Below are 57671 nucleotides of genomic sequence, written 5' to 3'. Positions count from 1 at the left end.
GACACCGGGCCCCGGGTGGTACCGGTGGTCGCCGCGGTCGCCGGACACGACCGGCCGGCGGTGGCGCGCGGGACGCTGCTGCGGGCGGCCGCCTGGTACCGCGACCACGGCCCGGCCCGCGCCGCCGCGTACACCTTCCGGCTCGGCGGCGACGACGCGGCGCTGGCGGCGGTGCTCGATGAGCACGGCGACCGGATGATCGTCGGTGGACGGCCGGCCGCGACCGCCGAGTTGGTCGCCGCGCTCCCGGCGCCGCTGCGCACCCGTCGGCTCCGGCTGCTCGCCGGTGACGCGCTGCGCACCGCCGGCGACGTGGCGGGGGCGGCCCGCGTGTATCAGGAGGTGGCGACGGCCGAGCCGGCCTGGGAGCCGGGCATCGCCTGGCGGATGGGTCTGATCCACTACCTGCGCGGCGACCAGCCCCGGGCCCTGGCCGACTTCGCCCGGGGTGACGAGGCCCCGGGTCGCCCCACCGACCAGGCGATGCTGCTGGCCTGGACGGCAGCGGCCGCCGCCCGCAGCGGTGACGCGGCGACCGGCATGGCGCACGCCTGGCGGGCCTACCGTCTCGCGGCCGAGACGGGCGTCGACAGCGCCCTGGCCACCGCACACGTCAGCCTCGCGCTCTGTCTCGGGCTCACCGGTGACCAGGTCGGCGCCGAGGAGCACTACCGACTCGCGCTGGGCATCGCCGAACACACCGGCGATCTGGTGCTGCTGGCCCGGATCCTGGTCAACCAGAGCTACCACCTCGTCGAGCAGGCCCGCTATCCGGCGGCGCTGACGGCCGCGCAACGGGCGGCCAGCGCCGCCGAGGCGGCCGGGCACGCCAACCTGTCCGCGATGGCCGCCGGCACCGAGGCCGACATGCTGGCGATGCTCGGCCGGTACGACGAGGCGGCGACGCGGTACGCCCAGGTGCTCGCCCGTCATCGGCGGATGGGCTCGCGCCGCTGCGCCGACACGTACCTGGGTCTGGCCGAGCTGCATCTGATGCGAGGCTGGCGGGAGCAGGCCCGGGCCGCGTTCGTCGAAGCGGTCCGGCTGGCCGATGCCGGTGACAGCCGGAAGTTGACGGTACGGGCGCACGCCGGGCTGGCCCGGGTGCTGCTGCCCGACGACACGGCGGCGGCGGCCCGACACGCCGCCGCGGCGACCCGGCTGGCCACTGACGACCTTCGGGTTCCGGCGCTGCTCGCGCAGGGGTGGGTGGCGCTGGCCGGCGGCGACGCCGCGCGGGCCGCGTCGCTGGCCGACGAGGCGCTCGACCTGGCCCGGTCCGGTGGGCTGCGGGCCGGCCTGGCCCGGGCGCTGGAGCTGCGCGCCGCTGCCGAGATCGACCCGGATCGGGCCCGCACCGCCCTGCGCGAGGCGCACGCGATCTGGGCCGACGCGTCGGCGGTCGGCGACGCGGCCCGTACCGCGCTGGCGCTGAGTCGGCTGCCGGGTGCCACCGCCGACGACCGGTTCGCCGCGCTGCTGGCGACCGAGCGCCTCGCCGCCCGTGGCGTCGCGATCGACCCGGAAGAGACGTCGGCGGACCGGTCGGCCGCCGGCCGACCGTCCACCGGTGTCGGTCGCGTCGGCGTCCTGGTCCGCACCCTCGGCCGGTTCGAGGTGCGGGTGGCCGGTGCCACGGTGCCGCCGTCGGCCTGGCAGTCGCGACGGGCGCGGGACCTGCTGCGGATCCTGGTGGTACGCCGGGGTCGGCCGGTGCCCCGGGGCGAGCTGTGCGAACTGCTCTGGCCCGACGACGATCCGAGCCGGACCGGGCACCGCCTGTCGGTGTTGCTGTCGATCGTGCGCGGGGTGCTCGATCCGGACCGGGTCTTCGCCTCGGACCATTTCCTGGTGACCGACGCGGCGAGCGTCGCGCTGGACGTCACCCACCTGCGGGTCGACGTGATGGAGTTCCTCGGTGCGGTGGCCCACGGCCGTCGGTTGCTGGCTCGCGGCGCTCGCGCGGAGGCACGCACCATCCTCGCGGCGGCCGTCCGGGACTACCGGGCCGACGTGTTCTCCGACGAGCCGTACGCCGACTGGGCCTCGGCGTTGCGGGAACAGGCGCGGGCCGCGTACGTCGCGGCGCTGCGGATGTTGGCCGACGCGCACTGCTCGGCGGGCAACGGCGGCGCGGCCGTGGACTGCCTGCTCCGCCTGTTGGAACAGGACCCGTACGACGAGCCGGCGCACCGGATGTTGGTGCGCACCCTGGTGACGGGCGGGCAGCACGGCGAGGCGCGCCGGGCGTTCGCCCGTTACCGCTCCGCGATGCGCGCCATCGGAGTACGGCCGCCGGACGAGATCATCCTGGCACCACGGGCCGGGGTACGGTCGCCGGCGACGGCCGTACCCCGGCCGGGGTGAGGGCTCAGGCGTCGCCCGGTCCCCCACCTCCGGCGGCTCAGTAGATGTCGTGGTCGGTGCTGTACCCGGTGACCGTCCACAACGTGTCGTCGGCGGCCGGGTGGCGGTCGAGCGAGCGCAGCCCGTTGCCCGCCGCCGCAGCGCCGCCGACGGACCGGCCCGCCCCGGCGGTGGCCCGCCGCACCGCCGCGACGGTCACCTGGCTCCCGTCGTCGTTGGGCATCATCGCGTCGATGAAGATGTCGGAGACGAGCGCCGGGAACGGGTCTGCGGGGTCGGGCAGCACGGTGATCTCGCCGCCGACGCCGGACATGGACGGGAGTTCGTCCTCCCACTCACGCTGCACGATCACCACCCTCGGCGACGACGTACCGACCGGGCTGGTCGTGGCGAACCGCTTGTAGCGCAGTCCGACGCCGTCCCACGAGGCACGGTTGCCGTCCACACAGACCGCGTAGGCGACCGGGCCGGCGCCGACCGGTTGGAAGGCGGTGCGAACGGTCACGCCTCCGCCGTCGGCGTCGGGGACCAGTCCGGCCAGCGGCACCCCGGCGGGCAGGTCGAACCCGGTGCCGCTGAGCACCAGGTCCGTCGGGCAACTGGCGGTCCGCGACCCGGCCGGGGAGACCTCGACGACCCGCGGCGTGCCGTCGTCCGGGGCGCAGATGGCGGCGGCGATCACCGACCAGGGTTCCGCGTGGTCCGGATACGCCTCGCCGCGTACCACGACCGAGGTCGGGCCTGGCACGATCGCGGCCAGGCGGACTCCCCCGTTGCCGTTTCTGATCCGGCCGCCGGCGCCGATCAGCGCCTCACCGGGCCCGCACGTCGCGGTCACGCTCTTGGACGACGTGGTGTCATAGGCGCTCTCCGCCCGGTGCCGGTACGCGGCGTGGGCCGTCCCGGGTAGGACGAGCATCGCCGAGACCGCGACGACTGCTGCGGCCGCCGCGACACTGCACCGCGACCGGGTGCCTGTGCCGAGTGTCGTATCCCTGCTCATGACGACAGTCCTTTCCTGCTGACGCTGCCGCGAACGTTTCGCGTGGCGCTGGCCGGAATCATCGGCGGGGCCCGTCACGGTGGCGTCATGGTGGCGCACGGTGAGCTTCCGAAAGCGTCCGCGCCTGGTCACGCCGACCGGCGTGACCAGGCGCCGCGCCCGTTGGCGGCGCGGGACGTGAACCGTTACGGACCCCAGCAGACGACGTGGCTCTCCAGGTCCCACGGCGGCAGGTAGATCCCGTCCTCGGCGGCGATCGCCTGGGCGTTGTTCTGGGCGACGGTCGCCGTCACCCGGGTGAGCAGGACATTGCCGGTGGCGGTGGCGTCGACCGTGGCGCCGACGCCGGTGGCGAGCGCCCCGGCCGGACAACCCGCGGACACCTGACCCTTGGGGCTGACGCTGTTGGCCGCCCCGGTCAGGCTGACGAGCGTGCCGGTGAGGTTGGCGGGCAGCGTGGCGCAGATGGCGTACCCGACGAGTTCCCACGGCCCGGCGAACCCGCCGGCCGCGCCCGCGGTGACCACCCCGGCGGTGAGCGCGGCGTTCGGCTCGATCCGCTGGTAGAAGGCCTCCCCGTTGGCGGTACGCAGCTCCGCGCCCAGCCCGAGCAGGTCGGTGCCGGCCGGACAGGCGGCCACCTGGTTCTTGATCGGGTCGCCGTTGCTGCCGCTGGCCGAGGTGACCCGCTGGTAGTTGGCCGGGGCTGCGCCGGGCACGCAGATCGCCTGGGCCACGAGGGTGTACGCCCCGGCCACGCCGCCCGGGTTCGTGTGCGCCCAGACGGTCACCGACTGGGTGGCCAGGTTCGGAATGATGTCGGTCAACGTGACATCGCCGCCACCACCGTCGACGGAGCCACCGCCGCCGGCGAGAAACTCACCGGCCGGGCAGGTCGCCACCGCGGACTGGTTGGGGAAGGCGCCCGCCACGCTGACGTTCACCACCGTCGCCTGCGCCGGCCCCGCACCGGTGGCCACGGCCACGGCGGTGCTGGCCAGCAGCAGGGCCGTTGCGCCCGAAAGCCGGGCGAGCCTGGATCGAGTTCGCATCGTGCACTCCACTTCGTACCTGCCGCGAGACGTTTGCGCCCCGACGGGACGACGCGGCAGGTATCCCACGATCCGGGGAGACGTCACGGCTGCCTCAGCGCCGCGTCACGGCCGACCGACCGACAGAGCGGCGACGACGGCGCACTCCACGTCGCGCTCGATCGTGGCTGACCCGGCGCAGAATGAGGCGGTGGAGACGAGCCGGACCATCCTCTACCGCGTCCAGATTCCGCTGCCACGCGGCGACATGATCGTCCGCCGGGAGGGCCGGACGACGACCGTCCGGTGGGACAACGAGCCGGTCGCGGTGCTGACCGTGGTGTGGATCGACGACGCTTCCCGGCACCGCTACTTCATCGACCGTGATCTGGCCGACCGGTTCGGCCTACGCCCCGCCGAGCGGGACTGGCTGTTCCTGTCGGTGGACCTCGACCCGACCACGGCCGCGCAGTGGCGGACCGCGGCGGAGACCTACCTGACCGCGATCCAGGCCGCCGAGCGCGACCGGCACGCGGCCCGCGATCATCCGCCGTGGTTCCGGCGCCGGGCCGCGGCCGAGCGTGCCCGGGCCCGGCACCGCGCGGCACTCGATGCCGCCGACCGCGGCTACGCTCCGGTGCGGGAGGCGGCCTCGCGGTTGCTCGACGAGCGGTACGCCCCGATCGCCGCCCGGGAGAAGGCCATCGCGGCAATCAACGGCAAACCGATCTGGCGGTACGTGCGCAAGGGCAGGACCGCTCATGTGCACGTGGCGAAGTCGCACGGGTCGACCGCCGACCAGCTCATCTCGGCGATGACGCGGCAAAAGGGGATCACCGCGTTCCGGTGGGAGCCCGACGCCGTGGCGAAGGCCGTGGAACTCCTCGGCGAGGAGGGCTTCGACCTCTGGTGGAGCCGGTTCGCCGGGCATTGGCAGTACCGGCTCGACCAGCAGGAGGAACCACGTCGGGCGGGCGGCACGGGCCTCGCCGGCACCGGCGGCTTCGGAATCTGAGCTCCTGCCGTCGACCTTCCGGCCAACTCAGGGCAGCAGGATGAGGTGCAGGGTGCGGGGGCCGTGGACGCCTTCGACCCGGTTGAGTTCGATGTCGCTGGTGGCTGACGGGCCGCTGATCCAGGTCAGCGGTCGGTGCATGTTGAGCCGGGTCAGTGCCTGCGGCACACCGGCGACGACCTGGGTGGCTCGGATGACGCAGATGTGCAGGTCGGGTAGGAGGCTGAGGACGCGGCGGCCCTGGTCGGGTGAGCCGTCGAGGATGACGGTGCCGGTGTCGGCGATGGCGACGGCGGCGGCGGTGATCACGGCGTCGGCGGCGGCGATCTGCTGGTTGGCGAGGTCGTCGTCGGGTCGGGCGGTCACGGTCGCCGGCAGCCAGGCTCGCGGCAGTGCCGGTGGCACGACGACGGTCGCGCCGGTCGGCAGGATGGCGGCGATGGTGTCGGCGACGGCCGTCTCGGCGACCCGGTGCACGTGTGCGCGGTAGTCGGTGAGCCGGTCGACCAGCAGGTCGAGGTCGACCGGGCCGTCCCGCCGGTAGTCGCGTGGCACCTCCACCGGCGCCGGTGCGGGGTCGAGGGCGGCGCGGAGCCGGGCGAGGATGATCTCCCGGGCGGTCACCGGCTCGCCCACCACTGCCGGAAGGTCTGCGCCGGCGGGTCGGGCAGGTCACGGCCGGCGGTCCAGCCGGACAGCGGCGGTGGCAGGCCCCGACCGCGCCGGCCGGTCAGCCGGCTCAGCCGGGTCGCGCGCTGCGCCGCCGCGTACAGGGCCGGGTGGTCCATCGCGTACGCGGCCACGGCCATCGCGGCCGCTTCACCCCGCGGATGCGGGGCCTGGTCGCGCAGGTGCACCAGCAACTCCGGAATGTCGATCTTCACGGGGCAGGCGTCGTAGCAGGCCCCGCAGAGCGACGACGCGTACGGCAGCGACGCGTTGTCGGCCACCCCGGTCAACTGCGGCGACAGCACCGCACCGATCGGCCCCGGATACACCGACCCGTACGCGTGCCCACCGGTGCGCTCGTACACCGGACACACGTTCAGGCAGGCCGAGCAGCGAATGCAGTGCAACGCCTGCCGGCCCACCTCGTCGGCGAGCACCGCGCTGCGCCCGTTGTCCAGCAGCACCAGATGAAACGCCTGCGGCCCGTCGCCCGCCGTCACGCCGGTCCACATCGACGTGTACGGGTTCATCCGCTCCCCGGTCGAGGCCCGCGGCAACAGTTGCAGGAACACCTCCAGGTCCCGCCAGGTCGGCACCACCTTCTCCACACCCATCACGGTGATCAACGTGCGCGGCAGGGTCAGACACATCCGACCGTTGCCCTCGGACTCCACCACCGCCAACGTGCCGGTCTCCGCGACCGCGAAGTTCGCCCCGGACACCGCCACCGGCGTGGACAGGAACGTCTGCCGCAGAAACCGGCGCGCCGCCGCCGCCAGCACCGCCGGCTCGTCGGTCAACCCCGGATCCACTCCCGGCATCGCCCGCAGGAAGATCTGACGGATCTCGGCCCGGTTACGGTGGATCGCCGGCACCAGGATGTGACTCGGCCGATCCTCACCCAACTGCACGATCAGCTCGGCCAGGTCCGTCTCCACCGGCGCGATCCCGGCCGCCTCGAGAGCCTCGTTGAGACCGATCTCCTGCGTCACCATCGACTTGACCTTCATCACCCGGTCACTGCCGGTGCCCCGCACCAGGTCCACGACGATCGCGTTCGCCTCGTTCGCGTCGGCGGCCCAGTGCACCACTCCCCCGGCCGCCGTCACTCGATCCTCGAGCTGCTCCAGCAGCTCCGGCAACCGGGCCATGACGTCGGCCTTGATCGCGCTACCGGCCGCCCGCAACCGCTCCCAGTCCGGCACCTCGCCGATCACACCAGCCGACTTCGCCCGAATCGTCGCCGTGGCGTGCCCGATATTGCGGCGCAACTGCGGGTCGGCCAGCGCCCGCCGGGCGGCGACCGGGAAGGTCTCCGCGCCGCGCAGGTGCCCGACACCGGCCGGCGCGGTCGCCGGCATACCGAGGAAGGTTCGACTCACGACCGCACCACCAGGTCACCGCGTTCGCCCACGACACCGTCGTGCTCGGTCGAGGCCAGGATCTCCGCCAGGTGCACCGTCCGCACCCCGGCCCCCGCCCGCGACAGCCCGCCACCGATGTGCATCAGACACGACGGGTCTCCGGCCGTGCAGACCTCGGCGCCGGTGGCCAGCACGTGGCGCATCTTGTCCGCCAGCATCGCCGTCGAGGTGTCCGCGTTCTTCACCGCGAAGGTGCCACCGAACCCGCAGCACTGCTCCGCCGCCGGCAGCTCCACCAGGTCGAGCCCCCGCACCTCGCGAAGCAGCCGTACCGGCCGGTCGGCCACCCGCAGCATCCGCAACGAATGACACGTCGGGTGGTACGTCACCCGGTGCGGGAAGAACGCGCCCACGTCGGTCACCCCCAACACGTCCACCAGCAACTCCGACAACTCGAACGTGCGCGCCGCCACCGACTCCGCCCGCGACGCCAACCGCACGTCACCGGCCCGCCGCGCCACCATCGCGTGCTGATGGCGCACCGACCCCACACACGACCCCGACGGGGCCACGATCACGTCATACGGATCGAAGGTCCGCACATGCCGCCGCACCAACGGCACCGCCTGCGCCTGATAACCGGTGTTGACGTGCATCTGCCCACAACACGTCTGCCCGTCGGGGAACACCACCTCATGCCCCAACCGCTCCAACAACCGCACCGTCGCCTTCGCCGCCGCCGGAAACAGCGTGTCCGCCAGACACGTCACGAACAACGCGATCCGCACGTCACACCTCCCTCTCGTCGGCCCGGGCCGCCACCGAAGCACCACCGGCCCGTAACGCATGATCCGCTGAGTCTGCCGCACGAGCCGCCGCAGCGCAGCAAGCTCACCACCGACCGTCGGCGTCCCGGGCAGGGTGCGGGTGCCGGCAGACCACCGGCGGCTCAGGTGGACGGCAGGGCCCGATGGACCGGTCCGTTCGGCCGCGAATGAGGCGAAGGCCGATCGTAGGAAGCCGGCAGCACGAACGCCACCGCCGGTGGTCCGGCCGAACAGGTGGTGCGGGGCGGGCAGCGACACCGACGGTCAGCAGCGCGTGGTCGGCGCTGCTAGGCTCCGCTCATGCCGGACATCGATCGTCCTGACATGCCCCGGTGGCACCGGCGGTGGGCCACGGCAACGCGCACGGCCGGCTTCATCACGGCCGGCGGGCGATAGCCGCGTTCCGTGGCGCGGGTGACCCGCGCGTCGCTAGGAACACCACTCGAGATGAGCTCGCCTGGCTGCGAACGCGACCGCGACCGCAGTACGCCAGCGGGCAGCGATCCGATTCTGGGACAGACGTGATCTGCGTGGCTGGGCCGCCGACCGTCGGCTGGGCGCCCGGAAAGACCAGCGAGTGGGGGGTCGGTGGACCTGGCAAGGCACCTGGAGCGACTGGAAAAGTCTCGGCGGCATCATCCAAGGCGGACTCGCCGCCGTCTACGTCAACGGCGAATACCACGTCTTCGGCATCAGCCCCAGCGGCCAGTTGAGTCAGAACACCTGGCGAAACGGCAGCTGGCTCGGCTGGGAATCCCTCGGCGGCACCGTCGCCGGCACCCCCGCCGTCACCTACCACGACGGCCAGTACGACGTCTTCGCCCGCAGCCCACGAGGCGTGGTCTACCAGAAGACCTGGCGCGGCACCTGGAGCGACTGGAAGAGCATCGGCGGCATCGTCGACGGCGGACTCGGCGCCGTCCACGCCAACGGCGAACACCACGTCTTCGGCATCAGCCCCAGCGGCCAACTCAGCCAGAACACCTGGCGAAACGGCAGCTGGCTCGGCTGGGAATCCCTCGGCGGCACCGTCGCCGGCACCCCCGCCGTCACCTACCACGACGGCCAGTACGACGTCTTCGCCCGCAGCCCCGGCGGCACCGTCTACCAGAAAACCTGGCAAGGCACCTGGAGCGACTGGAAACACATCGGCGGCACCCTCGGCTGACAACACTCGTCGGTGCTGAAGCCGGTTGGCCGGCACGGTTCACCCCGTGCCGACCAACCGGTCCTTTCGAGAGTTCCGCTCAGATCGGCCAGCGATCGGACCGGTACGGATCAGCTCCCGCGTACCTCGGCGGCGGCGGCGACCAGATGCCGCAGGGACGCCTCGACCTCCGGATAGCCGCGCGTCTTGAGGCCGCAGTCCGGATTCACCCACAACCGGCGGGCCGGCACGGCCGCGACGGCCCGGCGCAGCGCCTCGATCACCTCGTCGCGCGACGGCACCCGGGGCGAGTGGATGTCCCAGACCCCGGGGCCCACACCCCGGCCGTAGCCGATCGCGGCCAGGTTATCGAGGACCTCCATCTTGGACCGGGACGCCTCGATGCTGGTGACGTCGGCGTCGAGGGCGTCGATGGCACCGATCACCTCGCCGAACTCCGAGTAGCACAGGTGGGTGTGGATCTGGGTGTCGTCGGCGACGCCGCTGGTGGCCAGCCGGAACGCCGCCACCGCCCAGTCCAGGTACGTCTTCTGGTCGGCCCGGCGCAGCGGCAGCGTCTCCCGTAGCGCCGGCTCGTCGACCTGGATGACCCGGATACCGGCGGACTCCAGGTCGCGGCACTCGTCGCGAAGGGCCAGCGCGACCTGGTCGGCGGTGTCCGCGAGGGGCTGATCGGTACGGACGAACGACCAGGCCAGGATGGTGACCGGGCCGGTGAGCATGCCCTTGACCGGTTTGCTGGTCAACGACTGCGCGTAGGTGGACCACTCGACGGTCATCGGTGCCTTGCGCGACACGTCGCCGTAGATGATCGGCGGGCGTACGCAGCGGGAGCCGTAGGACTGCACCCAGCCGTGCCGCGTGGCGGCGAAACCGTCGAGTTGCTCGCCGAAGTACTGCACCATGTCGTTGCGTTCCGGTTCCCCGTGCACGAGTACGTCCAGACCCAGCTGTTCCTGCAACCGGACGACCTGCTGCACCTCCGCGCGCATCCGGGACGCGTAGCCGGCGTCGTCGAGGCTGCCGGCCCGGTGCGCGGCGCGGGCCCTCCGTAGCTCGGCGGTCTGCGGGAACGACCCGATCGTGGTGGTCGGCAACTCCGGCAGCCCCAGTCGTTCCTGCTGCCGGGCGGCCCGGGTGGGATAGTCGCCGCGCTGCCGGTCGGCCGGGCGCAGCGCGGCGAGGCGGCCGCGTACGTCGTCGTGACGCCAGCCGGCCGGGGTGGCCGGCAGGGGCGCGGGCAGCGCGGTGGTGCCGTCGCGCAGCGCGCGGCCGAGCACGACGATCTCGTCGACCTTCTGCCGGGCGAACGCCAGCCGCTCGGACAACCGGGGGTCGAGGTGGGTCTCGGCGGACAGGTCGACCGGCACGTGCAGCAGCGAGCAGGACGAGGAGACGGCGACGTGATCTGCCAGCCCGGTGACCGTCGCGCCGGCCGCGACAGCGGCCCGCAGGTCGGTACGCCAGACGTTCCGACCGTCGACCAGGCCGGCGACGATGGTCTTGCCGCCAAGTGGGCCGGCGGCGGCGAGACGGTGCAGGTTGCCCGCCCCGGCCACCAGGTCCAGACCGACGGCGTCGACCGGGGTGTCCAGCAGGGCCGGCAGCGCGTCGCCGAGGTCGCCGAAGTAGGTCGCCACGAAGATCCGCGGCCGGTGCGTGAGGTCGCCGAGCCGGGTGTAGGTGCGGCGCAGGGCGTCGATCTCGGCTGGGCTGCGGTCGCCGGCGTAGGCGGGCTCGTCCAGTTGCACCCAGCCGACACCCGCGTGCGCCAGCGCGGCGAGAATCCGGGCGTACGTCTGGACCAGGTCGTCGAGCCGGGCGAACGGGTCGACGCCCTTGGCCAGCAGCAGGAACGTGGCCGGCCCGACGAACACCGGCCGGGTGGTGACGCCCAGGTCGCGGGCTTCGGCGTACTCGTCCAGCGCCTTCGCCGGGTTGGCGGTGAAGACGGTGTCCGGGGCGATCTCGGGCACCAGGTAGTGGTAGTTGGTGTCGAACCACTTCGTCAGCTCCAACGCCGGCTCGGCGTCGACACCCCGTGCCATGGCGAAGTAGGTGTCCAGCGCGGACAGGCCCAGCCGGGCGAACCGGGCCGGGACCGCGCCGACCGCGACCGCCGTGTCGAGCATCTGGTCGTAGTAGGAGAAGGTGTTCGACGGGATCGCGTCGAGACGGGCGTCGCGCAGCGTCCGCCACACCTGCGCCCGGAGGCCGGCGGCGGTGTCGGCCAGAGCCTCGGCGTCGATGGTCCCGGCCCAGTACGCCTCGACGGCCTTCTTCAGTTCACGGTTCGCGCCGATGCGTGGGTAGCCGAGCACGGTGCTCTGCCCGAATACGGTACTCACCAAGGGTTCCTTCCCTCGAAGTGTCCGGCGGACACGGGAGGGAAGACGGGTACGCCTCGGGTACCGGCTTCCGCCCTGGTCCTCCCACGGGACCGCCGGCGACGCACGCCGGCGGCGTGCGCAGCACTGGCAGGTCTTCGGACTCGCGGGCATGACACCAGGTCGCCTACTGGCCGTCGCTTCCCAGACCTCACGGTCCAGTGCTCTGTTGACGGCGGTCGTTCCCGTTCACCGCTGCGGGGCAGTCCCGGATTCGCACCGGGTTCCCTCTTACGACGCCCCACCCACCCGGGCGGGACGAACCAGCACCACCGGCCATCGTACGGGCCACACCGCCGGCTGGGCCCGAGTGCCCGGCCTGCGGGACGGCGAGCAGGCCGGGCACGGGTGAGCAGTGGTTGAGCACAACGTTCGATCTGTGTCGACGGCTCGGGGTTGCGTCGGCGATACCGGACCGCGTCGATCGGACATGAACCGCGGCGGTGGAGCACTCGACTGGCCGTCAGCGGCCGTACGTCTCCAACAGCCGCAACCAGACCTCGCTGACGGTCGGGTACGCCGGCACGGCATGCCACAGTCGGTCGAGCGGGACCTCGCCGACGATGGCGATCGTCGCGGCGTGGATCAGCTCCGCCACGTCCGGACCGGCGAGGGTGCAGCCGACGATCACCTTCCGGTCCTCGTCGACAACCATCCGGGCATGCCCCTGGTAGCCATCGGCGTGCAGGGTGGCTCCGGCGACCGCGCCCAGGTCGTAGTCCACGACCCGGATCCGCAGCCCGGCCGCCTCGGCCGCGGCTGCGGTCAAGCCCACCGACGCGACCTCCGGGTCGCTGAACACCACCTGCGGCACCGCACGTTCGTCGGCCGTCGCGGCGTGCCGCCCCCACCGGCCGTCCTCGACCCTCTCACCCTTGGCCCGGGCCACGATCACATCGCCCACCGCGCGCGCCTGGTACTTGCCCTGATGGGTCAGCAGCACCCGCCGGTTCACGTCACCCGCGGCATACAGCCACCCACCGCCACCGATCACGCGCAACGTGTCGTCGACCGCCAGCCAGGCACCCGGCACCAGCCCCACCCGGTCAAGGCCGATGTCCTGGGTGTTCGGCGTCCGGCCGACCGCCACCAGCACCTCGTCCGCCTCGACCCGCTCGCCGTCGCGCGTGGCGATGTGGACGACCCCGCGATCGTCGCGGTCGACGGAAACGGCCTCCGCGCCGACGCGTACCGACACACCGGCCTCGCGCAACGACTCCCTGACCAACTCGCCCGCGAACGGTTCCGTCGACGGGAGCACACCGTCACGGGCGAGCACCTGCACCGAAGACCCCAGTGCGGCGAACGCGGTCGCCATCTCGGTCGCCACCACGCCACCACCGATGATGGCGAGCCGACGGGGAACCGACCCGGCCGCGGCGGCCTCGCGGCTGGACCACGGCGCGGCCGCACGCAGACCCGGGATGTCCGGCAACAGTGCGCTGCTGCCGGTCGCCACGACCACCGCATGCCGCGCGGTCAGCCGGGTCGTGACACCGTCGACGCCGGTCACCTCGACAACGCGGGCAGAGCCGATCCGCCCCTGACCACGGTGCAGGGCGATACCGGCTGACTCCAGCCAGGAGACCTGTCCGTCGTCCCGCCAGTGCGATGCGAAGGCGTCGCGCCGGCCGAGCACCGCAGCCGCGTCCAGGTTGCCCGTCGAAGCCTCCCGGGCACCGGGCAACTGGCGAGCGGCCCGCAACGCGGACGCGCTGCGCAGCAACGCCTTGGTCGGCATGCAGGCCCAGTAGGAGCACTCGCCACCGACCAACTCCCGCTCGACGATGGCGGCGGTCAGCCCGCCCCGCACGACCCGGTCGGCAACGTTCTCCCCGACGGGGCCGGCACCGATCACGACGACGTCGTACTCGAGTGAGGTCATGTCAGCTGCCCTTCGCGGCACGGCCGAGGCGGACAGCCGCGATCAGGAAGAAGATGGCGCCGGGAATGGCGTAGCCGGCCGCGTTGATCAGCGACGGGTTGTCCGCGGCGGCGGCCACGACGAAGGACCCACCAGCCAGAACCGAGATGCCACCGCTGATGATCATCGGCCACTGGCCGCCCATCCGCCGACGGGTGACACCGACGACCAACTGGACCAGACCGGCGGCGATCGCCCAGGCACCCCAGACCCGTAGGACAGCGGGAACACCGGACGCGCCGGCCACACCCACTCCGACCGCCGCGACGAGGCTCACCGCGATGTTCACATACAGCAGGGCCGGCGAGCCGGTGGACCTTGACGAACGAAGGTCGAAGATGGCCGCGCCCACGTCGAACAGCGGGTAGAGCACGAACAACGCCACCGCGAGGGGACCGATCTCCCTGGCGGTCGCGATCGTCACGCCCGCCCACGCGATGGCGAACACGAAGCGGACGAAGTACAGCCGCCGCAGGGCGGCGGCAGCCTCGGAGATACCGGGGGCAGCAATGGTGGTCACGGGTGACCCTTTCAACGGAGAGGTGGGAGACCGAACGTTCTGTCTCTAAAGCATGCCAGGGTGAGGCCTGGCTCGTCAAGACCGAACGTTCTGTCTTTGCCTGCGCCACGAACGATCATCACGCCGTCCGTGTCGACGGCGCTTGCCGACCTTGGTCGCCTTCCCATTCGATGTGGGGTCGCTGAGCCTGAGGTCGCTCGCTTCCCTCAGACCGAACGTTCTGTTCGCTAGGGTTGCGGCATGACGCGCGGCAAACCCGACACTCGGCCCTCTGAGGCGCGCCTCCGGCTTCTCGCCACGGCGACCAGGATCTTCTACTCGGAGGGCATCCACTCCGTCGGCGTCGACCGGATCATCGCCGAGGCGAAGGTGACCCGGGCGACCTTCTACCGGCACTTCCCGAGCAAGGACGACCTCATTCTCGCCTACCTGCGTGAGATCCACGAGATGGAGCGCGGCACGGTCGACGCGGCCATCGCCAACAACTCGTCGCCGGTCGACCCGCTCCTGGCCATTGCCGGCTCCATCACCCGGAACATCCAGGCCCCCGGCTTCCGTGGCTGCGCCTTCCTGAACGCGGCAGCCGAGTATCCCGACACGGAACACCCCGTGCGCCAGGAGATCATCGCCCACCGGCAATGGTTCCTGGACACGCTCAGCACGCTGATGGCCCAGGTTGATCCGGACACCGCGGACCCCGCCGCACGCCGTTTCGTCATGCTCCGCGACGGCGCCATGGCAGCCGGCTGCCTCTTCGACCCCGCGTTGGTGTCCGAGACATTCCTGCAGGGCGTCGAAGACCTGCTGCGGACCACCGCCGACCGACGGTCGACCGGATCCGTCGACTGACGGTGTCGCGGCCACCGAGCCGGTTGCGTGCCTGCCCGGAACCGGTGCGCCGAGGTCGGGTGCCGCGGCCCGGATCGCCCCGGTCCGGCTAGCGTAGGTGCCGGGCGAAGAACCGGCCCGCGTCCTCCCCCGCGTACCAGGGCACACCGGTGTGTCCGCCCATGTTGGCGTGCAGCGTCTTCTGCGTGGAGCCGAAGGCGTCGAACAGCTCCAGCGCCGCCTGCCGGTCGTTGCCCTCGTCGTCCCACTGCAACAGCACGTGCAGCGGAATGGTGACCTGCCGGGCCTGTTCGACGATGAGGCGCGGGATGAAACTTCCGGCGAAGAGACCGGCGGCCACGATCCGGGGCTCCACCACCGCGAGTCGGACACCGACCGAGATCACTCCCCCGGAGTACCCGACGGGGCCGCCGATCTCGGGCAGCGACAGGAGGCAGTCCAGGGCAGCCTGCGATTCCGGGACCGCCCGGTCGACGAGCGGGAGGACGAGAGCGTCCACGATCTCGTCGCTCACCGCCTCGCCCGCCGCCAGCACCCGGTGCAGGTCGGCGCGGGCCTGCTCGGCGGCGGCCCACCGCGGCCGGTCACCGCTGCCGGGCAACTCGATCGCGGCGGCGGCGAAGCCATCCGCTGCGGCGCCCCGGGCCCGCGCCACCAGACGGGGGTACATCCGGCCCAGCCCCAGTGGCGGGTGACCGAGCAGGATCAGCGGAACCGGCGCGGTCGCGAACGCGGGTGTCCACAGGAAACCGGGGACGTCGTCGAGCGTGAACGCGCGTTCGAAGACGCCGTCGTCGAGGTGTCGTTCGGAGGTGAATCGCATGGTCGTGCCTTTCGGGAGTGCGTATGAACGGCGCTCCCGGACGACCTACCGCCCGACCGTGACCCCGCAGGGGAGCACCCATGTCGAAACGTTCACGGGTACCACCTCCTCGGTCTCTCGCACGGCCTTCGGGCAAACTAGCAGCGGGCCGTCACGGTCCGCCACGGGGTTTCCGCGCCCCTTCCGCTCGCCTCGCGCCCTGTCGGCCGGTGAGGTTCACACCCCCAACCGGAACGCCTCGACATGCTGTTGGCGGGACGGAACCCGCAGGGCGCGCAGGCTACGTCGCACGGTGCCGGCCATCGCCGCGGGACCGCACAGGTAGACGTCGCGCTCGGCGATGTCGGGGACCAGGTCGCGCAGGCTCTCCGGGCTGAACGGCTGGCTGCCGTCGGCGGTGCGACCGGTCAGCAGGTGCAGACGGGCGCCCCTGGCCTGTGCCAGATCGCGCAGCTCATCGATCAGTACCGCGTCGGCGGGCGTGCGGGCCCGGTAGAGCACCACGACGTCTCCGGTCAGTTCCGGGTCCTCCAGCAGCGCCCGGATCGGAGTGACGCCGATGCCACCGGCGATCAGCAGGCTGTTCTCCCGGGTGCGGGCGGCGGTGGTGAGGGCCCCGTACGGTCCCTCGGCATAGACCCGGGTGCCCACCGGTAGCTGCCGCAGCCCGGCGCTGGTGGTGCCGATCGCCTTCGCCGTCAGCCGCAGCGTGCGGCCGTCGGGAGCCGCCGACAGCGACCACGGGTTGACCTGCCACCAGGAGTTGTGTCCCGGGAAACGCCACCAGAAGAACTGGCCGGGACGGGCGCGCAGCCGGTCGAGGCGGTTGCCGGCAACGTGGACGGACACGACGTCGTCGGACTCCGGCACCACCGCGACGACCCGCAGCCGGTGCCGGACGTTGCGCACCAGCGGCACGACCAGGCGGTTGGTCAGCAACGAGCCGACCGCGAAGGCCCACAACCCCCACCAGTAGGCCTTGGTGACGGCGCTGCCGGCGAACGAGGCGCCCTCGTAGATCTGGTGGATCACCGACAGCACGATCACCACGTACACCACCAGGTGGATGGCGTGCCAGGTCTCGTACGACATGCGGCGGCGGGCGATCCGTACCGAGGTGGCCGCCAGCACGCCGATCAGGACTGCGGCGATCATGCCGAGTAGCACCGGCATCTGCCTGGCCAGGTTCGGGATCTCGGCGAAGAACGAGATCCGGTCGATCTGTGCGTAGCCGAGCAGCACGAACGTCGGGTGCAGCACGACCAGCCAGAAGATCACGAACCCGGTCCAGCGGTGCCAGTTGGTGAGCTTGTCCATGCCGAGCCGCCGTTCCAGGAACGGCACCCGGCCGATCAGCAGCAGTTGCAGTGCCATCACGAAAGCCAGATGCAGGCCGAGGAAACGGCCGATCGCGGTCAGGGTGTTGGGCGTCGGCCGGCTCGGATGAGCGAACATGACCTGGAGAATCACCAGGTTGACCAGGACAAACGTCCAGAGCAGCAGGTACGCGGCCCGAGCCTGGCCGGTGCGGCGCACCGGACCTGCCGCGGCGGCGGTGAAGGTGGTCGTGGACATCGTGGGCCTTCCTGAAGCGGTCCCGGTCGGGTTGGCGTGAGATCCGTCGATGGCCTGGCAACACGGCGCGGTCGCCGCACGCCGTCTCCGGCCGGCGAACCGCTCCGTCCGCCTCAGCGTGCCAGCGTCGGCGTGCGCTCGGAAGCTCCCCGAGCACGATCGCAACCTGCCCGGTGCCGAGCCCGCCGGCGGCGAGGTCGCGCGGTGCCGCCACATCCCGCGCCGCGACGTGCGGCTGCCAGGGACGCAGGAAAGCCGGCCGGGGGCATGGTCAACGGAGCCGCCGGTTGCGAAACTGCTTCAATCCGCGTCGGCGGGGGCGATCGGATCCTCGACCCCTCCGGCAACCATGCGTGCCGGCCGGACGAGACCAAGGGCCGGTTCGGTACGCCGGACCGCCAGCCGAGGCTGGCTCGACGCCGGCCCGACCCGGACGGAGGGAAGGAATGGTCAGCACACCGCTGTCCCTGCCGCGGTCGTCCGCGCGCGCTCCCGAGTTCGGCCGGGACGCGCTCATCGTCTGCGAGAACCTGGTGCGGATCTACCAGACCGGTTCGATCGAGGTGCAGGCACTGCAGGGACTGGACCTGGCCGTGGCCGGCGGTGAGCTGGTCGCCGTCGTCGGTGCCTCCGGGTCGGGCAAGTCGACACTGCTCTCGATCCTGGCCGGCATCGACGCCCCCACCGCCGGGCGGGTCCGGGTAGACCGGTGGAACCTGCTGACGATGTCCCGCGCGGATCGGGTGCAGTACCGGCGGCGCACCGTCGGGTTCGTGCGGCAGCAGACGGCGAGCAACCTGATCCCGTACCTGACCGCGCGGGAGATGGTGGACCTGCCGATGACGGCGGCCCGTACCGCGAAGCGGGAGCGCCGGGAGCGCGCCGCCGAACTGCTGGACAGCCTCGGTGTCGCCGACTGCGCCGATCGGCGCCCCGGGCAACTGTCCGGGGGGCAGCAGATGCGGGTCGCGATCGCGGTGGCGCTGGCCAACCAGCCGCGGATCCTGCTCGCCGACGAGCCGACCGGCGAGTTGGACGCCGCCACGTCCGCGGAGGTGTTCGGCGTGCTCCGGGAGGTCAACCGGCGGTACGGCGTCACCGTCGTGGTGGTGACCCACGACCCGGCGGTCAGCGGCCAGGTCGAACGGACCGTCGCGATCCGGGACGGACGCACCAGCAGCGAGGTGCTGCGCCGCACCACCACCGACGCGCAGGGCGACACCCAGGTGATCGCCGAGGAGTACGCCGTGATGGACCGGGCCGGGCGGGTGCAGGTGCCCCGCGACTTCCGTCAGGCGTTGGCGCTGACCCGGCGGGTCCGGCTGGCCCTGGAACCCGACCACATCACGATCCGCCCCGACTCGGGAAGCGACGGATGAGCGGCGAGCCGCTGCTGCGCGTGCGCGACGTGCACCGGCGCTTCCGCACCGGGCCGACCGTCGTACACGCCCTGCGCGGCGTGTCGTTCGACGTGGCCGCCGGCTCCATGGTGGCGCTCGTCGGCCGCTCCGGCTCGGGCAAGACCACCCTGCTCAACACCGTCGGCGGCCTCGATCGCCCGGACGCCGGCACGGTGCACGTCGACGGCACCGACGTCACCGCCCTCGACGAGGACGGCCTGTCCCGGTTACGACGCGAGAAGGTGTCCTACGTCTTCCAGAGCTTCGGGTTGATCCCGGTGCTGTCGGCCGCGGAGAACGTCGCCGCCCCGCTGCGGCTGGCCCGCGTCGCCCCGGCCGAGCGGGACCGCCGGGTCGAGTTGCTGCTGGATCTCGTCGGCCTGGCCGACCACGCCCGGCAGCGACCGGCCGAGCTGTCCGGCGGCCAGCAGCAGCGGGTGGCGATCGCCCGCGCGCTGGCCGCCTCGCCCCGGCTCCTGGTCGCCGACGAGCCCACCGGGCAACTGGACGCCGAGACCGGCCTGTCGGTGATGGCCCTGCTGCGCGGAGTGGTCGAATCCGAAGGCGTCACCGCGCTCGTGTCCACCCACGACCCGGTGATGATGGCACTGGCCGACCGGGTGATCCGCATCGACGACGGGCAGCTCAGCGACGAGACACCCGGACAACCGCCCGAGTCCGTGCCGGACGCCAGGTGACGTGCCGATGCTGAGGCTGGTCATCCGGCGCGCCCGCGCGCAGTGGCCGTTGCTGGCGGCCCTCGTCGGCATCGTCACGGTCGGCGCGACCCTGCTGGGCACCTGCACCCTGCTGAGCACCCGCACCACCGAGCGTGCGCTGGAGGTCGCGATGGCCCGCGCCGCGCCCGCCGCCGTCGACGTGACCGTCTACACCGGCACGGTCGAGGGCCGGGACACCCGGTCCGTCGCCGCCGACACCCGAACCGCCGTGGCCGCCGCGCTCGCCCCGTTCCCGGTGACCACCACCGCGCGGGCGTCGACGGTGCTGCGGGCGCTGCCGCCCGCGCTCGCCCCCGGCACCACCGTCCCGGCGCAGGCGTACCTGTCGGGGCTGGACGACCTGCCGACCCGAGCCGAGTTGGTCACCGGGCGTTGGCCACGCGACCGTGGTGACGCCGTGCTGTTGGAGTCCACCGCCCAGCTGCTCGGCCTCACCCCCGGTCGGCGGGTGCGCCTCGGCGCCGAGCTGGCGCACGCGCCCGTCCCGGCCATCGAGGTGACGGTCGTCGGTGTGGTCCGACCGCTGCCCGGACGCGGCTGGGACCGCGACCCGCTGGCGGCGGCCGGGTCCGCCACCGGTCACCAGGACGGTCGATTCCGGCAGCCGGTGAACGCCTACGGCCCGTTCCTCGTCGACCTCGCCGACCTGGTCACCACGGGCGCCACCGTCGACCGGATGGAGGTGACCGCCCACCCGGACCTGTCCCGGGCCAACCGCCGTGACCTGGAGACCGTGGCCGGGGCCGTCCGCGGTGCCGACCGTCGGTTGGCCGCCGCCCTCGGCGACCGCGTCCGGCTCGCCCGGGTCGCCTCCGACCTGCCGCAGACCCTGCGCTCCGCCGACGACCAGCGGCACGTCACCGCCGCCGTCGTGCTCGCCGTCGCCGTCCTCGGCGGTGTCCTGACCGCGACGGCACTGGTCCTCGCCGGCCGGCTGACCGCCGGCGTGCGCGCCGACGAGACCGCGCTGCGGTCCGCCCTCGGCACCAGTCGCCGCCAACTCGCCGCCACCGCGACGCTCGATGCCGTCGTCGTCGCCGCCGTGGCCGCCGCGCTCGCGATACCGGCCTCGTCGGCCGTGCACGCCGGCCTGACCCACCTGCCGCCGCTGGACGGCGCCGGGCTGACCGCCCGGCCGGCCATCACCGGTGTCCAGGTCCTCGCGGTGGCCGGCGGCGCGCTGGTCCTCGCCGCCGTCCTCACCGTGCTGGCGATCCGGCCCGGCCCGGCGCCCGACGCCCGACGCACCCGCCGCGACCTGCTGGCCCGGTCCGGCACCGACCTGCTGCTCGCGGTGTTCGCCGCCGCCGGCTGGTGGCAGCTGTACGCGCAGCCCACCGCCGCCAGCCCGCGCGCCGACGTGGTCCGGGTACTCGCGCCGGCGCTGCTGCTCACCGCGGGCGCCGCGCTGGCGCTGCGGGTCGTGCTGCCCGCCCTGCGCGGCGTCGACCGGTTGGCGTACCGCGCCCGTGGGCTGGCGCTCACGCTGGCGGTCGCCGAGGCCGCCCGCCGGCCCCAGGCGGTCGCCGCCGGGCTACTCGTCGGGCTGGCCTGCGCGGCCGGCACCTTCGGCCTCGCCTTCGACACCACGTGGCAGCAGTCGCAGCGCGACCAGGCCGCGCTCTCCGTCGGCACCGACCTGGCACTCGCCCTCAGCACGGCGCCGGCGCCCGGAGAGGGCGCGGTCGTCGGCGCGGCCACCGAGGGGACGGTGAGTCCGGCCCTCGACCGGGGCACCGCGGTCGGTCAGTGGCTCGGCACCGCCGGCGACGCGCCGCGCCTGGTCGCCCTCGACACCAGCCGCGCCCACGCGCTGCTGCGCGGCCGGCTCGACGGTGACCGCACCTGGCCGGACGTGGCGGCGCTGCTCGCCCCACCGACCCGCGTCACCGGCGTCGCCGTTCCGGCCGGAGCCCCGCTCGTGCTGACCGGAACCGCGACCGGCGACACCGCCCTCGCCGTGACGCCCCGGCTGCTGCTGCAGGACGCCACCGGCCTGCGCATACCCTGTACCGGTCCCCCCGTGCCACTCGACGGCCGGGCGCACCGGTTGCCCGAGTGCGCGACCGCCGACGGACTGCGCCTCGTCGCGGTGTCCCTGCCGGTCGAGGCCGGACCGGATGCCGGGTACGGAGTCGGTGGCCGCGCCGCCGTCGCCGTCACTCTCACCATGCCGGCGGCCGGATCGACGGTGGCATCGGACTGGACCGCCACGTCGGTGTCGCCGGTGCCGAGCACGGTGCGCGACCCGACCGTCGGGCTCTCGGCCACGTCGGCGGGGACCGCGCTGCGGATGGCGGCGACCGTCGACCTCGGCAGCGTCGCGTACGCCGCCCCCAACCTCGTCGCCACCGCCTTCCCGGTCCCCGGCCCGGTGCCCGTCGCCGTCTCCGCCCGCTTCGCCAGCGAGGTCGGTGCCGACATCGGCAGCCGGCTCAGCGTCACGGTCGGCACCACGCCCGTCCCGATCGTCGTCACCGAGGTCGTGCCGACCGTGCCGTCCGCCCCCGGTGCCGTGGCCGTCCTGGCCGACCTGGACCTGTTGTCCCGCGCCCGCGCGGTCACCGGCGACCTGACGTTCCCGGTCGACGCCTGGTGGGTCGGTGACCCGGCCGGACCCGGTGCCGCCGACCGGGCCGCCGCCCTGCACCTGGGCACCGTCACGACCCGCGAGGCGGAGACCGCCCGGCTCACCGGTGGCCCGCTGCACGCCGGGCTGCCGGCCGCGCTGCGGCTCGTCGTGCCGGCCGCGGCCCTGCTGCTGCTCACCGGCGTCGTCCTGCACGTCACCTGCGACCTGCAGGCCCGCGCCGTGGAGGTGGCGCGGCTACGCGGCCTGGGGATGTCCCGCCGCGGCATCCGGGCCGTGCTGATCGGCCAGCACGTCGGCGTCCTCCTGCCCCTGCTCGCGGCGGGCACGGCCGTCGGCGCGCTCGCCACCCGCGTCGTCGCTCCCCTGCTCGTACGCTCCGACTCCGGTGCCGCACCCGTGCCGGCCGCCCAGCCGCACTGGCCGTGGCCGGCCGAGGCCGCGCTGCTGGCCGTGCTGCTGGCCGGGTCCCTGCTGGCGGTCGCCGTGGTGGTGGTCGTCCAGGTCCGCCGGGCCGACGCCGCGCACCTGCGGGTGGCGCCGTGAACCGGTGGCTGACCCGCCGGTGGCCGGCGCCGCACTGGCCCAGCGTCCGTGGCCGGGGCCGCGCCGACGCCGGGCCGCTGCTGCTCACCGCCGCCGTCATCGCGTCCGTCGCGCTGCTCGCCGGGGCCGTGCCGGCGCTGCTCCGGATCGCCGCCGACGACGCCGTCCAGGACACGGTCCGCCGCGCCAGCCACGACTCGAACGTCCTCGTCCACGCCAACTGGGAACGCGACGACGGTCCGACCGGCGGGCGGATCCGGATGCCCCGCCTGGCCGAGGACGTCGACAACTTCCGCGCCCGGGCCGCGTACGCGCTCGGAACCGACCTCGACGCGGCGCTGCTTCCGCCCATCGCCGTTGTCACCGGCCCGAGCCTCACCATCACCGACGGCGACCAACCGCGTACCCTCCAGGTCACCTACCTGGCCGGTGACCTCGGCGGCCCGGACGTGACCTGGATCGCCGGCGACGCGCCCGGCCCCACCGCACCCGGACGGTCCGTCGAGATCCCCCGCGACGGACCGCCCTGGCCGGTACAGATCGGCCTCTCCGAGACCGACGCCGCCGCCCTGGGCCTCGGCCCCGGCGATCGGATTCCGGTCCGGGACGGTCAGGGCCGCGACAAGGACGTCCGGATCAGCGGGATCTACCGACCCGCGGACAGCGCCGACCCCGCCTGGCGACTCGCCCCGGCCCTGCTGCGGCCGGTGCCCGGCGCCGACGGCGTGGGCACCACCCGGATCGCGGGACTGCTGTCGCGTGAGTCGCTGCCGGACGCCCGGCTCGCCTTCGACGAGGACCAGCTGCGGCGCACCGTCCACTTCGCCCCCGAACCCGACGCGCTCGCCTGGGCCGCCACCGCGACCCTCGCCAGGCAGGTGGTCACGCTCAAGGCGACCTCCGGCTCTTCCGGCGTCCGCGACCAGTCCCTGAAATGGGAATCACGGCTCGACACCGTCCTGCGCGACGCCCGTAACCAGATCAGTGCCGCCTCGGCACAGGCCGCCGTCCTGCTGGCCGGGCTCCTCACCGGCACGGTGTTGGTGCTGCTGCTCGCCGCCGAGCTGCTGGTCCGCCGGCGTACCGCCGTGCTGAGCGCCGCCCGGCAGCGGGGGGCGGCGCTACCCGACCTCGGTGCGGAACTGCTCATCGAGTCCACCCTGGTGTCCCTGTCGTCCGCCGCCGTCGGGCTCGCGCTCGCCCGTGCGGTCGCTCCCGGCGTCTCCTGGACCTGGACCGTTCCCGTGGTGCTGGCCGGTGCTGTCGCCGGGCCGATCTTCGGCACCCTCGCCGCCGCCCGCGCCAGCCGCGACCGGCGTCAACCCGCCAACCGTGCCGCGCGCCGCCGGATCCTGGCCATCGGTCGGTTGCGCCGCGCCGCCGTGGAGATCGCTGCGCTGACCACCGCGGTCGCCGCCGTCGTCACCCTGCACCAGCGCGGGCTGCCGCCCGCCGACGGCGACACCGGTGAGCTGACCGGCGACCTGGTCCTACCGGTCAGCGCCGTGGCGCTGGGCGTGCTCGCCGGCACGCTCGTCCTGCTGCGGCTGCTGCCCGCCGGAGTGCGGCTCACGCTCCGACTGGCCCTGCGCTCGCGCCGCCCGCTGGCCGTGTTCGGCGCCGCCCGGGCGGCCGCCACGGCCGGACGCGCACTGCCGTTGCTGGCACTCGTCAGTGCCACGGCGCTCGCGTCGTTCGCGCTCGTCGTCGGCACCAGCGTCGCCCGGGGTCTGACCGACGGCGCGTGGAGCACCGTCGGCGCCGACGCCCGCCTCGACGTCGACACCGACGCCGACGCCGCGACGCCGGCGCTCGCCGAGCGCATCGCCGGCGCACCCGGGGTGGAGCAGGTCGTCGTCGCGCAGGTGACCGACTCGGCACCTGTCTTCACCGAAGACGCTCTGCTCACCCCACGCCTGGTCGTCGTGGACGCCGCCGCGTTCCAGCGCCTGTTGGCCGCCACCCCGCTGCCCGACGCGCCGGCGCTGGCCCGGCTCACAGAACCCCGTCCCGACCCCCTGGACGTTCCGGCTCTGGTCCGTTCGAGCAGCGGCGACCTGCGGACCGGCATGCGGCTGCGGCTGGCCCGGGACGACGCCCCGGCGATCGGTCTCGCCGCGGTCGGCGCCGCTCCCGCCGTCGGCGGCGCCGCCGACGTCGTCATCGTGGACGCCTCGGCTCTCGCCGACGCGGGGCTGCCCGCCGTTCCCAACACCGTCTGGGCGACCGGGCCCGGCGCGGCGCGGGCCGTGTCGACCAGCGGCGTCTCCGCCGATGTGGTGCTCCGCGCGGACGTCCTGCGGGCACAGCGGGTGGCTCCGCTGACCGCAGGGATCTCCCGGCTGGCGTGGACGGTCGCCGCGGTGCTGGTGGCACTGGGGCTGCTCGGCCTCGCGCTCGCCGCCGCCGCCGGTGCGTCGGAGCGGTGGCAGACCCTGACCCGACTGCGGACCCTCGGCCTGCGGCAACGCGACGCCCGCTGGGTCGCCGCGGGCGAACTGCTGCCGCCGGTCGTGGTCGCCGCGTGCTGCGGCCCGCTGCTCGGGGCCCTGCTCGCCCACCTGACCCTCGGCCCGCTCCAGCTACGGCTGCTCACCGGGCAGGCCGCCGACCCGGCGGCGGTCCTGCCGTGGTGGCTGCTCGGCCTGGTGAGCGCGGCGCTGCTGGCGACGGCCGCCGTGGTCGTACCCGTCGAGTCGGCGCTGCGGCGACGCGACCGGCTGAGCGAGGTACTGCGTGCCGGTGACTGACCGGCCGGCCACGGTTCCGACCGTCGACTTCCAGCGCCGGTCGAGGTGCGTTCGTCGCCGGGGCCGAGGAGTCGCCGCACCTCGCTGGTGACCTCTGGAGAGGCGATCGGTGCCCAGGCGGCGAAGAGCGAGCGGAAGTAGTCGCCGTGGGCCTCAGCGGTGGCCGGATCCTGCTCGATGACGTCGAGTTCGTTGACGATGCTGAGATCCACGAAGGGTCGCATCTGGTCGGCTTCCAGGTGCCAGGTCTGGTCAGCGAGGCGGTCGTGGACCCGGCACAGATGGGCGTGGAGCGTGCCGCCCGGATGCGGGATCGTCTCGGCTCCCCGCTGCCGGCTCGGGCACACCGGCGGTGGAGTCGACGTCGGTCGGGCGTCGGGTGGGTTCGGCCGACCGTATCGTGGTGTCACGATGAGCCTGGTGCCGGACATACAGAGAACGTGAGCTCTGAGGACCGGTTCCGGCGCGTCTACGCCGGCAACTTCGAAGCGCTTCTCGCGTACGCCGCACGTCGGGTCCAACAGCCGGAGGACGCCGCCGACGTGGTCGCGGAAACCTTCCTGGTGGCGTGGCGGCGCAGCGCCGACCTGCCCCGCGACGATGAGGTCCGGCTGTGGTTGTACGGAGTGGCCCGCCGGGTGTTGGCGAACCATCACCGCAGCGGGATCCGCCGGGAGCGGTTGGGTGAGCGGCTCCGGCAGTGCCTGGCCGCGTTCGCCACAGCCGATCCCGGCGACGAGGTGCCGCAGCGACTCGCGGTGCGGGCCGCGCTGAGTCGACTGAACGACACGGACCGGGAGATGTTGCTGCTCGTCGCCTGGGAGGGCCTGCGGCCCCGGGAGGCGGCGAAGGTGGTCGGGGTGAGCGCCACCGCGGCCCGCACCCGACTGTCGCGGGCACGGGCCCGGCTGCGCGAACTCGTCGGTGACGACCCTGACGCGCCCGGACATGTACTCGACGTCCTGGCCGTACCCGTCCCGGAGGAGGGCAGATGACCGACGAACACCTCGACCGCCTGGTCCGCGACGTCGACCCCTATCGACCTGAGATCATCCAGCGCCTCGCCGGGGCGGATGAGCATCTCCTGGAGGAGATCATGTCCACCCCGAAACCCGAAACGGTGCCGGCGAGACCGCCACGCCGTACCCTCGTCCGTCGACTCGCCGGTCCCGCGGCCGCCGCGGCGACCGTGGCCGGCATCATCGTCGCCTCGTCGGTCTGGTCCACACCGCCCGACGACCGGTACGCCGGACCGACCGGCCTGCCCGACGTGGGCGCGGCCGCGATCAGCGGGCGGGAACTCGACCTGAAGGCCGCGCAGCAGCACCCGCGTCTGCTGATCGACGAGCCGGGCTGGACCGCGACGAGCGTCTACGGGTTCGCCGAGGAGAGCGGCACCATCGAGTTTCGCCACGGCGACCGCAGCCTGGAGATGAACTGGTACCCGGACGAGCAGTACCAGGACTACTACGACGACCGGCTGCGGGTCAGCAGACCGGAGGCGACCACCGTGGCGGACCGACCGGCCAACGTCTTCACCTACAGCGGGAACGACATGTCGGCCATGCTCGAACCGCGGGACGGCACGTTCGTCGAGGTGCGCACCGGGGGCAACTGGACGCGGGCCGGCTTCGACGGGGTCCTCACCCACGTGATCAAGGTGGATGCCGAGTCGTTCCTCGAGGCGCTGCCGCCGGAGATCGTCACGCCCGGCGACGTCCGGGAGGAAGCCGCCAGGATTCTCGCCGACCTGCCGTCCCCGCCGGGCTTCGACGTGTCGGTACTGGACAACGCCGGGGCCAACGACCCGTACCAGTTCGGCGCCGCGGTGGCCGGCCGGGTCACCTGCGACTGGATCGCCCAGTGGATCCGGGCCGACTCGGCCGGCGACACCCAGGCGGTCGAGCAGGCGGCGGCCGCGTTGCGCAGCAGCCACCGGTGGAAGGTGCTGCACGACATGAACGACGAGGGCGACTACCCGGAGGTCGTCTGGGAGATCGCCGACCAGGTCGCCGACGGCGATGTTCCCAGTGGATACCAGGAGAGTCTGGGCTGCTGACCCGGGGGCACCGGCTGGTTGCGCGGCCTCCGGCCGGTGCCACACCTGACCGGACGCCACGGCAGCACCAGCCCCCACACGACGACCACGAACACGTAACCTCCGAGGGTCGATCGCGCTCACACGTGAACGCGGCCTCTCGACCGACAGGGAGCGGTTGTGCCGTACGGATACATCGCATCGATGAAGAGCACGCCGGGCCACCGCGACGAGGTGGTGGACATCCTGCTACGCGGCGTCGAGGGGCTGCGACCGATCGGATGCCGGTCGTACGTCGTGAGCGTCTCGGACACCGATGACGTCACGATCTGGGTGAGCGAGGTGTGGGAGAGCAAGGAGCAGCACGACGCGTCCCTCCAGCTTCCCGAGACCAGGGCTGCGATCAACAAGGCCATGCCCATGCTCACCGGCGAGTTCACCGGGCAGGAGGTCACCGTCGTGGGCGGTCTCGGCGTGTGACCTCGCGGAGCTGCCGGCTCAGGCCGGTGGTTCAGCGTGCGCGGCGGTAGTGCATGGCCACCGCACCGTTGCGCATCGGCTCCGCGGAGAGCAGTTCGAGCCGGCGCGTGCCGGGCAGCCCGCCCTGGTACAGCGTCGGGCCGTGACCGACGATCATGGGCTGGACGAGCAGTTGGTACTCGTCGATCAGGTCCAGCCGGTCGAGCTCGGTCGCGAGCTTGCCACTTCCGAGCAGGACTCCGTCCGGGGTCGCGTCCTTGAGCCTCCGCACGCCCTCACCCAGATCACCGGCGATGTGGTGGCTGTTCGCCCACGGGAAGTCCTGACGCGTCGACGAGACCACGTACTTCGGCTTGGCCTCCAGCTTGACCGCCCACTCTCGGATGGCCGGCGGCGCCTCCTCGTCGCGGGCGACGGCCGGCCAGGAGCCCTCCATCAGCTCGTAGGTGACGCGACCCCACAGCATCGCCCCGCTCTCGTCCATCAGACGGGTGAAGAAGGCGTGCGTCTCGTCGTCGGCGATGCCCTCCTGATGGTCGACGCAACCATCCAGGGTCACGTTGAGGCTGAAGGTGAGAAGTCCCATGACCGCCGACTCTAACGCCCACCACCGCGTCGTCAGAGGTAGGTGATTCCGGTCAGGTCCTCGGCGGCCGCCCACAGCCGCTTGCCGACGGCCGGGTCGGCGGCCTCCCGGCTGAACCGGGCCTCGGTGACCCGGCCCCGCGTCTCCCAGAGCCCGGACGGGCCGAAGAACTGGCCGCCGCGTACACCGGGCTCGGTCGCGGCGCGCAACTGCGGCAGCGCGCCGCGCTGCACCGGCTGGGTTGCCAACAGCCCGCCCCAGGCGATCATCCGCCCGAACCGGCCGCGGTGCTCCCAGGCACGCGGAGTCAGGTTGGTACGGGTGAGACCGGGGTGGGCCAGCGCGCTGACGATCGGCGCTCCGACGGCGCGCAGGCGGCGGTCCAGTTCGACGCCGAAGATCGTGGTGGCGAGCTTGGACCGGCCGTAGGCGGTGGCTGCCCGGTAATCGCGTTCGAACATCAGGTCAGCGAAGTCCAGGTGCGCGTTCTTGTGGGTGATGGAGCTGAGACTGACCACGCGGGCTTCCCGCGCCGCAGCCAGGTTGCCGAGCAGCAGACCGGTCAGCGCGAAGTGGCCCAGCATGTTGGTGGCGAGGTGCAGCTCGAATCCGTCGGCGGAGGTGCGGCGCGGACCGAGCAGCACCACACCGGCGTTGTTGACCAGCAGGTCGATCGCCGGGTGGTCGCCGGCCATCTTCGCCGCGAAGGCCCGCACGGAGGCGAGGCAGGCCAGGTCCAGCTCGCGGACCTCGACGTCGCCGCCGACCCGGCGGGCGGCCTCCCCGCCGGCGCGGGTGTTGCGTACGGCGAGCACGACGTGGGCGCCGTGGCGGGCCAGTTCGGTGGCGGTGACCAGGCCGAGTCCCGAGTTCGCGCCGGTCACGACGGCGACCCGACCGTGCTGGTCGGGGATACGGTCGGTGCTCCATCCGGTCATCTGCTGCTCCTGTAGGTGTCGGCGAGCTGGGGCCATCGACGTTAGGAGCGATCCGGGACGGTTCGATCGTTCTCGGTTGCCTGGGTCTGCCGGACCTACCTTCGGCGGTCCGGGCCACGGCACACTTGCGGCATGACAGGTCCCCGTCCGTACGCTCGGGAGCTCGGCGACTTCCTACGCGCTCGGCGTGGCCGGCTGCGTCCCCACGACGTCGGCCTGGAGCCGGGCGGCCGGCGCAAGGTCACCGGGCTGCGGCGCGAGGAGCTGGCCCTGCTGGCCGGGCTGAGCACCGACTACTACCAGCGGATCGAGCAAGGCCGGGAGGTACGCCCGTCCGACGACGTCCTGGACGCCCTCGCCGGCGCGCTCAGTCTCGACCACAAGGAACGCCGGCACCTGTTCACCCTGGCCCACGCCGCCCGCCGACCCACGCCCGCCCGCGTGAACCGCGATCCGGAGCGGGTACCGGAGGGCACCCGACGCCTGCTGCGGGTGATGGACACCCCTGCGGTCATCCTCGGCCGGCATCTCGACCTGCTCGACTGGAACCCGATGGCGCAGGCGCTCCTCGGCGACCCGGACGCCTACCCGGCCGACCGGCTCAACATGCTCCTGCTGCTGTTCGACGACACGCTGACCGGCGAGCGTAGCTGCCCGGACTGGGAGCAGCAGGCGCTGGACTACATCGGCATGATGCGTACCGCCGTCGCCACCGACCCCAGCCACCCACGCGCCACCGCGATCGTCGGCGAACTGAGCATCCGCAGCGCCGAGTTCCGGCGGCTGTGGGCGCGGCACGACGTACGCGAGTCGGTGAGCGGCACCAAGACCTTCCGGGTCCCCGAGGTGGGCGACATCGTCCTGGACTGGGACACCTATCCCCTACCGGGAAACCCCGGCCCCGCCATGCTCGTCTTCACCGCCGAGCCCGGCAGCGCCGACGCGGACCGGTTACACCTCCTGGCATCGCTGTACGCGACCCGCTCAGCGCCCACCGACACACACTCCGGCCGAACGTTCAGGGACGCCGCCGACCCCACCCTGAACGGGACCGCCTAGGGCCTGTGTCGAAGTCCTCGGTCGAGCCGAGGCGGAAGCCAGGCGGCGGTCCGGCAAGGCGGGAATCGGTCCGGATACCGGTGTTGTATCCGGACCGATTCCCAACGCAGTCGGTCGTCGCCTGGGCCCGCCGCAGGCCGGCCAGGGACTTCGACACAGGCCCTAGCCCTGCCCGCTACCGCGGGGCGGCGTTCTCGGCCTCCTTGAGCACGGCCAGTCTCAACCACGAGGTGAATGGCGCAGTGACCGCCAGGTCGGCAGCGCGCTCGCCAGCGCCGCAAGCAGCAGGCACAGGCCCACCACCCCGCCGACCACCGACCACGGCACCACCAGGTCGACCGGTACACCGGCCTGCTCGGCGAGCCCGGCACGGATGCTCAGCAGACCGACGAACGCGACAGCACCGCCGAGCAGCGCGCCGATCAGCACCACCAGGGCGGACTCCGCCGTGACCAGCCAGATGACCTGCCTGCGGGTCGCTCCGACGAGCCGGATCAGCCGCAGGTCGGGCACCCGACCGGCAGCGGCCATCAGCAGCGTGTTCGCCACCGCGACGGCCCCGTAGCCGGCCGAGACACCGATCAGCAGCAGCGTGGCGAGCCAGACGAGACGGTCCTCCGCACGGTCCGCCTCCGCCGCCCACCCGGGAACGTCGAGGATCCGCGCTCCGGCCGGAGGATCGATCCGCTCCCGGACGTACACCGCGGAGGAGAGCGCCGAGGGGTCGTGCTCCCGCACCACGGACCGCGGCAGCAGCAGGTCGCCCGGGATCGATTCGTCGGTGACGACGGCGACCACGCGCAACGACACCAGCTCCCCGTCGGCGAAGACCAGCGCGTACGGTTCGGTTGGCTGCCGGTTCGCCGAAGCGGTGAGCACCACCGTGTCGTCGCCGCTGAGGTCGCCGAGGGAACCGGCGACGACGGTGAGCGCGCGGTTCGCGGCGGCGAAGCCCGCCGGGTCCACGCCGAGTGCGGTCAGTGGCCGGTTCTCCGGCGGCGCGCTCGGGTCGCTCACGAAGACCGTCGTCGGTAGCAGGGCGGTTCCTCCGGTCGCCGCGACGGCCTGGTCCGACAGGCCGGGTGCGCGGTCGGGCACGACGAGCCAGCCGGCGTTCACGTTGTCGACCCGGCCCGCCGCGTAGGCGGCCGTCGTGGTCCGCACCATGCCGGAGACCAGCACCGCGAACGCCACCGTGAGCAGCACCGGGGCGGCGATCGAGGCCGTCCGCCGGGTCGCGGTCAACGCCCCGGCCCGGACCAGCATGCCGATCGCACCGCCCCGCGGACGCACCGGCACCCGCAGCATCCGCACCACCGGGCCGACGACCGCCGGAGCGAGCACCGCGACACCGGCCACCAGGGCCATCACCGCGTAGAGGGCGAGCGTGGCGGCGCTGCGGGCGTCGTCGGACGTGGCGGTACCGAGGCTGAGGGCGACCCCCACCGCGACGAGCAGTGCCCCGGTGGCGACCCGTAGCCGTCCGATCGGCCGCTGCTCCACGGCCGCCTCACGCAACGCCTCCAGCGGGCGGACGCGTGCCGCTCGACGCGACGCCGACCATACGGCCAGCAGCGCGATCACCGGCCCGGCGGCGAGCGACACCGCGACCGGCCAGGGCTCGTAGCGGACCCGGAAGGTGGCCGGCTGGAATCCGGCGTCGACAAGCAGTCGACCCAGCACCGGCGCGAGCGCCGCACCGACCAGCAGCCCGGCGAGCCCGGCCGTGACACCGACGACGAGTGCCTCGACGTACACCATGCGGCGGACCTGACGACCCGTGGCGCCGACGGCGCGCAACAGACCCAGCTCGCGGCGGCGTTGCGCGACCGTGAAGGCGAAGGCGGAGGCGACCACGAAGACCGTGACGAAGCCGGCGAGGGCCGCCGTGGCGGTGAGCACCTGCATGCCGATCCAGCGGGTGCGGGCGTCATCCCGAGGTTCCAACGCGCCGCGTTCGTCGCCGGTCAGCGCCCGGCCGTCGCCGCCGACGACGCCGCTAGCCGCCGCGGCGACGTCCTCGGCATCGGCGCCCGGCGCGACCAGCAGACCGATGGCCCGGACGCCGGGGGCGAGCGCGGCGGCGACCTCGTCCGCGACGTAGACGCCGGGCGCGTCGACCAGACCGGTGACGGTGTACGACTGCGGCCCTGCCGCCGTGAGCAGGGTGACCGGCCCGCCGGGAGGCAGCCCGAGCGCACGGTCGACGACCACCTCGCCGGCCTGCCGCGGTGGCTCGCCGGCGGTGAGACGGAATCCACCCAGCCGGGCGCTGGACCAGCCGTGCCCCTGGTGGGCGTCCTCTCGCCGGCCAGCGGTGGGAGGGGGCCGGCCGTCGACAAGCGCCTGAGCGTAGAAGGTCCGGTCCGGTACCGCGGCCGTGACACCCGGCACCTCGGTCAGCCTGCTGGTGAGCTCCGCCGCCCGGGCGGCCGACCAGGGCCGGGTTGGCGCGAACGATTCGGCCGGCGCACCGGCCTCCGGGCTCTGGACGACGACTGCCGCGTACGCCAGCCGGTCGGGCACCTGCGGGCGTCCGGAGGCGAGCAGCAGGGTGGCCGCCGCGACAAGTGCCACGCCGACGGCGACGACCACGAACGCGCTCACCGACCGTCGGACGCTCAGCACGGCCGCTCCCCGGTTCCCGCCGGAGCCGTCTCCTGCTCGGTGATCCGCGCGGCGACGACCGCGGCGGTGATCCCGCCGTTCAGCTCGTCGACGATGCGGCCATCGGCGAGCAACAGGACCCGATCGGCGTACGCGGCGGCGATCGGATCGTGGGTCACCATCACCACGGTCTGCCGGTGGTCGTCGACGAGTGCGCGCAGCAGCCGAAGGATCTGCCGGGACGCCGCGCTGTCCAGTGCCCCGGTCGGTTCGTCGGCGAAGACCACCGCCGGACGGGTGATCAACGCCCGGGCCACGGCGACGCGTTGCTGCTCGCCGCCGGACAGCTCGCTCGGTCGGTGCCCGGCCCGGTCGGCCAGTCCGACGGCGTCGAGCGCGGCGGTGACGTCCCGGGCCGGGGGACGCCGCCCGGCCAGACGCAGCGGCAACTCGACGTTCTGCGCCGCGGTCAGCGTGGACACCAGGTTGAACGCCTGGAACACGAAGCCGATCCGCTCGCGGCGCAGCCGAGTCACCTGGTCCTCGCCCAGCTCGTCCAGGCGCCGGCCGTCGATGGTCACGGTCCCCTCGGTGGGCCTGTCCAACCCGGCGGCGCAGTGCAACAGGGTGGACTTGCCCGAGCCCGACGGGCCCATCACCGCGGTGAACGTGCCGCTGGCGAAGCTGGTCGTCACGTCGTCGAGCGCGGTCACCCGGCGTGCGCCGGTGCCGTACCTGGCGCTCAACCCGGTCAGGGTCACCGTCTGTGTGGTCATGACGGCCAGGGTGCCGGCTCCGGCGGGTGCCGGGCGTCGTGCCGGAGCGGACACTTTCCGGTCCGCCCGGGAGCGGATCCGGGATCCCGGAACGACCCGGACGTCCTGCCGGAGGATGACCACCCGCGGGTGGACGCGTCCGGTCCGGGGGGCCGATACGCTCGGGCAGGTGACCGCCTTCCAACTGACCCGGCGGCTCCGGCCGGCGGAACTGGCCACCGTGGACGTGGTACTCGCCGTGGCGGTCGGCGGGCTGCTCGGCCCGTACGCGGCGTTGGAATCGCCGCTGCGTGGTGGCGTGCACGAGCCGCTGTGGCTGTCGGTGCTCGTCGGGATGGCCCTCGGGCTGCCGCTGGGCGTCCGGCGCCGGTGGCCGATCACGGTCGCCGTCGTGATCAGCTGTGTCGCCGCCGTCGCCCTGGTCAGCGGAGTGGTTCCCAACTACGCCGCCGCCGCGCCCGGGCTCGCCGTCGGTCTGTCCGTCTACACGGTGGCCGTGTCGACGGGCACGCACCGGTCGGTGCTCTGCGTCGCCGGTTGTCTCGCGCTGGTGAGCGTCGCCCTGATGTTCACCGAGAGTGATCTGTGGTCGCGGACCGGCGCGGTCGGCTACGCCGCCGTCATGATCGTGCCTGCCGGGATGATCGGCTGGCTGGTCCGGGAGCGCCGTGCCCTCGCCGTTCGTCAGGGCGAGCACCTGGTCCGCCAGGCCGCCGCCGAGGAGCGGCTACGGGTGGCCAGGGAACTGCACGACGTGGTCGCGCACACGCTCAGCCTCATCGTGGTGAAGGCGGCCGTCGCCAACCACGTCGCCGAGGCCGACCCGCGTGAGGCGGGAGCCGCCCTGCGGGTGATCGAGGAGACCGGTCGCAACGCGTTGACCGACGTCCGCCGGGTGCTCGGTGTCCTGCGCGAGGACACCCCGTACGCCCCGCAACCCGGGCTGGACGAGTTGCCCGCGCTCGCCCGGCAGGCCGCGATCGGCGGTGTCGAGGTACGTCTCGACGTGCGACGGGAGGAACCGGCCGAAGCGGTGCCGGAGTCGGTGGGTCTGGCGGTGTACCGGATCGTGCAGGAGGCGGTGACGAACGTGGTGAAGCACGCGGCGCCGGCCACCTGCCGGGCGACGGTGATCGTCACCCCTGGCGAGGTCAGGGTCGAGGTGATCGATGACGGCCGCCGGTCGGTCGCCACCGTCGGTGAGGGACACGGGATCGTCGGCATGCGGGAACGGGTGGCAATGCACGGCGGCGAGTTCCACGCCGGTCCACGCTCCGGCGGCGGCTTCGTGGTGACGGCCGGGCTGCCCTACCGGGTGAGCGCGTGATCCGGGTGCTGATCGCCGACGACCAGGCGCTGCTGCGTGGCAGTTTCCGGCTGTTGGTCGATTCGACACCGGACCTCGTCACCGTCGCCGAGGCGGACACCGGCGCAGCGGCCGTGGCGCTGTCGGCCGAGCACCGGCCGGACGTGGTGCTGATGGACGTGCGGATGCCGGAGATGGACGGCATCGAGGCGACCCGACGGATCTGCGGCGACCCGACGGGCGCCGGCACCCGGGTCGTCATCCTCACCACCTTCGACCTGGACGAGTACGTGTACGGGGCACTGCGCGCCGGAGCCAGCGGGTTCCTGCTCAAGGACACCCCGCCGACGGATCTGCTGGCCGGCATCCGGGTGGTGGCCGCCGGCGAAGGGCTGCTCGCGCCGACGGTGACCCGCCGGCTGATCGACGAGTTCGCGCGTCGACCCGAGCCGGCCCGGCCGCTGCCGCGACGGCTGGAGGCGGTGACCGAGCGGGAACGGGAAGTGCTCACGCTCATCGCCCGCGGGCTGTCCAACGCGGAACTGGCCGCCTACCTCAGTCTCAGCCCGGCCACCGTGAAGACGCACGTCGGACGGTTGTTGACCAAACTGGCGGTACGTGATCGGGCGCAACTGGTCATCGTCGCCTACGAAACGGGCCTGGTGCGGCCGAGCGGCCCACGCTGAGAAGATTTCCGGAATGTTTCCGGAAGTTGTTGACAGTGCGGCCGGTCGATATCGAGACTGACCGTCCGGGGCATGCACCCACGTCGATCGATGACGTCCGGCACCAAGGAGGGACCCGTGCACAGCGACCTGCGGCACCGTAGAAAGGTTGCTCGAACAGCTCTGCCGACGGCGGTGCTGTTGCTGATGGGCAGCGCTGTGGTGGTTCAGTCCAGCGCCCCGGCCGCGGCCGCCGAGACCACGCTGCGGGCCGCAGCCGCCAAGGCCGGGCTGTTCTTCGGCGTCGCCGCCTCACCCAACCGGCTCTACCCGATCGTCGGGCAGGAGTTCAGCCAACTGACGCCCGAGAACGACATGAAGCCGGACCGGATCGCCACCTCCAGCGGCGGGCTGCAGAACACCAGCGGCGCGGACACCTTGGTCAACCACGCCCAGAGCAACAACATGCTGGTCCGCGGCCACACGCTGGTCTGGCACTCGCAGGCCGGCGCGTTGCAGGGTGCCAGCCAGGCGACACTGAACACCTTCATCGGCAACGCCATCAACCGCTGGGGCAGCAGGATCGCCTACTGGGACGTCGTCAACGAGGCGTTGGAGGACAACAACACCGGCCGGCGGCGCAACCAGTGGCCGCACACCATGAACCGGGACGCCAACGGCGACGGTGACTTCTTCGACGCCGGAGACACCGACGTCATCCGGGATTCCTTCATCCGGGCCAAGCAGGTCGTGCAGGCCGGCGGGCTGACCACCAAGCTCTGCATCAACGACTACGACGTCGACGGCCTGACGGTCCAGGGCGGCACCCCGAACCGCAAGGCCAACGCCCTGTACGACATCGTCCGCAACTACCGGCAGTACATCGACTGCGTCGGGTTCCAGGCACACTTCAACGACAACCCGAACAGCATCATCACCGACGACCTGCAGGCCAACATCCAGCGCTTCGCCGACCTCGGCGTCGAGGTGCACATCACCGAGCTGGACATCGACGACGACCTGAGCAACAACGACATCGGAGCGGGGCAGGCGGAGAACTACCGCAAGGTCGTCCGGGCCTGTCTGAACGTCGCACAGTGCACCGGCATCACCGTCTGGGGCATCTCCGACAGCGAGTCGTGGCGTTCCTCGGAGCGGGGCCTGCTGTTCACCGGCGGCAACGGCAGCTACCAGAAGAAGGCCGCCTACCACGCGGTCCTCGACGAGCTGAACAAGGGCCGCAACCCCACCCCGCCGCCGACCACACCGCCGGTGACGCCGTCCGTCCCGCCGACCACGCCGCCGGTCGATCCGACCACGCCACCGCCGCCGACCACCCCACCCCCGCCGACCACGCCGCCGCCGACCACCGGGTGCTCCGCGACGGTGTCGCTGAACTCGTGGACCGGTGGCTTCGTCGCCACCGTGCGGGTCACCGCCGGTACCGCGCCGATCAGTGGATGGAGCGTCCAACTCACCCTGCCCTCCGGGGTCACCGTCACCAACGCCTGGAACGCCGACCGCTCCGGCAACAGCGGCACCGTGCGGTTCAGCAACGTCAGCTACAACGGCTCGGTGAACGCCGGCCAGTCCACCGAGTTCGGCTTCCAGGGCGTCGGGACCGCCACCGGCCTGACCCCGGTGTGCACCGCCGCCTGAGCACCACCTGGGCTGGACGGCCGGCGTACCGGCCGTCCAGCCCAGGCGAGGCGGTGGTGACCACAGCGATGCTGGCGCGGCCGGGGTGTCGCGTCCGGCCTGCCGGCGTTTGCGGCGGCGCGCCGAGGGAACCCGACGAAGGTATCCCCGGAACAGGAGGACCATCGTGGGCGACTTCATGAACAAGGCCAAGGACTTCGCGGACAAGCACGACAAGCAGGTCGACCAGGGGCTGGAGCGGGCCGGTGACATGGCCGACAAGCGCACCGGCGGCAAGTACGACCAGCACATCGACAAGGGCGTGGACCAGGCCCAGGCGCGTACCGGCGAGGGCGACCAGGTGCGCTGACGGCAACGCCGATCCCGGGTCGCCCGCGAAGGGTGACCCGGGATCCGGATTTCCGGCGGTCGGGCCAGGTCGTCGACGCCGACCGTCGGCGGCAGGACCTGACGCGGTGCGGGTGGATGGCCGCGACCGGCTGGTGCGGCGACGGGGAACCGGGCGCGGAACGCCACCGGGCTCAGTCGGCCTGGTCCGCCACCTCCAGCGCCGCCCGGTAGCCGACGTGCTGGACGACGATGTCCACGTCGAGCGCGGACTGCACCGCCCGGGTGACGTCCTGCCGGACCGTCGCGAGCGCCTTGGTGCCGAGGTCGGTCAACCAGGCGCGCAGCACCAGCAGACGAAGTTCCGAGGCGGCCAGTTCGGCCACCTCCAGCCGACCTGCCTGCTCCGCGCGGGCCAGCAGGCGCTCGGCGAGCAGTGCCGGCGCGTCGATTTCGCGGTCGACGAGGCACAGCACCAGCCGGTGCTGTTCCATCCGCGCGGCCAGCGCGTCGGCGACCAGCACCACCCCCGCTGACGCCCAGTGCCGTACCACCGGGTTGTGCCGGCTCACCGCCGCCATCAGTGGGCTCAGCTCCTGCCCGTCGGCCTGACGGCGCAGTTCGAGCAGGTAACTGGCGGTGAGTGCCTGGAGCCGGCGTTGCGCACGCTGCACCGGGTTGAGGGCGGCCACCCGCCGTACTCCCCCGGACAGTGGACGCAGGGACCGCAACGCCCGCTTGGGCGAGTCCTCGAACTCATCCACCACATCCTGCTCCAGCTCGGCGCGCTCCTCGGCGGTGAGCGCCTCGCCGGCGAGGAACTCGGCGAACGCGACCGTCTCCGCCAGGTGGCCACGGGTCAGCCGGTATCCCCGGGCAGCCGCGACGACCGTGGCCGCCTCCGTGGGATCGAGCGACACGTCGCCACCGGGAAAACCGCTCGCCTGCTCCAGCCAGTGCTCGGTGGCCAGTGGGGTACCGGCCCACCGGCGGGCGGCGTCACCGCGGGCCTGCTCGGCGTCGAACATCGGTGTCGCGCCACCTGCGGGCGCGGCGCTGACCTGGGTGGACATTGGTGACCTCCGAAGGCCGGTGGGGTGGGATGTGCCGGACCGGGCGGCCCGCACATCCCGCATTCGCCGGCCACCCGCTGCCCGGTTCCCGGCACGGATGGGGAACCGGTCCGTGCCGCCACGGCGAAACCCGGCTGTCGTGACCCCCGCCTGGGGACGCGTTGGGGGAAGGAGCCGGACGATGGCGTACGTCGGTATCGACAGTCAGGGCGCACGGACGCTGGGCGGGGTGCTACGCGATACCGCGACCCGCGCGGAGGCGGTACGGCGCCAGGTCGTCGGCGCGCTCAACCTCGCCGAGTTGACCAGCCAGGCACCTCTGCAGCTCGCCCTCGTCCAGGACGGATTCGCCACCCTCGGCGCCGGAGTCATCGACAAGGCCGACCTCGCCGAGCAGTTCGCGACAGATCCCCGCGGGGTGGCCACCGGCCTCGGAGCGACCACCGCCGAACTCGGCAGTGCGCTCGGCGCACTGCTCGGATTCGCCGGACCCCGGGATCTGCGAGCCTTCCTCGTCGGCCTCGCCCCGACCGGCAGGAACGCGGCGCTGGACGCGGCGCTCGATCGCCTGTCGCCGGTCCTGGTGCCGGCGCTGCTGGCCGGACAGCGCCCCGACCTCCCCGCCGAGCTGCTTCCCGACCTGCGAGTGCTGGCCCTGGCGCTGGGCATCGAACACGTCGGACCGCCGGTGCCGCCGCCGGACGGGGAGCAGACCGGTCGCGGTTTCCTCGGCCTGTTCCGGCGCCGGGCCGAGCATCGCACCACCGAGGTGTTCTGGCAGGACTTCTGGTCCGACGGACGAACTGTCGACGACGTGTTGGCCGACCCGCAGCGGCTGCTGGACTGGGTCGCCGGCACCGTCGAGCTGGACCACCGTCTCGCCCGCGCGGCCGACCTGCCGCGACTGGGCGACGTGCTGGCCACGCACGACTTCGCCACCGCCGAGACCGCACCGGCAGAGCTGGCCGCGAAGATCGCCGCCGCCGAGATCGAGTTCGCGGCGATCGCCGACTGGCTGCCCGCCCACCTCGTGGGCCGGGACACCACCGCGCCCGATGACACGCAACTCGGGCAGACCCTGGCCTTCGCCGCCCGGGTCGGCTGGACCGACCCGGGTGCCACGGCCGCGACGCCGGCGGCCCGGTTCGCGGCGGCGACAGCGTTCCTGCGCGCCAACCGGATGGTGCAGAGCGCGCTGCTGCCCACCGGGTTCGAGGGCGACGCCGACCCGACGGCGTTCTTCAACGAGGCGGGCATCGACGTCGTCCTGCGGTTCGGCCGTGCGGCAGGGGCCATCGACGAGTCGTACACCGTCGGCCTGGCCGGGCTCGTGGATCAGGCGATGACCGACGCCGGGGTCGATCTGGGCAGCGCGACCCCCATCGAGCTGACCCAGCCGGTCCAGCAGCAGCTCTTCGCGCTGGTCGCGAGTCAGATCCCCCGCGCGATGGCCGAGTCGCCGGCTGTCCAGGCCCAGTTCGTGGGGGCGCTGAGCTACCTGCGCGGCGCGGCCGACGGACCGCAGTTGCGCGAGCGAGTCAACCGGGTCGTCGCGGCCTTCCGCTCCCTGGCCGTCGTCGGAGCTCCGGCGCTCACCGAACGCGAGCTGACCGCCGTGGTGGGTGGCAACGTCGTGGACGCACTCGGCCGGGGCCGACTGCGGCTGCGCAGCCGGGACGCGGTCGAGCGCAACCCCGAGTTCCTGATCCTCGCCCGCCAGTGGGGCATTCCCGGTGGCCGCAGTCAGGACCTCGGCAAACACAAGCTCACCATCACCTTCGACGACCTCGGGGTGCTGACCGGCATCAGCCGGCGGAAAAAGAAGAAGAAGGGTTTCCTGTCCCGGGTCTTCGACACCGTCAAGTCGATCGGCAAGGCCATCGTGACCGCCTGGAAGGACAACCCGTTCAAGGCGATCTTCCAGATCGGCAAGATCGCGCTCGGGGTCGCCAGTCTCGTCGTACCCGGCCTGCAGGCCGTCGGGATCGCCACCCTGGCGGCCAACGCGGTGGAGGCGGTGAGCCACGCCATCGACGGTAACTGGCTGGGCGTCATCGGCGCGGGCCTGTCCGCCTTCACCGCCGGCGCCGACCTGCTGGGTACGGCGGCCGGAGCGGCGAAGCTGGTGGGGCAGAGCAGCATCGCGGGCGGTCTCTTCGACGCCGGCACCACCCTCGACGTGCTGCGCAACGCCAAACGCGCCTTCGACATCGGTGCCTCGGTGTTCCAGGCGTCCCAGGCGAAGACGGTGGTCGGTGCGATAACCGCGGGGCTCGGCGCCGCCGGCAGCGTCCTGGGCAACGGCGGGCCACTGCTGGCGAGCCTCGACCTGATCGACCGGAACCTCGCACTCGACCTGGTGCGGCTCGGTACGTCCGTACGGGACGTCGCCCGACTCGTGACCCCGGCAGCCGGCGTGATCCAGGCTCTCGACCGAGGCGACGCGCTGGCCGCGTTCGGCAACGGCCTCTCGGTGGTCTCCGCCGGGGCCGCCGCACTGCTGAACCCCAGGGGTGTCCTCGGTGACCCGAAAACCGTCGCCGGGACGGCGTTCGACTTCGACCTCAAGACCCGCACCGACCTGGCCGACCTGGCGAAAGGCACCGGGATCGCGGCGAACCTGGCGCAGGCCGTCGCCGCGGTCGACGCGGGGCATCCGTTCGCCGCCGGCCAGGCACTCGCCCAGGCACTGCGGATCATCCGCACCGCGCCGCCGGCCGGGCCGGACGCGGCAGTGGTCGCGCAACGCGTCGCCGAGGTGGGTGTGGTGCTGGAAGGCGTGTTCCGAGGCGTCGATCCGAAGCTGGCCGCCCCGGTCGTGCTGCAACGGCTCCGCGACGTGCTCGACGCGCTGAAACCGACCGGCGTGGCCGGCAGTCCCGCCACCGGGGGCGAGTCGCTCGTCCTGACTGCCGGCGCGACCACCACGTCCGCGGCGCCCACGACGTTCGGCGCACTGCCGGGATCGGCTGGGACGACTCCGCCGAGCGACGCCCCGGCAATCAGCACCCTGGCGGGCGGGGCCGGGGAGAGCACCCTGACGGGCGGAGCCGGAGCAGACAGGCTCGGCGGTGGGTTCGTCCTGACACAGGCCACCGGTGGTCCGGCCGCCGGGCGGCCGACCATGACGTTGCCCGGCTCGACGACTCCGATACCGCTGCAGCCGGGAATGCAGTTCATTCCGCCAGGTGCGACGGTCGTGGGTCCCGATGGCACCGTGTACGGCGGCGACAGTGGACTGGGTCCGGATGCGACACCCGGCGCGATGAGCGTCCCGGGTGGCATGGCCCCAGCCCCGGGACGGCTCAAGCAGCTCCCCGGCGGCTACCTGCTCTTCTTCCTCGACCGTCCCGAGGACATGCCGCAGAGCCGGCTGGACGAACTGGACGACTCGGCCATCGGCGGTGGGACGCGCCTGGCCAGCCTGGCCGGTGCGTCGCTGCTCGGCGGTCCCGCCGGCGACCTGCTCCTCACCGCCACCGCCAGCACCCCGGAGGAGCCGGGTCGGATCAGCCTTCCCGAGGATCTCGGTCGTGGCGCGGAATCGCCGTTCCACGTCCTGCTGCCGGTCGGGCCACCGTTGCATCCCATCGGGCAGTTGTTCGCGCCGCCGGCCGGCGACCCGTCCTTCGTCTGGGCCGCGCCGCAGAACCCGGCGTTCGTCGCCAACCACGTCCTCGACGGCGGCGCGCGGACCAAGGAGTCCATCCTCAACATCGTGGGCTGGGGCGCCTCCGCGCAGGGGCCTCACCGGGCGTCCGAGTCGGTCTATGTGGGGGTCCGCAACGGTGTGCTCCTGATCGACAATGACACGGCACCGGTGGACGGTCTCACCATCGGCGGCATCGCCGGCCTCTCCTACCAGGCCGGCCACCACGGCCTGGTCACCTCGATCGCCGGCGAGGTGAATCTCGGCCCGATCCTGGACCTGCGGCTACCCACCGTCGCCCTCGACGGGATGGCCGCGGTGAACATCCCCTTCATCGGGGCCGTCGGGTTCCGAGCCAACAGCGACGGGTTCCGGCTCGCCGAGCAGAGCGATTTCGCCGACGGCTTGGCCACCGGCGCGGGCGCGCTGGTCAGCGTCAAGTACCCGGTCAGCGGCGACCTCGCGGTGGAGCGCATCGCCGAACTCGCCGGTGTGTCCACCGCGGACGTGCTCGTCGCACAGCAGGCGCCGCCGGGTAGCCTGCTGGCCTTCGACGTACGCGACGAGTTCCGGTCACCGTTCGACCCCGCGTTCGCCGACCGGCCCGGTTTCCCGGCTCCGGACGTCCGGCCCGGGGCCGACCTCGACCTCGATCTTCACAGTGGCCTGCCGGACGGTTTCTCCATCGACTCCGGCCGGGCGTACGTGCCGCCACCGGACGACCTCTACCGCTACGGCACCGTGACAGCGACGGACCGGGCCGGCTGGGACGACATCTCCGAGCACGAACTGCCCGACCTGTACCACACCGCCTACGACACCATGATCGGACTGGGGGCACCCGAGGGCACCACCGTGGACTTCGGGCTCGACAACGACTTCTGGGCCCAGGCGCAGCCCTCGACAACCTACGACGACGGTGCGCCGACGCTGCTGGGACCGGCTTTCGACACGTTGACCTGGGATCCGCAGCTGGAGTCGGTGCCTGGGATCGTCATCAGCGACGACGAGTTCGCGCCGCTGGACCTGGATGCCGACGACGGCTGGTCGGACTGGTGAGCCAGGGAACCGAAACGGTGCCCGGCGGCGAATGCAGACGACCGAGGCGACACCGGTCGCCCGGGACGATCACATCGGGAGGAAGCAGCCATGAACGTCGGAATGCTCGGCGGCGACGTCGCCCAGATCCAGCAGCACGCCATCGCGTACCGCAGCCTCGGTGACAGCCTCGCCGCCTGTGGTGGCAACGTCGTCTCGACGACGGACAGCGCGGTCGCCGGCCTTCAGGAGCAGATCACCAACGCCCAGACCGCCGTGGTCTCGGCGCTGATGGCGGTCAGCCAGGAGTCCCGCTCGGTGACCACGAGCTTCGGCGGCGTTCAGTGGACCGGCGCCAACCGGGCCCAGGCCGAGGAGGTCGGCGTGGAGCTCGACGCGCGGGTCAACGAGACGGCGGTACGCGTCCAGGAGATCTTCGAGACCTTCCGGGCCGACCTCGCCCGCCTCGGTGGCGAACTGAACGAGGTGGCCACCCAGTTCAACGCCGTCGCGGTGGCGGCCGGCGAGTCGGCCGGGTCGCTGGGCCAGGCGATGGACGCGCAGGCCGTCCAGCTCGACGAGATCATGAACACCGGGATCACCCGGGTCTGAGTGGTGGGGCGCCGTGCCGGGGCCGGGGTTGGTCAGGACGCCCCGGCCCCCGCACAGTGACCGGCACCGGAAGGGAGCGTCGAAGTGGCATTCGCGGAGGACTACGAGGCCGCGGCGAGCGTCCTGGACGCGGCAGCCCAGATGGCCGGCACGCTCATGGAGCCGGCGCGGGCGGCGATCGGCGCGGGCTCCATGATCGGTGGTCGGTTGACCGACATCGTGACCGACGAGCTGGACGCCGCGGCCACCATCCTCGACCAGGTCGCCACGGAGCTGACCCAGCTCGCCGTCACCTGCCGGGAGCGTGCGGAAACCTGTCGCGAGGCAGCGGCGGCCGAACGTGACTACACCGCCGCGTACGAGGAGTACCGCGCCGAGTTGCGGGACCGGCGGGGGCTGCCGGAGCCGGGCGATCCGCCCCCGGCACCCCAGCCGCCGCCAGCACCACCGGTGTGGGCCAACAACTGAACGAGCGGCGGAGCTGTCCCGCTGGCGCGGTCACCGGTAGCGGTGGACCGCGCCAGCCTGCTGGGGTCAGGAGTCCAGTGCCGCCGTCATCACCACCAGGCCGGACGGGGTCGGCGGCGCTCCCTCCGTCTGGAGGGTGACGCTGAAGGTGGTGTAGTCGGCGATGTCCACCCCACTCCACAGCTCGATGGGTACGCCGCTGCGGCGCTCGTGGAACGAACCGATCGGTACGGTGCCGCGCGGTCCCTTGAGCCACGCCGCGTAGTAGGAGCCCGGCGCCGCAGCGGGCAGGCCCACCGGCTCCAGCACGATGGACGCACCCGAGGGGGTGTCCACGACGGACACCTTGCCCCGCGCCGCCGGGGCCAGCTCCGTACCGGCGGCGGCGTAGACGTCGGCGTGCGGCTGCGGGTCGAGCATCCGGTCGACCGCCAGCACACCAGCGGTGAACACCGCGGCACCGAGGGCGGCGGCGGGCAGCGCCCAGGTGAGCCGGCCCATCCGGGGACGCCACCACGCCGGCTGCCACCACCGCGGGCCGGGGTCCGCCGGGGATACCGGGGTGGCCGCGCCGCCGGTCGGCGGCACCGGCGCGGCCGGCGGCTCCGGCGCGGGCACCGCCTCGGGCACGGCCCGCGGCTCCGGCGCGGAACGCGGCTCGAGCACCGGTGCGGCGACGGGCTGCTCGTCGGCGTGCGCCCGTACCCGGCTGAGGATGCTGTCCCGAAGTGCCGGCGGTGGACCGGACGCCCAGGTGGTCTCGGCGCGCAATTCGGTGACCACGGCGGCCAGCAGGGCCGGGTCGGGGCTCTGCGCCGCCACCTTCTTCCGTCCGGGGGTGCGCCTCGCGTGCCGATCGAGGTGCCCGGCCAGCAGGTCCACGAACTGCTCGTCTGCGCCCCCGTCGGTCTGTGCTGCGGTGCTCACCCCTCGCTCCTCCCCTCGCTGCCGGCGGTACCGATTGTCGTTCGTCCTGCGATGCCGCTCTGGTTCGCGCCGTCGCCCAGCGGCGGGGGATCCCGCACGTGGGCCAGCAGTTCGGCCAGCCGCCGGTGCGCCCGGTGCGAGCGCGACTTCACCGTGCCCAGTGGCAGGTCCAGCCGTTGGGCGATCTGCGCGTGGGTCAGGTCGTCGAAGAACGACAGCCGGATGATCTCCCGTTCGTGGTCGGCGAGCTGACGCAACGCCTCCTGCACCGTCCAGGACAACCATGCCACGTCCAGGTCGGGTGCCTCCACCACCGCGTCCTGCTCGGCCTCGTGACCACCCCGGGTGGGACGCAGCTCACGGCGGATCAGGTCGAGCGCCGTGTACCGCGCGATGGTCAACAGCCACGGACCGAGATCCCGCTCCGGGTCGTACGTCGACGCGGACCTCCACGCCCGGATGAACGTCTCCTGGAGCGCTTCCTGCGCGAGGTGGTCGGCGCGGGTGACCGTCATGGCGACCGCCCACACCGCACGCGAATAACGGTCGTAGACCTCGCCGAGCGCATCGGCGTCCCCCGCCCGGAACCGCACGAGCACGGCGGGCGGCAGCTCGCGCCGCCCGTCCCCCGGTTCCGGTGGTTCCGCCGACGAGCCGGACACGGCTGTCGCACCCGGCGCAGATCTCTCGGCCACCGATCCACGATACGCAACCGATCGCGCCACGTGAATCTGCCGAGTCTCGCGCCGACGGGAACCATCGGCCTGCCCGACGGCGAACGATGGTCATGAGGCTCAGCGTCCGCATCGAAGAGCAGCAGCCGGTCCACGACCCGGCCGGCCCACGGTCGCGCACCCGGGACATCTGCCTGGTCACGGCCGCCCCGGACGTCACCGTCAGCGACCTGCTCGACCACCTGGCCGGACCGCTCGCCGCCCGGGTCGCCGCCGGTGAGCTGACCATCGAGGTGGACGGCACGGAGGTTCCCGGTGCCACCCGGCTCGCGGACCTGCCGCTGTGGGCCGGTTCGGAGCTGAGCGTGCGGCCGGCGGCACCGGCCACGCCGGACGACCCGTCGGGCGGCGGGCCGGTCGGGCGGCCTGTCGTCGAGCTGAGCCGGGTGGCCGGGCCCGACAGTGGCCAGAGCATCGCACTCGACCACGGCACCTTCGCGATCGGACGCCGCCGACCGGCCGGGATGGATTTCGGGACCGTGACCCGGGCGTTGGTGCACATCGAGACGACCGACCAGGTGCGGGTCACCGCCGTCGACGACGGCTACCCCGTACGGGTCGACGGACGCGACCTCACCGACGCCGAATCCGAAGCCGATCTGCACGACGGCACCTACCTCCGGCTCGGCGACACCGCCTTCCGGGTGGCGCCCCCGACCGAGGCGCCCTCGCCCCCACCGTGGCCCGCCGAGGCCCCGGTGGGTCGCGAGCCGCTGATTCGTACGCCCCGAGTAGCCACCACCGCGCCGGCCGAACAGGTACCGGTGCCCGCCGCGCCGGCACCGGTCGCCACCCCCGCGCCGCTGTCCTGGCTGCTGCTCATCGCGCCGCTGCCCATCGGCGTGGTGATGGCCTTCGTGTTCAGTCCGTTCTTCCTGGTCATGGTCGCCATGACGCCGTTGATGGCGCTGGCCCGCTGGGTCGAGTCCCGGCATCGCGCCAGGAAGGACACCATCCGGTTGGCCAGGGAGTCGGCGGCGGCCGTCCAGCGGTTCGGCACCGACCTGGACGCCACCCGCACCGCCGTGGCGGCAGCGGCCCGCGCCGCCTACCCCGGGCTGGCCGGCCTGGTGCGCCGAGCGGTGTCGGGTCGGGGGCTGTGGGAAGTGCGCCCGGGCGACGCGGACGAGCTGCGGGTGGTCATCGGTGTGGGTGCCCGCCCCTGGCTTCCGGAGCTGGGCCGACGCGGCACCGAGGAACTGACCGGCCGACCGGAGCTGGGCGAGGCGCTCGCCGAACGGTCCCGGTTGCCGGACGTACCGATCCACGTCACCCTGCGTGACCGCACCGGACTGGGTGTCGTGGGCACCGCCGCGCACAGCGCCGCCGCCGCGGTCGTGCTGGATCTGGTCACCCGGCACGGACCGGCCGACCTGGCGCTGGCGCTGGTCGTGCAGCCGGACCGGTTGGCCCGCTGGGACTGGCTGAAATGGCTGCCGCACCTCAGCGGTGACGACGGGACGCTGCGGGTCGCCGCCGACCCGGCCACCACCGAACAACTGCTCGCCCGGCTGGCCGCCGACACCGCACCGCCGTCGCGCACCGCACTCATGGCGCAGGGTGGGGCCGGCCCGGAGCGGGTCGGTGCCACGCACACCGTCGTCGTGGTCGACGGCGACGACCTGGTGACCGGGCGGGTCGCGTCGATGCTGGGCCGACTCGCCCGCGGCAGCGGCCGGACACTTGTGGTGAGCGGACACACCGAACGCCTGCCCTCGGTGTGCCAGTGCTTCCTCGAACTGGCGCCGGACGGCACCGCCGAGCTGACCGACGCGGTCACCGGCGAGCGGACGCCGGGCCTGCTCGCCGTGCGGGCCGCCGACCAGGTCTGCGCTCCGGCGTCCCGGGCGCTGGCCCGCTGGACCGACCCGGAGCAGGCGGTCGCGGCGGCCATGCTGCCGGCCCACGCCCGCCTGGTGGACCTGCTGCGGGCCGTGATGTCGGGCCCCGACGGGCTGGCACAGCCGGTCGAGGAACTCGACCCGCTGTCGGTGGGTGAGTGGTGGCGACGCGGCACCGGCGGGATGCAGGCCACCATCGGGCTCACCGAACACGGCCCGTTGACGGTGGACCTGCACCGCGACGGACCGCACGGTCTGGTGGTGGGCACCACGGGCGCGGGCAAGAGCGAGTTCCTGCGCACGGTGGTGGCCTCGCTGGCCTGCGCGCACTCGCCGGACGCGCTCACCTTCCTGCTCGTGGACTTCAAGGGCGGCGGCGCCTTCGACGCCTGCGCCGCGCTGCCGCACACCGTCGGGCTGGTCACCGATCTCGACGAACACCTCGCCGCGCGGGCACTGCGCTGCCTACGGGCCGAGCTGCGACACCGGGAGCGACGCCTGCGGGAAGCCGGTGTCAGCGACATCGATGACCTGGTGGCTGCGGACCCGCCGCTGCCGCGGCTGCTCATCGTGATCGACGAGTTCGCCACGCTCGCGGTGGAACTGCCCGGCTTCCTCGGCGCGCTCGTCGACGTGGCGCAGCGGGGCCGCAGTCTCGGCATCCACCTGCTGCTCGCGACCCAGCGACCACAGGGCGTGGTGGACGGCAAGATCCGGGCCAACACGAACCTGCGGGTGGCGTTGCGCGTCCAGGACGAGGCGGACTCCCGTGACGTGCTGGGCACCCGGCAGGCGGCCGACATCGACCGGCACCGGCCGGGCCGCGCCTACGTCCGGCTCGGCGCCGGCGAGGTCGTCGGGGTGCAGACCGCGTTGGTGTCCGCAGCGACCCGACGAGGACCACGCGCACGCATCGAGGTCGCCCCGTTCGCACTGCTGACCGAGCAGGTGACGGACGTACGGGAGGACCAGCCCGACGGCGTACCGACAGATCTCGAAAGGTTGGTGAGCGTGCTGGCGCAGGCCGCCGAGCGGGGTGGTTACCCCCGGCCGCGGGTGCCCTGCCCGCCACCGCTGCCGCAGCAGGTGGACGCCTGGAGCCTGGCCGCCGACATCGGCGCCACCGCGGATGGTCCGCTCCCGGTTCCGCTCGGCCTGGTGGACCTGCCCGACGAACAGCGCTCCGACGTGTGGTGCTGGGCGCCCGAGGCGGGTGGGACGTTGGTGCTCGGTGCCGACGCGGCCGCCACCGGCGCGGTGCTCGCCACCGCCTGCCTCTCCCTCGCCCGCCACCGCGCACCCGACCGGCAGCGGATCTTCGTACTGGAGGGACTCGGCACCGGCCTGGGGGCGCTGGCCGGCCTGCCGCATGTGAGCGCGGCAGTCGGCGTCGACGACAGCGAGCGCCTCGCCCGGGTACTCGACCAGATGGACGCCGAGATCGCCCGCCGGCGGGTGAGCCGGGCGGCATCACCCGACGTCCTGCTCGTGGTGGCCGGCTGGGACGCGCTTGTCGAAGGGGCCGAACGGACCGGCGTCGCCGAGGTCGGCGCCCGACTGGAGCGGCTGCTGCGCGACGGCGCACCCGTCGGGATCCGGCTGCTCATCTCGGCGTCGCACGACCGCGGCGTACCCGGTCGGGTGCTCGCCCAACTGCCCACGAAGCTGTGTCTACGCCTGGCCGACGCCAACTCGTACACGGGACTGGGCCTGCGTGCCCGGGACGTGCCCGAGCTGACCGGCCTGCGGGCCATCGACCTGCAGACCCGGCGCGAGGTCCAGATCGGGCGGCACTGCGACGCTCGGCCGGGCGCGCTCGCCGACGCGGTGGCCCGGGTCGTCGCCGACTACCCGGACGCGGTTCCCGCGCCCACCGTCACGGTGTTGCCCGAACTGGTGCCCGCCGGAGAGGTGCTGTCCTCGTCCGCGGCAGGCGGGCCGGTCTGGCGGCTCGGCATCGGCCGGCACTATCGCGACCTCAGCGTCGCCACGCTCGCGCTCGGCCCGGGCATGCACGCGGTGGTGTCCGGTCCCGCCGGCAGCGGTCGCACGGGTACGCTCCGGCTGCTCGCCGCCGCCGCCCGCGCCAGCGCCCCCGATGCCCGCGTACTCGTGGTGGCCGCCGACCCGGACGCCTGGACCGGCACCCAGGGCACTGAGGTGAGCGGCTCCTTCAGCGGGTTGACCAGCCAGCCGAGCACGGGACGGGCACTTCTGCTGGTCGACGGGATCGAGTCGCTGCCCGACGCCGGGCCGGCCCTGGACCGGCTGCTGCCGGCCCTACCGGCCGGCGTCCACGTTGTCGTCGCCGGCCGGCCCGACGCCTTCCGCGGCATGCAACCCTGGCAGCGGGCGGTGACCATGTCGCGGACCGGACTGCTGCTACGCCCGGCGCCGGACGACGGCGAGGTGCTCCGGGTGCGACTGCCGCGCGAGGCCCCGCCCCGGCCGCTGCCGGGACGTGGCTATCTGGTGGAGGCCGGCGGGCTGGCCCAGGTCCAGGTCGCCTTCGTGGCCCCGCCGTCACCAGGCGCGCGGCTGGCCGTGCCGGTCGGGGTGTTCGCCGGGGAGGCACGATGAGCAGTCAGTCGGCGTACGGGGTGGGGGTCTGCCTGACCGCGCACGGTGTCGTGGTGGCGGTGGTCCGCGACGATCCGGTGCGGCTGGCCGCGGTCGCCGAGGTCGCCGGCAGCCCGACGAGGGCGAGGCCGCTGTCGCGGCGGCTGACCCGGGCTCGGCGGCAGCTCGGCCTGCCCCGATGGTGCCCGACAGCCATCGTGGACGTACCCGGTCAGTTCGGCGATCCCGGTGGAGCCGGCGGTCGGCACGCTGCGGACGGACCGACGACGTCGCGGCCGGAGTTCGCCGCGCTGCTCGCCCGCGCGGGATTCCTGCCGACCGCGGTGCGGGCACCGGCGCAGCTCGCCCGCCTGCGGAGCGACGTCGTTCTGCGGGTCGGGATAACCGTCGACCGACGACTCGTCGGCGCGATCGCGGAGGAGACCTCCGGGTGGGCGGCGGCCGCGGCCCTCGGCGCCTTCGCCGAGACGGACAGCCCCGGGCGTGGGGACCGGCCGACAGACCGTGACGACGCCGGCAGTGATGCCGGACAATGGGACAGCAGCACAGCGGAGACCGGGTGGGCGGTGCAGCGCGTGAGCGCGTCCGGTGAGCGCGAGCAGCAGACGGAGGAGACGCCATGCGTATCCCGACGAAAGGTGTGAAGGTCACCGTCGCCACCGGCGAGCGGCGGCCCCTGTCACCGGTGGCCCGCTGGCTCATCATCGCGCTGGCCTGGGTCCTCACCTCCGCTACCGTGCTGGTGGGCTCGAGGTACGCGGTGAGCGCCTGGGTCGGCGAGCCCGGGAGCGTCCCGGCGACCGCACTCGACGCCCGTTCGTTCGGCGACGCCTCGGCAGCTCCCACGGACCGGACGGTCGCCGGCTCCGCCCGCCTGGTCCCGGTACGGCCCCGGGTGCTGCTCGACTCCCGCGAGGTCGGCTCGCTGCCCGCCGGAGTGGACGTGACGGTGCCGATGCCCGAGACGGCCGCCGACACACGTGTGGTGCTTGTCGAGGTCTCGATCCTGAACGCCAAGGGCCCGGGCGAGGTCACCGTCGGCCAGGGTGCCGACCGGACGGTCGTGTTGCGGGCACCGAAGGCCGGCGCACAACTGTCCGCCACCGTGGTCGCGCACCTCGCCCCCGACGGCGACCTGCGGGCCCGCACCACCGGCGGCGGCGATCTGCTGGTACGTCTGGTCGGTGTGTTCGAACCGACGCAGCGCTCCGACGCCGGACGCATCGTGGCGGTGCCCCCCACCCGGGTGGTGACCCTGGTGCCGCGGACCGACGGGAAGAAAGCCAGGATTCCGCTCGCCGAGATCCGGCCACTCGCTGACGCGGGCCCGACCTCGGCGGTGATCCTGCAGGTCTCCGCCGACGTCGGGTCGAACGGCGGGTACGTCTCCGCGGGGACACGCGCCGGTGACCTGAACCAGACCGTCTACTGGTCGGCCACCAGCGGCAGCGACCGCACCCGCGGCGGGCTCATGGTCATACCGGTGCGCGACGGATCCGTTCACCTACGGTACGAAGCGGGTACGGAGCTGCGGGCCGACCTGGTCGGCTACGTCACCGGCGCCGGCGCACCCGAATCCACCGAGGGCCTGGTGGTGCCCGTTGCGCCACAGACCCCCGAGCCGGTACGCGTCGGTGAACAGTCCGACGTCGACGTCACCCTGGGCACCACGGCCTCACTCCCGGACGTTCCGGTGGATCGCATCGCCGCGGCGCTGGTGACCGTGACCGCCACGGGCGAGGCCACCGGCGGTGTCGAGGTGGGCGGCAGGCAGATCCTGACCGCCTCGAAGGGCGTGGCACGCTCGGCGCTGACCCTCGTCGAGGCACCACAGGCGACGGTACGGGTCGGCAGCGCGGTGGCCGCCACGATGGCCGTCACGCCACACGCCCTGGTGCTGACCGGCTGACAGCGGATGCCGGAACTCCGCCGTCCGGCATGCTTCCTGGTCGCGGGGCCGGTCTGGTGGGAGCGATACCAGCGGGGCGACAATCCGCACCGTCCGATCGCTACACTTCCCACCAAGGTCCGGCGCCGCCCACGGAAACCGGTGCGTCGATCAGATTCGGATGGAGATGCCATTGTGACCCGCGACGAGGCCGCACCCCCCGGAATCGACCTCACCGTTCCCAGCGTGGCCCGGGTCTACGACTACTTTCTGGGCGGTAAGGACAACTTCGAGGTCGACCGGAAGGTCGCCGAGCACGCCCTGCGGATCACTCCCGACGGGCCGGCCGCCGGCCAGGCGAACCGGGCCTTCCTGCGCCGGGTGATCCGCTTCCTCGCCACCGAGGCCGGCATCGACCAGTTCCTCGACATCGGGTCGGGCCTGCCCACCCAGGGCAACGTGCACGAGGTCGCCGCCGAGCACAACCCGAGCGCCCGGGTGGTCTACGTGGACAACGACCCGATCGTCCTGACGCACGGGCGGGCGCTGCTCGCCGCGGAAGGCCGGGCCACGGTGATCCAGGCCGACATCCGTCGACCGCAGGAGATCCTCGGCCACCCGGACGTCGGTCGGTTCCTCGACCTCGACCGGCCGATCGGGCTGCTGCTCTTCGCGATCCTGCACCACCTCGGCGACGACGAGGATCCGCGAGCGGTGTCGGCCGAGTTGATCGAGGCGCTGCCGTCGGGCAGCTACGTGGCGATCTCACACTTCCGTGATCCGGGTGAGCGGGATCCGGAAGGCTCCCGTAAGGCCCGCGAGGTCGAGCGGGTCTTCAACGAGTCGCTGGGTACCGGTCGCTGGCGTACCGACGAGGAGATCCTCTCCTTCGCCGACGGGCTGACGCTGCTGGAGCCGGGGCTGGTGCCGCTGGCCGAGTGGCGTCCGGATCCGGGCACGCCCGCGCCGAAGCAGACCGACACCTACCACACCTTCGTCGGACTCCTTGCCCGCAAACCGTAGGCGGTCGCGAGGTAGCGCGGAAGATCGTCGTCGCCCGCGCCGGACGGTTCGCGGTGCCGGTAGAAACCTAACTTCCGACCGGCGCGCCGCCGTAGACGGTGAACGAGACCCAGTCGGCCAGTCCGGCGAACGGACGGACCGTCCGGTACGCCGGCGCGCTCGTGGACACGTGTCGGGACGTCGCCCCCGCCGGTAGTGGCTGACCCTCCACGAGCCTGCTCAGATGGCGCTGCCAGGTCACGAACGCCTCCATCTCGCCCGCCGTCCGGTGCGCCACCGCGATGGTGCGGCACCCCAGCACGGCCTGGTCGCCCCCCGCCGCCACCAGGTGGACGCCCCGCTCCACCAGATCGGCCGCACTCGCCTCGCGCAACTGTCGCTGCGCCTGGCCGAGGACCGGGCCGACCTGCGCCAGGCCGAGCGGGCCCGCCGGGTCCAGCCCGTCGTAGAACCAACCCATCAGCAGCGCCGTCGCCAGGTCGGGGACCGGCCGGATCGCCGTCACCAGGCCGCTGGCGCCAGCCGCCAGCAGGGTCCGGCCCAGCCCGACGAGTTCGTCTCCGTCGCGCACCTCATGCCGACCGCTGTCGCAGGCACTCAGGACGACAAGCACGCCGCTCCAGTTCCACTGCGCCAGTCGGGCCAGGCTCACCAGATCGGCACCCGAATCCGGCTCGGCGGCGGCGCGCGGATCCAGCGGTTCGCCGCGTCGGATGTCGCCGTCGAGATGCCGTCCCCGTACGACCTCATCCAGGTTCCGCGGCGCACCGGGTGTCGGCGCGGCGGCCAGCACCAGTCCGCTGCGCTCGGGACGCCGCCGATCGAAGACCGCGTGGCAGGCCAGATGGACCAACCGGGGGCGTTCGGGCCCGGCGAGGGCGTCGGCGAGCCAGGCCGAGGTGACCGCCGCGCCGGTCCGCTGCGTGCCGCCGAGCCGGGCGGCCACGTAGGCGCACTCGGCACGTGCGTAGGGCAGGTCACCGAGGGTGTCGCCGCACACGACGACGCGGCCCGCCGGCGCGCCGCGCCGGTCGGGTTCGCCGCTGGGCGGGTTGGTGCGTGCCGGGACTGACCGGTGTGCCCGCAGCAGCGAGGCGCTCGGCAGCAGGTACGTCCTGGGCCGGACCCTGATCTCCGCGGTGTCGGACGGTCCGGCTCCACCGGCGTCGTCGGCGGTCCTGGCCGGTGGCAGTACGTGCAGGGGAACCAGGTGCAGGGTGCCGTGCGGCACCACGTAGACGGGCCGGCCGGGCGGCACGTCGGCGATGGGCGCGGTGAGTGCGGCGTGCACCGGATGCTCGACCAGCTCGCGAAGCCGGTCGTCGTCGGCCGAGGCGAGCAGGTCCGTCCAGCCGTCGACGTCGGTGGCGGCCACAGCGCCGGGACCGGGCGGCCCCAGCACACGTCGGGCGGTGAGCTCGGTGCCGCTCAACGTGAACGCCCACACGCCGAACGGGCCGGTCAGGTACTCCACCAGGACGGCGTCTCCCGCGGCGGCCAGTAACGGGGCCACCTCGTCGGCAGTGATCGGCTCGGCCATCCGGTGGGCGCGCATCGTCGGGTGGGTCGCGGCCATCTGCTGCCACAGGTCATGCAGCTCACCGCGTACCCTCGACTGCTCCTCGGAGGCCGACATCCGACGCACCAACAGCCGCCGACGCTCCTCGGTGTCGACGGACCCGTCGACGTCCATGCCCGAGGCGCGCAGCCGCCGCAGCTCGGCCCAGAGCGCGGCCTCGCGGGCCACCAGCGGGTCAGCCGGGTCGACGCCGGTCTCCCGGTCCCGCATCGCCTCCAGCAGCGCCCGCGACTTCGCCCGCTCCAGCAGCGCGAACGCCTCCTCGACCCGGCCCAGCTCCACCGCCAGGTCCGCGGCCTCCACGAACGGCGGCGTGACGATCGCACCGTAGCCTGCCGCCCCGCTCAGGTCGGCGATGCCCTGGCGCAGCTCGTCGTAACCGTCGCAGGCGTCGCGGAGCATCCGCAGCGTCTGTTCGGTGCGCTCACCGGCGGCCAGCGCGGCGAGACCCAGCGCCGCGTCCGCCGGGTAGCGCACGGCCGCGGCTGTCGCCTCGCCGCGCAACGCGACAAGCCGGGCCCGGAAGGGCGCGGCCTGCTCCGCCCGGCCCGAGCGCGACCAGTCCAGCACCAGTGTGCCGAGTCGAAGCGCCAGCCGATCCAGGCCGGCGAAGGGCAGCTCCGCACCGTGCCGCTCGTGTGCGCGCTGCACCGTGTCGATCGAGGCCAGCAGGTAACGGTCGGCGAGCGCCGTCGCGCCGTGGTCGCGGGCCACCCCCGCCATGATGGAGTCCAGGATGCCCAGGTCGCCGGTGGTCTCGACGGGGAACTGCCCGTTCAGGAAGGTGAAGAGCGCCCGAGCCTGCGCTGCCAGCTCCAACAGGTTCAACCCGGTACGGGTCGGGTCGCGGGAGAGCAGCGTACACAGGTTGATCAAAGCGGTGAACTCGGCGCGGGCGTCGCCGATCTCGTGTGCCGTCCGTCGGGCCTGCTCCAGCAGTGCCAGCGCCTCGTCGTGGCGACCGACCATGGCGTAGAGCAGGCCGAGGGACGACCAGACCGCCGGCAGCGCGTGTGCGGCGCCGAGCTGGTTCCACAGGTCCTCGGCCGTGCGCAGGGAGCGCTCCGCCTCGCCGTAGCGGTGCTCCATCAGATGCCGCTGACCTTCCTCACTCGCCCGCTTGGCGAAATAGGCCGGCGCACCGATGGTGAGGTCCTGACGTATCCGTGGGTCGCCCAGCTTCGCGACCATCTCCCGGAAGGCCGGGTGGGCCAGGGCCAGCAGGTCATCGCCCATCCGCTCCCGGGTCGCCGCCTCGATGCGCTCGACCCGGGCCCGGAAGCCGGTCGTGTAGTGCGCGGCGTCCACCTCGGAGTGCAGGTCGTGGATGAGGTCGTGGGCGGCGGTGAACGCCTCACCGGCGGAGCCGGGGTTCGCCTCCCGGCGTATCGTCGCCAGGTTGATCATCGCCTTGTAGGCGTCGTACCGGGCCGGCGAGTCGGCCAGCAACCGAACGGCCTCAGCCGCTGCCTGGATCGCCTCGTCGTGCCGGCCCTGCCGGAAGAACTCCCGGGCCATGTTGTCCAGCAGGATCCCCCGCCGGGGCCCCGCCACGCCAGGCTGGGCCAGCGCCCGCCGGTAGAGCTCCTCGGCACCGTCCCTGCCCTGCCGGTGCAAGACCTCCGCGTGCCCGGAGAGCGCCGAGACCAGCCCGGTCTTGTCGGTGACCAGCTCCGCGAGCTGGGTCGCCATGCCGAACAACTTGACCGCCTGCTCCAGACGATCATCGGCGATCTCCACGGTGGCCATCCCGATGATCGCCGCGACCCGCAGATCCACCGCCCGCTCCCGGTCGCTCTCCGACATGGCGGCGGCCACCTCGAAGGCCATCGCGTACGCCCTACGGGCGTCGTCGAGCCGACCGACGACCCGCGCGCACTGGCCGAGCAGGCGGAAGACCAGGAAGCTGCCGGGGCTGGGCGAAAGGGCCTGGGCGTGGCCGACCAGTCCCCGCAACACCCGGTCCGCCTCCGCCAGCTGACCGGTGTTGACGAGTTCGTGCGCCCAGTTGGCGGCGCCCAGCAACATCTCCTCGGTGACCTCGTCGCCTTCGCCCGGCCCGGTGGACCGGCCCGTGTCGTCCGGGGCACCGGAGTCGGATCGGCGTCGACGGAAGATCGGCATGGCCTCAACGCCCCAATCGTCGCAGCAGGATCTCCGGGTCGTCTTCGAACTCCGTCGCACCGTCGCCGTCGGGCCCGTCGCCGTCGCGGTGTTCCCCGCCGCGTACCGTGCCGGCCGGGGCGCAGGCACGCTCCACCAGCGCGACG

Annotated in this window: 42 protein-coding genes and 1 riboswitch (2 of these 43 running past the window's edge); of the genes, 23 read left to right on the top strand and 19 right to left on the bottom strand. The window is 73.1% G+C overall.

Annotation, left to right across the window (positions count from 1 at the left end):
- Positions 1–2367 carry the 3' portion of a BTAD domain-containing putative transcriptional regulator gene (locus V5O40_RS02765; RefSeq protein WP_332903972.1) on the top strand. It extends 732 nt beyond the left edge of the window, so 2367 of the gene's 3099 nt are visible here — the last part of the coding sequence; its start codon lies off the left edge, out of view; the stop codon is at positions 2365–2367.
- Between the two features lie 37 nt (positions 2368–2404).
- On the opposite strand, the gene V5O40_RS02760 is transcribed toward V5O40_RS02765, so the two are convergent.
- Together V5O40_RS02760 and V5O40_RS02755 are read right to left on the bottom strand one after the other, a co-directional pair.
- The gene (locus V5O40_RS02760; RefSeq protein WP_332903971.1) at positions 2405–3370 is read right to left on the bottom strand and encodes a hypothetical protein; all 966 of its coding nucleotides are present in this window, start codon (positions 3368–3370) and stop codon (positions 2405–2407) included.
- A gap of 185 nt (positions 3371–3555) precedes the next feature.
- The gene (locus V5O40_RS02755; protein ID WP_332903970.1) at positions 3556–4422 is read right to left on the bottom strand and encodes a hypothetical protein; all 867 of its coding nucleotides are present in this window, start codon (positions 4420–4422) and stop codon (positions 3556–3558) included.
- Between the two features lie 190 nt (positions 4423–4612).
- On the opposite strand from V5O40_RS02755, the gene V5O40_RS02750 reads away from it, so the two are divergent.
- Positions 4613–5416 (top strand): hypothetical protein, encoded by an 804-nt coding sequence (locus tag V5O40_RS02750; protein ID WP_332903969.1) that lies wholly within the window; start codon positions 4613–4615, stop codon positions 5414–5416.
- Positions 5417–5443: 27 nt separating this feature from the next.
- Here V5O40_RS02750 and V5O40_RS02745 read toward each other — a convergent pair whose 3' ends face one another.
- Genes V5O40_RS02745 through V5O40_RS02735 form a run of 3 tightly spaced genes read right to left on the bottom strand, consistent with a single transcriptional unit; the run spans position 5444 to position 8237 of the window.
- Positions 5444–6052, bottom strand: coding sequence for a LutC/YkgG family protein (locus V5O40_RS02745; protein ID WP_332903968.1), 609 nt, complete (start codon positions 6050–6052; stop codon positions 5444–5446).
- A complete protein-coding gene (locus V5O40_RS02740; RefSeq protein WP_332903980.1) occupies positions 6037–7446 on the bottom strand; it encodes a lactate utilization protein B in 1410 nt (469 codons plus the stop codon). The genes V5O40_RS02745 and V5O40_RS02740 overlap by 16 nt, the downstream gene beginning before the upstream one ends.
- Before the next feature lie 17 nt (positions 7447–7463).
- Positions 7464–8237: a (Fe-S)-binding protein gene (locus V5O40_RS02735; RefSeq protein WP_332903967.1), complete on the bottom strand. Its 774-nt coding sequence runs from the start codon at positions 8235–8237 to the stop codon at positions 7464–7466.
- 616 nt (positions 8238–8853) lie between these two features.
- Between V5O40_RS02735 and V5O40_RS02730 the strand changes: the two genes are divergently transcribed.
- Complete coding sequence (locus tag V5O40_RS02730) at positions 8854–9444, top strand: hypothetical protein (RefSeq protein ID WP_332903966.1); 591 nt, start codon at positions 8854–8856, stop codon at positions 9442–9444.
- 110 nt (positions 9445–9554) lie between these two features.
- Here V5O40_RS02730 and metE read toward each other — a convergent pair whose 3' ends face one another.
- The 3 genes from metE to V5O40_RS02715 all read right to left on the bottom strand — a co-directional run bounded on the left by metE (position 9555) and on the right by V5O40_RS02715 (position 14275).
- Complete coding sequence (gene metE, locus V5O40_RS02725; protein WP_332903965.1) at positions 9555–11792, bottom strand: 5-methyltetrahydropteroyltriglutamate--homocysteine S-methyltransferase; 2238 nt, start codon at positions 11790–11792, stop codon at positions 9555–9557.
- A 111-nt stretch (positions 11793–11903) separates the two neighbouring features.
- Positions 11904–12114: riboswitch (cobalamin riboswitch) on the bottom strand.
- A gap of 180 nt (positions 12115–12294) precedes the next feature.
- Positions 12295–13716 (bottom strand): dihydrolipoyl dehydrogenase family protein, encoded by a 1422-nt coding sequence (locus tag V5O40_RS02720; RefSeq protein WP_332903964.1) that lies wholly within the window; start codon positions 13714–13716, stop codon positions 12295–12297.
- Between the two features lies 1 nt (position 13717).
- Positions 13718–14275 carry a hypothetical protein gene (locus V5O40_RS02715; protein ID WP_332903963.1) on the bottom strand — a complete coding sequence of 186 codons (558 nt, stop codon included), beginning with the start codon at positions 14273–14275 and terminating at the stop codon, positions 13718–13720.
- A 240-nt stretch (positions 14276–14515) separates the two neighbouring features.
- On the opposite strand from V5O40_RS02715, the gene V5O40_RS02710 reads away from it, so the two are divergent.
- A complete protein-coding gene (locus V5O40_RS02710) occupies positions 14516–15124 on the top strand; it encodes a TetR/AcrR family transcriptional regulator (RefSeq protein WP_332903962.1) in 609 nt (202 codons plus the stop codon).
- Positions 15125–15212: 88 nt separating this feature from the next.
- Here V5O40_RS02710 and V5O40_RS02705 read toward each other — a convergent pair whose 3' ends face one another.
- Together V5O40_RS02705 and V5O40_RS02700 are read right to left on the bottom strand one after the other, a co-directional pair.
- Complete coding sequence (locus V5O40_RS02705) at positions 15213–15947, bottom strand: alpha/beta hydrolase (RefSeq protein WP_332903961.1); 735 nt, start codon at positions 15945–15947, stop codon at positions 15213–15215.
- Between the two features lie 216 nt (positions 15948–16163).
- Complete coding sequence (locus tag V5O40_RS02700; protein ID WP_332903960.1) at positions 16164–17522, bottom strand: ferredoxin reductase family protein; 1359 nt, start codon at positions 17520–17522, stop codon at positions 16164–16166.
- Between the two features lie 446 nt (positions 17523–17968).
- On the opposite strand from V5O40_RS02700, the gene V5O40_RS02695 reads away from it, so the two are divergent.
- From V5O40_RS02695 to V5O40_RS02665, 7 genes are all read left to right on the top strand, one after another.
- A complete protein-coding gene (locus tag V5O40_RS02695) occupies positions 17969–18901 on the top strand; it encodes an ABC transporter ATP-binding protein (RefSeq protein WP_332903959.1) in 933 nt (310 codons plus the stop codon).
- Positions 18898–19620, top strand: a complete 723-nt coding sequence (locus V5O40_RS02690; RefSeq protein ID WP_332903958.1) for an ABC transporter ATP-binding protein — start codon at positions 18898–18900, stop codon at positions 19618–19620. The genes V5O40_RS02695 and V5O40_RS02690 overlap by 4 nt, the downstream gene beginning before the upstream one ends.
- A gap of 7 nt (positions 19621–19627) precedes the next feature.
- Positions 19628–22798, top strand: a complete 3171-nt coding sequence (locus V5O40_RS02685; RefSeq protein WP_332903957.1) for an FtsX-like permease family protein — start codon at positions 19628–19630, stop codon at positions 22796–22798.
- On the top strand, positions 22795–25548 hold the full coding sequence (locus tag V5O40_RS02680) for an FtsX-like permease family protein (protein ID WP_332903956.1): 2754 nt from the start codon (positions 22795–22797) through the stop codon (positions 25546–25548). Before V5O40_RS02685 ends, V5O40_RS02680 begins: the two co-directional genes overlap by 4 nt.
- A 440-nt stretch (positions 25549–25988) precedes the next feature.
- Positions 25989–26543, top strand: a complete 555-nt coding sequence (locus tag V5O40_RS02675; RefSeq protein ID WP_332903955.1) for an RNA polymerase sigma factor — start codon at positions 25989–25991, stop codon at positions 26541–26543.
- Positions 26540–27607 carry a hypothetical protein gene (locus V5O40_RS02670; RefSeq protein ID WP_332903954.1) on the top strand — a complete coding sequence of 356 codons (1068 nt, stop codon included), beginning with the start codon at positions 26540–26542 and terminating at the stop codon, positions 27605–27607. Before V5O40_RS02675 ends, V5O40_RS02670 begins: the two co-directional genes overlap by 4 nt.
- 159 nt (positions 27608–27766) lie before the next feature.
- A complete protein-coding gene (locus V5O40_RS02665; RefSeq protein ID WP_332903953.1) occupies positions 27767–28066 on the top strand; it encodes a putative quinol monooxygenase in 300 nt (99 codons plus the stop codon).
- Between the two features lie 31 nt (positions 28067–28097).
- On the opposite strand, the gene V5O40_RS02660 is transcribed toward V5O40_RS02665, so the two are convergent.
- The gene (locus tag V5O40_RS02660) at positions 28098–28652 is read right to left on the bottom strand and encodes a dihydrofolate reductase family protein (RefSeq protein WP_332903952.1); all 555 of its coding nucleotides are present in this window, start codon (positions 28650–28652) and stop codon (positions 28098–28100) included.
- Between the two features lie 32 nt (positions 28653–28684).
- Positions 28685–29590, bottom strand: coding sequence for an oxidoreductase (locus V5O40_RS02655; RefSeq protein WP_332903951.1), 906 nt, complete (start codon positions 29588–29590; stop codon positions 28685–28687).
- A gap of 132 nt (positions 29591–29722) precedes the next feature.
- Between V5O40_RS02655 and V5O40_RS02650 the strand changes: the two genes are divergently transcribed.
- Entirely contained in the window at positions 29723–30649 is a 927-nt protein-coding gene (locus V5O40_RS02650; protein ID WP_332903950.1) for a helix-turn-helix transcriptional regulator, read from the top strand.
- 219 nt (positions 30650–30868) lie between these two features.
- Here V5O40_RS02650 and V5O40_RS02645 read toward each other — a convergent pair whose 3' ends face one another.
- Entirely contained in the window at positions 30869–33277 is a 2409-nt protein-coding gene (locus V5O40_RS02645; RefSeq protein WP_332903949.1) for an ABC transporter permease, read from the bottom strand.
- Positions 33271–34032: an ABC transporter ATP-binding protein gene (locus V5O40_RS02640; RefSeq protein ID WP_332903948.1), complete on the bottom strand. Its 762-nt coding sequence runs from the start codon at positions 34030–34032 to the stop codon at positions 33271–33273. The genes V5O40_RS02645 and V5O40_RS02640 overlap by 7 nt, the downstream gene beginning before the upstream one ends.
- A gap of 169 nt (positions 34033–34201) precedes the next feature.
- Between V5O40_RS02640 and V5O40_RS02635 the strand changes: the two genes are divergently transcribed.
- The 4 genes from V5O40_RS02635 to V5O40_RS02620 all read left to right on the top strand — a co-directional run bounded on the left by V5O40_RS02635 (position 34202) and on the right by V5O40_RS02620 (position 38011).
- Entirely contained in the window at positions 34202–35359 is a 1158-nt protein-coding gene (locus V5O40_RS02635) for a sensor histidine kinase (RefSeq protein WP_332903947.1), read from the top strand.
- Positions 35356–36024, top strand: coding sequence for a response regulator transcription factor (locus V5O40_RS02630; RefSeq protein WP_332903946.1), 669 nt, complete (start codon positions 35356–35358; stop codon positions 36022–36024). The genes V5O40_RS02635 and V5O40_RS02630 overlap by 4 nt, the downstream gene beginning before the upstream one ends.
- A 186-nt stretch (positions 36025–36210) precedes the next feature.
- Positions 36211–37662 (top strand): endo-1,4-beta-xylanase, encoded by a 1452-nt coding sequence (locus V5O40_RS02625; RefSeq protein ID WP_408631818.1) that lies wholly within the window; start codon positions 36211–36213, stop codon positions 37660–37662.
- Between the two features lie 166 nt (positions 37663–37828).
- Positions 37829–38011, top strand: coding sequence for an antitoxin (locus V5O40_RS02620; protein ID WP_164447963.1), 183 nt, complete (start codon positions 37829–37831; stop codon positions 38009–38011).
- A gap of 172 nt (positions 38012–38183) precedes the next feature.
- Here the strand turns inward: V5O40_RS02620 and V5O40_RS02615 are convergent, their stop codons facing one another.
- On the bottom strand, positions 38184–39062 hold the full coding sequence (locus V5O40_RS02615) for a hypothetical protein (protein WP_332903944.1): 879 nt from the start codon (positions 39060–39062) through the stop codon (positions 38184–38186).
- 181 nt (positions 39063–39243) lie between these two features.
- On the opposite strand from V5O40_RS02615, the gene V5O40_RS02610 reads away from it, so the two are divergent.
- The 3 genes from V5O40_RS02610 to V5O40_RS02600 all read left to right on the top strand — a co-directional run bounded on the left by V5O40_RS02610 (position 39244) and on the right by V5O40_RS02600 (position 44829).
- Entirely contained in the window at positions 39244–43770 is a 4527-nt protein-coding gene (locus tag V5O40_RS02610; RefSeq protein ID WP_332903943.1) for a hypothetical protein, read from the top strand.
- A 90-nt stretch (positions 43771–43860) separates the two neighbouring features.
- Positions 43861–44361: a hypothetical protein gene (locus tag V5O40_RS02605; RefSeq protein ID WP_332903942.1), complete on the top strand. Its 501-nt coding sequence runs from the start codon at positions 43861–43863 to the stop codon at positions 44359–44361.
- 84 nt (positions 44362–44445) lie between these two features.
- Positions 44446–44829: a hypothetical protein gene (locus tag V5O40_RS02600; protein ID WP_332903941.1), complete on the top strand. Its 384-nt coding sequence runs from the start codon at positions 44446–44448 to the stop codon at positions 44827–44829.
- Positions 44830–44895: 66 nt separating this feature from the next.
- Here V5O40_RS02600 and V5O40_RS02595 read toward each other — a convergent pair whose 3' ends face one another.
- Entirely contained in the window at positions 44896–45756 is an 861-nt protein-coding gene (locus V5O40_RS02595) for an anti-sigma factor (RefSeq protein ID WP_332903940.1), read from the bottom strand.
- Positions 45753–46451, bottom strand: a complete 699-nt coding sequence (locus V5O40_RS02590) for an RNA polymerase sigma factor (RefSeq protein WP_332903939.1) — start codon at positions 46449–46451, stop codon at positions 45753–45755. The genes V5O40_RS02595 and V5O40_RS02590 overlap by 4 nt, the downstream gene beginning before the upstream one ends.
- 92 nt (positions 46452–46543) lie before the next feature.
- Here V5O40_RS02590 and V5O40_RS02585 point away from each other — a divergent pair, with 92 nt between their 5' ends.
- The 4 genes from V5O40_RS02585 (at position 46544) to V5O40_RS02570 (ending at position 53822) form a co-directional block, all read left to right on the top strand.
- Positions 46544–50911 (top strand): FtsK/SpoIIIE domain-containing protein, encoded by a 4368-nt coding sequence (locus V5O40_RS02585; RefSeq protein WP_332903938.1) that lies wholly within the window; start codon positions 46544–46546, stop codon positions 50909–50911.
- Positions 50908–51555, top strand: coding sequence for a hypothetical protein (locus V5O40_RS02580; RefSeq protein ID WP_332903937.1), 648 nt, complete (start codon positions 50908–50910; stop codon positions 51553–51555). Before V5O40_RS02585 ends, V5O40_RS02580 begins: the two co-directional genes overlap by 4 nt.
- A complete protein-coding gene (locus V5O40_RS02575; RefSeq protein ID WP_332903936.1) occupies positions 51531–52820 on the top strand; it encodes a hypothetical protein in 1290 nt (429 codons plus the stop codon). Before V5O40_RS02580 ends, V5O40_RS02575 begins: the two co-directional genes overlap by 25 nt.
- Before the next feature lie 174 nt (positions 52821–52994).
- Positions 52995–53822 (top strand): SAM-dependent methyltransferase, encoded by an 828-nt coding sequence (locus tag V5O40_RS02570; protein ID WP_332903935.1) that lies wholly within the window; start codon positions 52995–52997, stop codon positions 53820–53822.
- A gap of 67 nt (positions 53823–53889) precedes the next feature.
- On the opposite strand, the gene V5O40_RS02565 is transcribed toward V5O40_RS02570, so the two are convergent.
- Entirely contained in the window at positions 53890–57525 is a 3636-nt protein-coding gene (locus tag V5O40_RS02565; protein WP_332903934.1) for a CHAT domain-containing tetratricopeptide repeat protein, read from the bottom strand.
- A gap of 4 nt (positions 57526–57529) precedes the next feature.
- Positions 57530–57671, bottom strand: the 3' end of a protein-coding gene (locus V5O40_RS02560) for a hypothetical protein (protein ID WP_332903933.1). The gene runs 959 nt beyond the window's last position; only the last 142 of its 1101 coding nucleotides appear in the window; its start codon lies beyond the right edge, outside the window; its stop codon occupies positions 57530–57532.

Origin of the sequence: Micromonospora palythoicola, from assembly GCF_036689795.1 — a bacterium.
Taxonomy (GTDB): domain Bacteria; phylum Actinomycetota; class Actinomycetes; order Mycobacteriales; family Micromonosporaceae; genus Micromonospora; species Micromonospora palythoicola.
The sequence above is the reverse complement of the archived record's forward strand: the minus strand, read 5'-3'. Positions and strand labels throughout refer to the sequence as shown.

Coding starts and splice junctions, on each gene's coding strand:
- V5O40_RS02760 (WP_332903971.1), bottom strand. CDS start 3,370: ATGAGCAGGGATACGACACTCGGCACAGGCACCCGGTCGCGGTGCAGT.
- V5O40_RS02755 (WP_332903970.1), bottom strand. CDS start 4,422: ATGCGAACTCGATCCAGGCTCGCCCGGCTTTCGGGCGCAACGGCCCTG.
- V5O40_RS02740 (WP_332903980.1), bottom strand. CDS start 7,446: ATGCCGGCGACCGCGCCGGCCGGTGTCGGGCACCTGCGCGGCGCGGAG.
- V5O40_RS02720 (WP_332903964.1), bottom strand. CDS start 13,716: ATGACCTCACTCGAGTACGACGTCGTCGTGATCGGTGCCGGCCCCGTC.
- V5O40_RS02710 (WP_332903962.1), top strand. CDS start 14,516: ATGACGCGCGGCAAACCCGACACTCGGCCCTCTGAGGCGCGCCTCCGG.
- V5O40_RS02705 (WP_332903961.1), bottom strand. CDS start 15,947: ATGCGATTCACCTCCGAACGACACCTCGACGACGGCGTCTTCGAACGC.
- V5O40_RS02700 (WP_332903960.1), bottom strand. CDS start 17,522: ATGTCCACGACCACCTTCACCGCCGCCGCGGCAGGTCCGGTGCGCCGC.
- V5O40_RS02695 (WP_332903959.1), top strand. CDS start 17,969: ATGGTCAGCACACCGCTGTCCCTGCCGCGGTCGTCCGCGCGCGCTCCC.
- V5O40_RS02690 (WP_332903958.1), top strand. CDS start 18,898: ATGAGCGGCGAGCCGCTGCTGCGCGTGCGCGACGTGCACCGGCGCTTC.
- V5O40_RS02685 (WP_332903957.1), top strand. CDS start 19,628: ATGCTGAGGCTGGTCATCCGGCGCGCCCGCGCGCAGTGGCCGTTGCTG.
- V5O40_RS02670 (WP_332903954.1), top strand. CDS start 26,540: ATGACCGACGAACACCTCGACCGCCTGGTCCGCGACGTCGACCCCTAT.
- V5O40_RS02660 (WP_332903952.1), bottom strand. CDS start 28,652: ATGGGACTTCTCACCTTCAGCCTCAACGTGACCCTGGATGGTTGCGTC.
- V5O40_RS02655 (WP_332903951.1), bottom strand. CDS start 29,590: ATGACCGGATGGAGCACCGACCGTATCCCCGACCAGCACGGTCGGGTC.
- V5O40_RS02650 (WP_332903950.1), top strand. CDS start 29,723: ATGACAGGTCCCCGTCCGTACGCTCGGGAGCTCGGCGACTTCCTACGC.
- V5O40_RS02640 (WP_332903948.1), bottom strand. CDS start 34,032: ATGACCACACAGACGGTGACCCTGACCGGGTTGAGCGCCAGGTACGGC.
- V5O40_RS02625 (WP_408631818.1), top strand. CDS start 36,211: ATGGGCAGCGCTGTGGTGGTTCAGTCCAGCGCCCCGGCCGCGGCCGCC.
- V5O40_RS02615 (WP_332903944.1), bottom strand. CDS start 39,062: ATGTCCACCCAGGTCAGCGCCGCGCCCGCAGGTGGCGCGACACCGATG.
- V5O40_RS02610 (WP_332903943.1), top strand. CDS start 39,244: ATGGCGTACGTCGGTATCGACAGTCAGGGCGCACGGACGCTGGGCGGG.
- V5O40_RS02605 (WP_332903942.1), top strand. CDS start 43,861: ATGAACGTCGGAATGCTCGGCGGCGACGTCGCCCAGATCCAGCAGCAC.
- V5O40_RS02585 (WP_332903938.1), top strand. CDS start 46,544: ATGAGGCTCAGCGTCCGCATCGAAGAGCAGCAGCCGGTCCACGACCCG.
- V5O40_RS02580 (WP_332903937.1), top strand. CDS start 50,908: ATGAGCAGTCAGTCGGCGTACGGGGTGGGGGTCTGCCTGACCGCGCAC.
- V5O40_RS02575 (WP_332903936.1), top strand. CDS start 51,531: ATGCGTATCCCGACGAAAGGTGTGAAGGTCACCGTCGCCACCGGCGAG.
- V5O40_RS02565 (WP_332903934.1), bottom strand. CDS start 57,525: ATGCCGATCTTCCGTCGACGCCGATCCGACTCCGGTGCCCCGGACGAC.